The sequence below is a fragment of the Rhizobium oryzihabitans genome, assembly GCF_010669145.1.
Taxonomy (GTDB): Bacteria; Pseudomonadota; Alphaproteobacteria; order Rhizobiales; family Rhizobiaceae; genus Agrobacterium; species Agrobacterium oryzihabitans.
In genome coordinates this window covers 2,129,462-2,175,000 of sequence record NZ_CP048632.1, presented here as the reverse complement: position 1 = coordinate 2,175,000, position 45,539 = coordinate 2,129,462, and the positions used below count along the sequence as shown (strand labels likewise).

Below are 45,539 nucleotides of genomic sequence, written 5' to 3'. Positions count from 1 at the left end.
CGTACCCGAAACCGACACAGGTGGTCAGGTAGAGTATACCAAGGCGCTTGAGAGAACTATGTTGAAGGAACTCGGCAAATTGCACGCGTAACTTCGGAAGAAGCGTGACCCCATTTTAGGCAACTATGATGGGGTGGCACAGACCAGGGGGTAGCGACTGTTTATCAAAAACACAGGGCTCTGCGAAGTAGCAATACGACGTATAGGGTCTGACGCCTGCCCGGTGCTGGAAGGTTAAAGGGAGGGGTGCAAGCTCTGAACTGAAGCCCCAGTAAACGGCGGCCGTAACTATAACGGTCCTAAGGTAGCGAAATTCCTTGTCGGGTAAGTTCCGACCTGCACGAATGGCGTAACGACTTCCCCGCTGTCTCCAACATAGACTCAGTGAAATTGAATTCCCCGTGAAGATGCGGGGTTCCTGCGGTCAGACGGAAAGACCCCGTGCACCTTTACTATAGCTTTACACTGGCATTCGCCAAGGCATGTGTAGGATAGGTGGTAGGCTTTGAAGCAGGGACGCCAGTTCCTGTGGAGCCATCCTTGAAATACCACCCTTATCTTCGTGGATGTCTAACCGCGGTCCGTTATCCGGATCCGGGACAGTGTATGGTGGGTAGTTTGACTGGGGCGGTCGCCTCCGAAAGAGTAACGGAGGCGCGCGATGGTGGGCTCAGACCGGTCGGAAATCGGTCGTCGAGTGCAATGGCATAAGCCCGCCTGACTGCGAGACTGACAAGTCGAGCAGAGACGAAAGTCGGTCATAGTGATCCGGTGGTCCCGTGTGGAAGGGCCATCGCTCAACGGATAAAAGGTACGCCGGGGATAACAGGCTGATGACCCCCAAGAGTCCATATCGACGGGGTTGTTTGGCACCTCGATGTCGACTCATCGCATCCTGGGGCTGGAGCAGGTCCCAAGGGTATGGCTGTTCGCCATTTAAAGCGGTACGTGAGTTGGGTTCAGAACGTCGTGAGACAGTTCGGTCCCTATCTGCCGTGGGTGTAGGAATATTGACAGGATCTGTCCCTAGTACGAGAGGACCGGGATGGACGTATCTCTGGTGGATCTGTTGTCCTGCCAAGGGCATAGCAGAGTAGCTATATACGGAATGGATAACCGCTGAAGGCATCTAAGCGGGAAACCAACCTGAAAACGAGTGTTCCCTATCAGAGCCGTGGAAGACGACCACGTTGATAGGACGGGTGTGGAAGCATGGCAACATGTGAAGCTTACCGTTACTAATAGCTCGATCGACTTCTTCGTTCCCATTGAATATGTTCATCAAGCAAAGCTTGATGACATCATTGTTCTGTCCTGACGCCCGAAGGGCTCCGGACGGGCCGCGCCATAGGGCGCGACGACCTCTGGTCTGTATGGCTGCCACGCTCATTGTTGAGCAAGGGAGCAATACGGACGGGTCACAGAAAGACGTGTTAAATTAAATGAAGCGCAAGCTTCCCAGCTTCTCGAAAACAACACTCATGTGAAAACATGAACTCTGTTGCGTTTTGCCGACCTGGTGGTTATCGCGGGGCGGCTGCACCCGTTCCCTTTCCGAACACGGCCGTGAAACGCCCCAGCGCCAATGGTACTTCGTCTCAAGACGCGGGAGAGTAGGTCGCTGCCAGGTCTGCAAAACGCAACAAACATCTTCTCAATCACACTTCGGCCCAGCCGATACCAAGGGCCGCATCAAGCGGCCTTTTTGCATTCCGGGACATAAAACCATAAGGCAAACGCCTCGTGCGTCCCTCACAGGAGACAAATCGCCTTCGGCAATTTGATCCGGCAGTATAGATCACAGCTTCGCTGTGATGCAGTCGCGATAAATCCAATAGGGATTTACGCCGGTAACGCGGGGTGGAGCAGCCCGGTAGCTCGTCAGGCTCATAACCTGAAGGCCGCAGGTTCAAATCCTGCCCCCGCAACCAAATAGTACAGCATCCATTAAAAGCCGCCCTCAAGGGCGGCTTTTGTGTTTCCAGCAGTCGCAATAAGCCACACGGCGATCAAACCGGCTAAATCCTTGTCCGATGGATAAGATGTGAGGCTGTTGAAACAGGGTAAGCAATAAACCTGCAATTCCCACTCGTTTTATGCGGCTGATTCAGCCTTTCGGCATTGCGATAGACCCGGATTTGGCCATGATGCGCCAACCGTCCAGCTCAGAAGAAAGCCGCCGTGACCACCGATCCTTTGCAGATCCTCAAGGCCGTCTATGGCTATGATACGTTTCGCGGGCAGCAGGCCGAAATCATTCGGCATGTGATGGCGGGCAACAATGCTTTCGTGTTGATGCCGACCGGGGCGGGAAGTCGCTTTGTTACCAGATCCCGGCGCTCGCCCGTAACGGCATGGGGTTGATCGTTTCGCCCCTGATCGCGTTGATGGTCGATCAGGTAGCCGCCCTGCGTCAGGCGGGCGTGCGGGCTGAAGCTCTGAATTCCGATCTTTTGCCGGACGAGCGACGGGCGCTTTGGCAGGATATGCGTGCGGGTAAAGTCGACATTCTTTATGCGGCGCCGGAGACGCTACTCAAGCCCGATGTTCTGGATGCGCTTCAACCGATTACCCTGTCGCTGATTGCGGTCGACGAGGCTCATTGCCTGTCGCAATGGGGGCATGATTTCCGCCCGCCATACCGCCAGCTTGACGCGCTGATCGAACGCTTTCCGGATACGCCACGCATGGCGCTGACGGCGACTGCGGACGAGCCAACCCGCGCGGAAATTTTAGGGCATCTAGGGATCGAAGGAAGCGACGCCTTTATCGCGGGCTTTGATCGCCCCAATATCCGCTACGCGATCATGGAAAAGGATAATCCCCGCGCGCAGCTGAAGCGCTTTCTGAGAGGTCGCGAAGAGGAAAGCGGTATCGTTTATTGCCTTTCCAAACGCAAGGTCGACGAGACGGCGGCGTGGCTGCGCGAGGAAGGTCGCGATGCGCTGCCCTATCACGCCGGCATGGATAAATCTGCCCGCGAGGCGAACCAGACCCGTTTCCAGCACGGCGAGGCGGTCATCATCGTTGCAACCGTTGCCTTCGGCATGGGCATCGACAAGCCAGATGTACGTTTCGTTGTGCATATTGATCTGCCCGGCAGCATCGAAGCTTATTATCAGGAAACCGGCCGCGCCGGCCGTGATGGCCTGCCGTCAGAGGTACTCATGCTCTACGGTTATGAGGATATTGCCCTGCGTAACCGCTTTATCGAAGAGTCCGACGCTGGGGATCAGCGTAAATATATGGAGCGCCAGAAGCTCGATGCGCTGCTCGGTCTTGCGGAAACCGCCGGTTGTCGCAGGCAGGTGCTGTTGTCCTATTTCGGCGATCGCTGTGAGCCATGCGGCAATTGCGACACCTGCGCGGAGCCGCCGGACCTGTTTGATGGGGCCATCGCCGCGCAGAAGCTGCTTTCCTGTATTTATCGCACCGGCGAGCGTTTCGGTCAGGCCTATGTCATCCGCGTATTGCTGGGAGTGGAGGATGAGCGGATCTCCAGTTTCGGGCATGACCGCATCACGACTTACGGGATCGGCAAGGAGCATGACAACCGCACCTGGCGAGCCATTCTGCGCCAGATGGTTGCGCTGCGCCTGATTGAGGTCGATCTGTCCGGTCACGGTGGATTGTCTATTTCCGAGGAAGGAAGGCGGTTCCTGCGGGAAAAACCTTCCCTGATGCTGAGGATACCATCCGCCCCCCGATCAACGCGACAACAGGCAACCCGCAAGCCCGCCTCTGCGGTTTTGCCGGAGGCCGATCGCAGTCTCTTCGAGGCACTGCGTGCGAAGCGCATGGAAATTGCCCGCGCGCAGAACGTTCCGCCCTATGTGATTTTCCACGATAAGACGCTTATCGAGCTTGCAGCCGCAAGACCGGCCTCGGCGCGCGAAATGGCGCAGATACCAGGAGTGGGAGACACCAAGCTCGAACGATACGGTCCGGCTTTTCTGGCGGCTATCGTGGAACATGCCGCCAGCGATTGAACGCTTGAATCCGGCAAAGAGTTGCGTGAAATATCACCGAAGCCGCAAGCCTCAGCCTGTCGTATCCTTGAACAGCACGTTCTGATCGATGAGATATCGGGAAAACAGCGGTAGGCTTGCTCCCCCGATCGCCCGGGCCTGGCTGCCAACCACGCCTTCGATGATCTCCGGCAATGTGACGCCCTGAAGATCGTGGTGCTTGAGGGCGAGCCGGGTGGCGGCAACTATTCGGGTTCTGACCCAGCCGGGAAAACCGCCATCGATGATCACGCTGGAAAAATCGATGATGGAGGCGGCGGCAATGACGGCCTGAGCTAGTGCGGCGGCGGTTTTGGTGATCCAGCTTTCCAGCGGCTCACCAAAATCGATCCATTCGTCGGGTGAAAACCAGAGGGGGCGCGGATCGATGTCCTTTTCGCGCAGCATGTTTTCCAGAACGAAGATCGACGCGATCTTCAGAAGCTGAACCGTATTACCATCCTGCCCCTGCACCGGCAGGGGGCCGATCGCGCCGGCCGTTCCCGTCTTTCCGGAAAACAGCGCCGAATTCAAAACAACGCCACCGCCGATGAAGGAGCCGATAAAGATATAGAGAAAGTCCGCATAGTTCTGGCCCGCGCCAAAAACCAGTTCGGCGCCACAGGCGCTGGTGGCATCATTCTGCAGGAAAACCGGATAGCTGACATTTTCGGCAATTTCCGAGCGGATATCGACGCCCCGCCACCGTTCCATTTCAATTTGCGGTGCACCCACCTCCTGCGCCCAGTTCCACAACTCAAATGGCGCGGCGATGCCGACGCCCGCAATTTTCTGGCGTTCGGCGGGAGACAGCTTCGTTTCGAGTTCCGTTATGCCCTCTGTCACAAAGGGCAATATCCATTCCGGCATGGGGTAGGGATAGGTTCTGCGCAGCTTGAGCCTGATCCGGCCGACAAAATCCATAAGCACGAGATCGACGCTGCGCCGGCCGATCTTGACGCCGAAAGAGAACACGGCGTCGGGGTTGAGGCGCATCGGTGTGGATGGCTGCCCCACCTTGCCGCGCAGCCTTTCACCACGAATGAGAAGACCATCCTTTTCGAGTGAGCGCATGATGACGGAGACGGTCTGTGCCGAGAGACCACAGAGCCTGGAGATTTCAGCCTTCGACAATCCGCCATGACGGCGAACGAGGGAAAGCACGAGCCGCTCATTATAGGCGCGCACCCCGATCTGGTTGGCGCCGCCGCTCATATCCATGGTGGTGGGCGGCGTTGGCGGCGCCGTCTCGACAGATTGTCTCATAATGTCATCCTCCCGCCCGCATATCCGTACATGACCGATACTCGCAGGCTTTATGGCAATCTTGCTATCGCAACGTTAAACGACGCGGCGATATTCCTCCCTGCCGTATATTAGAATGCCATATCGAATTAATAATTCAATCGGATTTATTTATTGACAGCCGTTTCCTTTGGTGGTTCCATCTGTGCCAACGGTCACTGTTCTCGGAGGAGACGGATCGTCGAGTAACCGTCACGGTGCTTAAATATCCATTGGGAGGATCACAAATGAAGACCACTGTTTCCGCTCTTCTGGGCGCGCTTGCGCTTGGCGTTTCTTTCGCTTCCGTCGCGTCCGCCGCCGATACGTCGGTGTGCCTCATCACCAAAACAGATACCAATCCCTTTTTCGTCAAGATGAAGGAAGGTGCGACCGCCAAGGCTAAAGAACTCGGCGTGACGCTGAAATCCTATGCCGGCAAGATCGACGGTGATTCCGAAAGCCAGGTTGCTGCCATCGAGACCTGCATCGCCGATGGCGCCAAGGGTATCCTGATCACCGCATCCGACACCAAGGGCATCGTTCCGGCCGTGCAGAAGGCGCGTGACGCCGGTCTTCTGGTCATCGCTCTCGATACACCTCTGGAGCCCGTAGATGCCGCCGATTCCACTTTCGCCACCGACAATCTTCTGGCCGGTGAACTGATCGGCAAATGGGCGGCCGGCACCCTCGGCGACAAGGCCAAGGACGCGAAAATCGCCTTCCTCAACCTCACCCCCTCCCAGCCGACTGTGGATGTGCTGCGCAATCAGGGCTTCATGAAGGGCTTTGGCATTGATGTGAAGGACATCAACAAGATCGGCGATGAGAACGATCCCCGCATCGTTGGCCATGACGTCACCAATGGCAACGAGGAAGGTGGCCGTGCGGCCATGGAAAACCTCCTGCAGAAGGATCCGACCATCAACGTCGTTCACACCATCAATGAGCCCGCAGCTGCCGGTGCTTACGAGGCGCTGAAAGCGGTCGGTCGTGAAAAGGACGTGCTGATCGTGTCCGTTGATGGCGGTTGCCCGGGTGTCAAGAACGTTGCTGAAGGCGTGATCGGCGCGACCTCGCAGCAATATCCGCTGCTGATGGCGGCGCTCGGCGTGGAAGCCGTCAAGAAGTTCGCCGATACGGGTGAAAAGCCGAAGCCAACCGAAGGCAAGAACTTCGTCGATACCGGCGTGACGCTGGTGACCGACAAGCCGGTCAAGGGCCTCGATTCCATCGACACGAAGGAAGGTCTCAACAAGTGCTGGGGCTGATGCCTCGCCGTTGAAACCCGCGGGGGCAATCTTTGCCCCGCCCTTGGACCCAGAATGATTTCAGGCACGATCCGGGGGATCGGACAAAGGAACAAACGGGCATGCCGCATCCTGAAGGGATGACAGAGGCTGCCTCACAACACTTTGAATCTACGCATCATTCTCTTTGGAGACAGTTTCCCGTTTCGGGGCCGATGCGATGGAGCGATCGGGAGGAAAATCCATGAGCGATCAGCCGGTGCGGGCTCAGCCGCATAATGAATTCGAAAAAGTGCTCTCGGAAAGTTCGACGCAGGTCGCCGCTTTCGACACGCATGACAAGAGTACGCTGGAAAAATTTCAGCATTTTCTCCATTCCAGCCCGGCCGCCGTGCCGCTTATCGTTCTGGTGCTGTCGCTGACTGTTTTCGGCCTGCTCCTCGGCGGCAAGTTCTTTTCGGCCTTTTCGCTGACCCTCATCCTGCAGCAGGTGGCGATCGTCGGCATCGTCGGCGCGGCGCAGTCGCTGGTCATCCTGACGGCGGGTATCGATCTCTCGGTCGGTGCGATCATGGTTCTGTCCTCCGTCGTCATGGGGCAGTTCACCTTCCGCTACGGTTTGCCGGCGGAGCTTGCCATTCTCTGCGGCCTTGCCGTTGGCGCATTCTGCGGTTTCATCAACGGCATCCTGGTTTCGCGCATGCGGCTGCCGCCTTTCATCGTCACGCTCGGCATGTGGCAGATCGTCCTGGCGACCAACTTCCTCTACTCCGCCAATGAGACGATCCGCGCCCAGGACATCGCCCAGCAGGCGCCGATCCTGCAATTCTTCGGCGCCAATATCCGTTTTGGCAATGCGGTCTTCACCTATGGCGTCATAGCCATGGTTCTGCTCGTCGCCTTGCTCTGGTATGTGCTCAACCGAACCGCCTGGGGCCGTCATCTTTATGCGGTGGGTGACGATCCGGATGCCGCCGAACTTGCCGGCGTCAACGTCAAGCGCATGCTGACGACGGTTTACACGCTCTCCGGTCTCATCTGCGCCTTCGCTGGCTGGGCCCTCATCGGCCGTATCGGTTCGGTTTCGCCGACAGCCGGTCAATTTGCCAATATCGAATCCATCACTGCGGTGGTTATCGGCGGCCTGTCGCTGTTCGGTGGGCGCGGCTCCATCATGGGCATGATTTTCGGCGCCCTGATCGTCGGCGTCTTCTCGCTCGGCCTCCGGCTTATCGGAACAGACCCGCAATGGACCTATCTGTTGATCGGCGTCCTCATCATCATGGCTGTCGCAATCGACCAGTGGATCAGAAAGGTAGCAGGCTGATGGCAAAAGAACCCATTCTCACAGCACGCAATCTCGTCAAGCGTTATGGTCGCGTGACCGCTCTCGACCATGCCGATTTCGATCTCTATCCGGGCGAAATCCTGGCGGTGATCGGCGATAACGGCGCCGGCAAATCCTCTCTCATCAAGGCGATTTCCGGCGCGGTGACACCCGATGAAGGGGAAATCCGACTGGAGGGCCAGCCCGTCCAATTCCGCTCGCCGATCGAGGCGCGCAAGGCTGGCATCGAGACCGTCTATCAGAACCTCGCGCTCTCACCGGCGCTTTCCATAGCCGACAATATGTTCCTCGGCCGGGAAATCCGAAAACCCGGAATTCAGGGAAGCCTGTTTCGGGCGCTGGACCGACCGGCCATGGAAAAATTCGCCCGCGAGAAACTGTCGGAACTCGGCCTGATGACGATCCAGAACATCAATCAGGCGGTGGAAACCCTGTCCGGTGGCCAGCGTCAGGGTGTCGCCGTGGCGCGCGCGGCCGCCTTTGGTTCCAAGGTCGTCATCCTCGACGAGCCGACCGCAGCACTCGGCGTCAAGGAAAGCCGCCGCGTTCTGGAGCTTATTCTGGATGTGCGCTCGCGCGGGTTGCCGATCGTTCTCATCTCGCACAACATGCCGCATGTTTTCGAGGTTGCGGATCGCATCCATATCCACCGGCTGGGCAAGCGCCTGTGCGTCATCAATCCGAAGGATTACACCATGTCCGACGCCGTTGCCTTCATGACCGGCGCCAAGGAAGCGCCAAAGGAAACGCTTGCCGCATGACGCTGAAGCTTGAGACGATCGTCGAAGACGTTCTTCGGCGGGCAGAGGGCCAATCCCGTTTCATCATCGCCATTGCCGGTCCCCTGGGGCCGGCAAATCCACGCTGGCGGATGCGCTCTGCGACGCTCTGCTGGCGCGGAGCGAAACGGCTGCCGTCCTGCCGATGGATGGCTTTCATATGGACAATGGCATTCTCGAAGAGCGGGGGCTGCTGCCGCGAAAGGGCGCTCCCGAAACCTTCGATGTGCGTGGTTTCCTCGATATCGTCTCCGCCGTTCGCAAGGGCGGACAGGAGGTGCTTGTTCCGGTTTTTGACCGTTCCCGCGAAATTGCCATCGCCTCCGCCCGTGCTATCCCGCCAGAGACACGCTTTGTCCTTGCCGAAGGCAATTATCTCCTGCTGAATGAAGCGCCCTGGACCACGCTTTCCGACAGCTTTGACCTCACCATCTTCGTTGGCCCGTCCGTCGCGGTGCTCGAAGAGAGGCTGCGGAACAGATGGCAGGGTTACGGTCTCGATGCGGCTGCGATCCACGCCAAACTTTTTGAAAACGATCTTCCCAACGGAAAAAGGGTAATCGAGAACACCCGCCCCGCCGATATTCGCATCGATATTTGGGAATAGATTAACGCTTTTCCCGTCTTGAGCGGCAACTCCATTTATCGTTAAGCCTTTGTTGACTCTGTGTTGAATCTTTTTGATCCACAGGGTGGGGCTTTTCCATGTCTATTTATTGACGAGAAAATTTCCTCATATACTATATGTGGTGTTCGAGGTTCTTCCGATTCGCAAGCGTCGGGAGCTAAGACGGGAATTCGGTGCGTAACGCCATTAATGGCGGAGCAAGGCCGAAACTGCCCCCGCAACTGTAAGCGGTGAGCATCGTTCCGATTTGGGTCACTGGAGCCGAAAGCTCCGGGAAGGCCGGAATAGATGTTGTGACCCGCAAGTCAGGAGACCTGCCTTGAGCGCAAACGTCCACGGGCGGGGTGTCCGGAGGAAGGTGTTGACGCAAATGATTTGCGTGCGCCCTTTTCTGCCCCCTCCAGAACAAGCTTCGGGGTGAAGTCATGCCAGTGCATTTTTTTGAGTTCCTGCGCTCGTCGGCGTAGAGAATGATTTTCCACGGCTAAAGGCCGTGCCCGCCACCTGAATGACAGAACCATCGCCAACCGATTGCGATCGCAATCGGCAATGTTGAGCCGTGTGCAAAAGCGGCTTCGAAAGAGGAAATCATGACCGTCACCGTTTACAGCAAGCCCGCCTGCGTCCAATGCACCGCCACCTATCGCGCACTCGATCGCATTGGCGTGAGCTATGAGATCGTCGATATTTCCGAAGATGCGGATGCGCTCGATCACGTTCGCGGCCTTGGTTACATGCAGGTTCCGGTGGTCGTCGCCGGCGAGCGCCACTGGGCGGGTTTCCGTCCAGATATGATCGGCTCGATCAGCTGAGGCGGCGGGCGATGGGGCTGATCGTCTATTATTCCAGCCGGTCCGAAAACACGCATCGCTTCCTTCAGAAACTGGGACGACGATTGTTTCGCCTGCCGCTGGGTGCCGAGGAGGAGGTGCCGCATGTGTCGGAACCCTATGTACTCGTCACCCCCACCTATGGGGGCGGCGGCACGAAAGGGGCCGTGCCGAAACCGGTGATCCGGTTCTTGAACGAGCCCTCCAACCGAAACCTCATTCGCGGCGTCATCGCGGCGGGAAACACGAATTTTGGCGCAGCTTTCGCATCCGCCGGAGATATCGTCTCGCGCAAATGCGCGGTGCCGTTTCTCTATCGCTTCGAGCTTCTCGGCACGGAGGAAGATGTCGCCAATGTCAAACATGGATTGGAACGATTTTGGACACGCTGACCTCGAGCGCGCTGCGCAAGGACGCCAAACAGCCGGTAGCCGCAAGCCAGAAACCGGTCGATACTGGGCTGGACTACCACGCGCTGAACGCGATGCTGAACCTCTATGACGCGGATGGAAAAATCCAGCTCGACAAGGACCGCCTTGCGGCGAGGCAATATTTCCTCCAGCACGTCAACCAGAATACCGTCTTTTTCCATAACCTCAGGGAAAAGCTCGATTATCTGGTGACCGAAGGATATTACGAGCAGGAGGTGCTGGACCAGTATTCCTTCAATTTCGTTCGTGACCTCTACGATGAAGCCTATGCCCGGAAATTCCGCTTTCCGACCTTTCTCGGCGCCTTCAAATATTACACCTCCTATACGCTGAAGACCTTCGACGGAAAACGCTATCTGGAGCGTTACGAGGATCGCGTCTGCATGGTGGCGCTGGCCCTTGCGCGTGGCGATGAGCAGCTTGCCCGCGATCTGGTCGATGAGATTATTTCGGGCCGCTTCCAGCCGGCAACACCGACCTTTCTCAACGCCGGCAAGAAAAGCCGTGGTGAGCTGGTCTCGTGTTTTCTGCTGCGTGTAGAAGACAATATGGAGAGCATAGGCCGCTCCATCAATTCGGCCCTGCAGCTTTCCAAGCGCGGCGGCGGCGTGGCGCTTTCCTTGACCAATATTCGCGAATTCGGAGCGCCGATCAAACAGATCGAGAACCAGTCGTCCGGCGTCATTCCGGTGATGAAGTTGCTGGAAGATTCGTTTTCCTATGCCAACCAGCTCGGAGCACGCCAGGGTGCTGGCGCGGTCTATCTGCATGCCCACCACCCGGACATCATGCGCTTCCTTGATACGAAGCGCGAAAACGCCGACGAAAAAATCCGCATCAAGACCCTGTCGCTCGGCGTGGTGATCCCCGACATCACCTTCGAACTCGCCCGCAACAACGAGGATATGTATTTGTTCTCGCCCTATGATGTGGAGCGGGTCTATGGCGTGCCGCTGACCGAGATTTCGGTCACCGAAAAATATCATGAAATGGTCGCCGACAGCCGCATCCGCAAGAAGAAGATCAAGGCGCGTGAGTTCTTCCAGGTCATCGCCGAAATCCAGTTTGAAAGTGGTTATCCCTACATTATGTTCGAGGATACGGTGAACCGCGCCAATCCGATCGCCGGTCGTATCAGCATGAGCAATCTCTGCTCGGAGATTCTTCAGGTCAGCGAAGCGAGCGAGTTAAACGCCGATCTGTCCTATAGCCATATGGGCAAGGATATTTCCTGCAATCTCGGCTCGCTCAACATTGCATCAGCAATGGATTCGGCAGATTTCGGCAAGACGATCGAGACCTCCATCCGGGCGCTGACGGCGGTTTCGGATATGAGCCACATCTCTTCCGTACCCTCGGTGGAAAAGGGCAATGATGCCAGCCACGCCATCGGGCTCGGCCAGATGAACCTGCACGGTTATCTGGCGCGGGAGCGCATCTTCTATGGTTCCGAAGAAGGCGTCGATTTCACCAATATCTATTTCTATACGGTGACCTACCACGCCATCCGCGCCAGCAATCGCCTTGCCGTGGAAAGGGGCCAGAGCTTCAAGGGCTTTGAAAACTCCAAATATGCCTCGGGCGAGTATTTCGACAAATATACCGACCGGGAGTGGCTGCCTGCGACGGAAAAGGTCCGCGACCTCTTCGAAAAAGCCGGCATTTCCATTCCAACGCAGGAAGACTGGAGGGCATTGAAGGAGGCCGTCATGGCTTCCGGCCTCTATAATCAGAACCTCCAGGCCGTGCCGCCCACCGGCTCGATCTCCTATATCAACCACTCGACATCCTCGATTCATCCGATCGTCTCCAAGATCGAAATCCGCAAAGAGGGCAAGATCGGCCGCGTTTATTACCCGGCTTCCTATCTCTCCAACGATAATCTCGAATATTATCAGGATGCCTATGAGATCGGTCCGGAAAAGATCATCGATACCTATGCGGCGGCAACCCAGCATGTCGATCAGGGCCTGTCGCTGACTTTGTTCTTCCGCGATACGGCGACGACGCGCGATATCAACCGCGCGCAGATCTACGCCTGGAAGAAGGGCATCAAGACGATCTACTACATCCGTTTGCGCCAGATGGCGCTGGAAGGCACGCAGGTTCAGGGCTGCGTTTCCTGCACGCTCTGAATTGAGGGACAAGAGAATGAACATTGCCGTAAAACCCGTGTCCCGCATTCGCGCGGTCAACTGGAACCGTATCGAGGACGACAAGGATCTCGAAGTCTGGAACCGCCTGACATCGAATTTCTGGCTGCCGGAAAAAGTGCCGCTCTCCAATGATATCCCCTCCTGGGGAACGCTGAAGCCGGAAGAGCAGAAACTGACGATCCGCGTCTTCACCGGACTGACTTTGCTCGACACCATCCAGAACGGTGTCGGCGCTGTGCGCCTGATGGCGGATTCGGCCACGCCGCATGAGGAGGGGGTACTGTCCAACATCTCCTTCATGGAGGCCGTGCACGCACGCTCCTATTCCTCGATCTTCTCGACGCTCTGCTCCACGCCTGACGTCGATGACGCCTATCGCTGGTCGGAGGAAAACGAGTTCCTGCAGCGTAAATCCGCACTCATCATGCGCGAATATGACAGCGGCAATCCGTTGAAAATGAAGGTCGCCAGCGTGTTTCTGGAGAGCTTTCTGTTCTATTCCGGCTTCTATCTGCCGATGTTCTGGTCAAGCCGGGCGAAGCTGACCAACACCGCAGATCTGATCCGTCTCATCATCCGCGACGAGGCCGTGCACGGCTATTACATAGGCTACAAGTTCCAGCGGGCGCTGAAGCGTCTGGGCGAAAGCGAAAAACAGGAGATCAAGGATTTCGCCTTCGATCTCTTGCTCGAGCTTTATGACAATGAAGCGAAATACACCGAAGACCTCTATGACGGCGTCGGGCTGACCGAAGACGTCAAGCAGTTCCTGCATTACAACGCCAACAAGGCGCTGATGAATCTGGGTTACGAGGCGCTGTTTCCCGCCGAGGCCTGCCGGGTCAATCCGGCGATCCTGTCGGCGCTCTCGCCTAATGCCGACGAAAATCACGACTTCTTCTCGGGTTCCGGCTCATCCTATGTCATCGGCAAGGCGGTCGCGACCGAAGACGAAGACTGGGATTTCTAAAACCGCTATGTCGAAAGGACCCGCAAAAGCTATTGCGGGTTCACCACCTGGCTCGCAAGCCGGAAGGGGCTGGAGACGGTTGCCCCGATTGCATCGAACACAAAGGCGCCCGCGCGGCCTATGCCGTTTTCGCCGTTGCCGTTCCGGCTCGCCTCCAGTTGTGGCACCAGCGACGCCAGTGCCGCATAGCGGTCATGGTTGAGCGGGTCCGACGCCTTCAGATTGGAAATATCCACGAATTGCACGCCCTCTTTCAGGGCAGCTTCCTGCACCTGCGGATCGGTCACATCCAGCGCGCCGATACGGGTGACGTCGGCCCCGAGGATAGAGGAGGCCTTCAGGGCTCGATCGTCTTTGGAGACGAGAACGGTGAGCGGCGGATTGAGCCGTCCCACCACCTCGATCTGCTTGCGGAACACATCGGCGTCGATATCCGGCGCGGCCAGCACGACCTGTAGTTTGGAGAGCACATCGTTCCTGCCTTCGAAGCGCAATTGCCGCAGCGCTTCCATGACCAGCCAGCCGCCCATGCTGTGACCGAACACGACAATGCTTTTTCGCGGTGTCTGCCGGGTAAGGTCGGTCAGCACCATGGCCAGCGCGTCGCGCGAATAGGTCGCTGATTCCTTGTCGGCCACATAACCGGTGACGCTCGCCTGCGACGGCCAGGAAAAGACCAGCGGCACGCCATCCATATTGGCGTCGGCGGCCATTTGTGCCGCGCGGAACAGGGCCTCCTGATAGCTGTAATTATAGCCATGGACAAAAAGGGCGATCTGTTTGCCAGACCGCGTGACATCTCCAAGATCTTCGTTGAAGCGTGCTTTCGTCAGTGTGTCGGCCTTGGTGACCACAAAATCCTTTTTCGGGTCAGGCTTGCCTTTGGACCATTCTATATTTCCGCTTTTATGGTCGGGCGGAACGGAAATATCGAAGCGTGCATAGTTGGGCTCGGCCGCGCGCTCCGCGGTGAAGCCCTTTTTGGCTTCCTTGTTTCTTTCCCGCGTGCTCGCCACATAGGCGGTCACGATTTTCGCGTCGCCGGTCTTGGTATTTATGGCCTGTAGCACATCCGCCCCCGGCCTGCCTGCGCAGGATGAAAGAAGGCCGAGAGCGAGAAGGAGCGATAAGATCAGGCGCATGAATGGGGTTACCGGTGATGAGGACCGGCTCATAAATAACCGGGCGCTAAAAAAGTTGCTACTGGAGAATGGATTGCGTTGTTGGGCAGGGTCTTCGATATGGGAGGGACGTTCCCCACCTTGCTATCCGGCGATGTTCGTTTTAGGCCGTACAGATGACGAATAAGGTGTCGCTTTTACGGCTGAAACTCACGGACTTCCGCAACTATGCGGCAGCGTCGCTCACGCTTGATGACCGCCATGTGGTGCTGACAGGCGACAACGGTTCCGGCAAAACAAATCTCCTCGAGGCGGTGTCCTTTCTTTCACCGGGAAGGGGCCTGCGCCGCGCCACCCTGTCCGATGTCACTCGCGTCGGTGCGGAAGCCGTCGGTTTTTCGATTTTTGCGGATGTGGATGGCATGGATGGCGAAGTTGCCATTGGGACCGGGATCGAAGGTGACGGTGAGGTGGTATCGCGTCGCCTGAGGCTGAACGGAACATCGGTGAAGTCGGTCGATGAATTGACGGATCATCTGCGTGTGCTGTGGCTGACGCCCGCCATGGACGGTCTCTTTACCGGCTCGTCCTCGGATCGCCGGCGTTTTCTCGACCGGCTGGTGCTGTCGCTCGATCCTGCCCATGGGCGGCGGGCGAGCGATTTCGAAAAGGCCATGCGCGGCCGCAACCGCCTGCTTTCTGAAGGCCGTTTCGATCCGGTCTGGCTGGACGGGATAGAAAAGCAGATGGCGGAACTCGGCATCTCCATGGCTGTCGCCCGTTATGAAATGCTTGGCCTTTTGAAGAACCTCATCGAAGGCAGAGCGGGCGACGCGGCCTTCCCATCGGCGGCGCTTTCGCTTTCCGGTTTCATGGACGACATGCTGAACCGGCCGGCCGTTGATCTCGAAGACGAATATGGCCTGATGTTGCGTGAGGGCCGGTATCGTGACGCCGCAGCCGGCCGCACGCTCGATGGTCCGCACCGCGTCGATCTCTTCGTGCGCCATGCGGAAAAGAACATGGAAGCCGAACGCTGTTCAACAGGGGAGCAGAAGGCGCTGCTGGTGGGGCTGGTGCTTGCCCATGCGCAGCTTACCGCAAATATGACCGGCCATGCGCCGGTTCTGCTGCTGGACGAGATCGCCGCCCATCTGGACGAGGGAAGGCGTGCCGCCCTGTTCGATCTCATCCACGCACTCGGCGGCCAGAGTTTCATGACCGGAACGGATGCGGCGATGTTCTCCGCCCTTGGCGAGCGGGCGCAATTCTTCAATGTTTCTCACGGGAGCATCATGGCATGACGGCAGAGAGATGGAGTGCGACATGGACCCGCTGAGCCCGGAGGAAATCGAACGCTACAAGCGCCACATTCTGTTGCCGGAAATCGGCGGTGCCGGGCAGCAGCGGCTGAAAGCGGCGCGCGTGCTGGTGATTGGTGCCGGCGGTCTCGGCGCCCCTGTCCTTCATTATCTGGCCGCCGCCGGTGTCGGCACGCTCGGCCTCATTGATGACGATGTGGTGTCCCTCTCCAATCTCCAGCGGCAGGTAATTCACGATAGCGGCACTATCGGCGAATTGAAAACCGCAAGCGCCCGTGCAGCCATCGCCCGGCTCAACCCGCATGTCCGCACCCTTGTGTATGAGGAGCGGTTTTCTGAGGTCTGGGCGCATGACCATCTGCCATCCTTCGATCTCCTTATTGATGGCTCGGATAACTTTGATACGCGTTATGCCGCAGCCGACGCCGCAGAAGCCGCAAAACGGCCGCTGGTCACGGGTGCCGTCGGTCGTTTCGATGGTTCTGTGACGGTGCTCAAACCCTATGAGGCGAGTGCCGATGGCAATCTTTTGCCGGGTTACCGCGATCTGTTTCCCGAGCCGCCGCCACAGGGCCTTATTCCGAATTGCGCCGAAACGGGCATTGTCGGGGCGCTGACCGGGGTGATCGGCACCATCATGGCCATGGAGGCGATCAAGGTGATCACCGGTGCCGGGGAGCCGTTGATCGGCCGCCTGCTCCTTTATGATGCCCTGTCAGCCCGTTTCGAAACCGTGCGGTACAAGCGGCGGCTAGCGGAAAAGAAACCATGATCGCGATCGCCAAGATCGGGGAAGAATTCAGTCGCTGGCAGGAATTGCTGGCGCTCATCATGTCCTCCTTCGCCTATATGGATGGCGTCATCGACCCGCCATCCTCAGCCCATCGCCTGACGCTTGAAAATCTGGCGGAGAAGGCGAGGGTGGAGATCGCCTTCGTGGCGCTTGATGGCGATGAGATTGTGGGCTGCCTGTTTTGCCGGCCGGAGCCGCCGGCCTGTCTTTATGTCGGCAAACTCTGTGTTTCCCCGAACGCGCAGGGAAAGGGCATCGGCAGCGTGCTTCTGGAACAGGCCGAAGCGCTGGCCCGCGAATTGGCGTTACCGGCGCTGCGGCTGGAAACTCGTATCGAGCTTATCGCCAATCATGCCAAATTCGCCGCCTGGGGTTTCGTCAAGACCGCCGAAAATGCCCATCCCGGTTATGACCGCACGACTTCGATTGAAATGACGAAATTTCTCGGCTGAGACCGTTCCGTTCCGCCCGGCAAAGTCTATCGCAAAAGACCGGACTGAAGCATTTGGGAGAGAAAGACGGAAGAGACACGGTCAAGTCCCGTCTGTGACTGCACTTCGGCCGATCCGACCCGCCAGACGCCTTTATCCGGACCTCTGACGAGCTGAATTTCCGTAGCGACCTTGTGGGTGAGCGGAGCCGACTTCGTGGCCGCCACCATCTGCTTCATGAGTTTCGCGGAAGGCATGCGGGTTTTATCGCCAATATCCTCCGCATTTGCGGCTGCCTTCAGCCGCTGGAATGCAGGCCCGACATCCGGCAGGGAGCAGTTCATCTTTACCCGCGCCACAGAGAGACCGGTGGGCGATTGGGAGCCGATACGCGCGGGTTCGGCCTCGCAGCGCACCCGTTCCGTGCTGGCGACCCAGAGCCGTGCGAACTGGTCGGACTGCTCCTTCGTGGTTCCCTTGGGAGCGTGCATACCCTTGTATTTGCGCTGCCATGCAACGGGGTTGGAAACCAGATCCATGTCGGTGTAGCGCTGCCCGTTACCCGACGATCCCCATTCCTTGCTGAGGCGAACCATGCTGGCGCGATCAAAATTCAGCCAGGCGCGATAATAGAGTTCCGCGGTTTCCTCGGGTGAGGGCGGGGCAGCGCGGGCCGGACCGCTAATTAGAACGATGAGGACCGATATGAGCAGCAGAAACTTCGCCTGGATTGCCATTGAACTCCCCTCCGATGTGACGATCAGACACGGCTTGCCTGAACCGGTTCAGTTTCGCCCCGGCAGCACCCTGTTGGGCGGGCGATGGCCGTCGAACAGCGTGCGGATGTTGATAATGACCTTGTCGCCCATTTCGATGCGGCCTTCGATCGTCGCCGAACCCATATGCGGAAGCAGCACGACCTTGCCTTCCTTGGCGAGCTTGATGAGCTTTGGGTTTACCGCAGGCTCGTTCTCGTAGACATCGAGCCCGGCGCCGGCGATCTTTCCTTCGCGAAGGCACTGGATCATCGCCGCCTCATCGATGATGTCGCCGCGCGCCGTGTTGACGATGTAGCTGGTCGGCTGCATCAGCGCGAGCCGCCGCGCCGAGATCAGGTGATAGGTTGCCGGCGTTGAGGGGCAATTGACGGAGACGATGTCCACCCGCGCCAGCATCTGGTCGAGGCTGTCCCAATAGGTCGCCTCAAGCTCCGTCTCGGTGGCCGGATTGACGCGTTTGCGGTTATGATAATGGATGGAAAGGCCGAAGGCCTTGGCGCGTCGCGCAACCGCCGTGCCGATACGGCCCATGCCGACAATGCCGATGCGCTTGCCGGAAATGCGCCGGCCGAGCATCCAGGTCGGTGACCAGCCCAGCCATTCATCCGCGCCGTTGGCGAGAACGCGTGTGCCTTCGATCATGCGGCGCGGCACGGCAAGCGCCAGCGCCATGGTGATATCGGCGGTATCTTCGGTCAGCACGTTAGGGGTGTTGGTGACGGTGATGCCCTTTCGGGCGGCGGCGTCCACATCCACATGGTCGATGCCGTTGGAAAAGCTCGCAATCAGCTTCAGCTGTGGCCCGGCCTTGTCGATCATGGCGGCGGTAATGCGGTCGGTCACGGTCGGCACCAGAACATCGACCCGCTGCATGGCGGCCACAAGCTCGTCTTCGCTGCGCTGCGTATCATCGATGTTCAGTTCGGCATCGAAGAGTTCCCTCATTCTGGTTTCGACGACGTCAGGCAATTTGCGGGTGATATAGACTGTCGGTCTCTTCTTGTGGGTCATCGTTTGCCGCTGCCTTGTTCAGAAGTCATTAACCAGAAAGAGCGATAATTTCTTTCAATCAGGGCGTTTCTACCAGACCCACCGGCGAAGACAAACAAATCTCGCTGAAGCTTGAGGCATGTGGAAACGAGCCTCCTCGAATATCATCCGGTTTGCAGAAGGCGGGAAACGGAAATGGGCATGCGCAGTGTGGTTTCTATCGTTTGCATTGCATTGTCTTTGGGCCTCCTTGGCGCGGCGACCGAAGCCATGGCGCAGGGCGCTGCCAAGGGCGCAAGCGGCCTGCCTCTGCCGCGGTTCGTCAGCCTGAAATCAAAGCGCGTCAACATGCGCATCGGCCCCAGCACGGATTATGCCGTCTCCTGGATGTATCTGAAATCGGGAATGCCGGTGGAAATCATCCAGGAATATGAAAACTGGCGGCGCATCCGTGATGCCGACGGCACGGAAGGCTGGGTCAACCAGGCGCTGCTTTCGGGTGAACGCACGGCGGTTGCCGCCCCCTGGATGCGCGGCAAGGGCAAGGAAGTCTACGTGAACATGCGCCGCGATGCGCAGTCGGGCGCTGCCGTCATCGCCCGGCTGGAGCCGGGCGTCGTCTTCAGGATAGGCGAATGCAACGGTGACTGGTGCCGCGCCGAGGCCGGTCAGGCCTCGGGCTGGGTGTCGCAGGGCGAAATCTGGGGTGCTTACCCCGGCGAGGCCTTTAAATAAGGCCGTGTTTCGCGCCCAGAACCTTCAGGGATGACATGGGGCGTGGCCCGACCTGTTGAATAACGGCGGCGGCGGCGAGGCAGCCGAGTTTGCCGCAATCTTCCAGAGACCGGTCCTGCGTGTAGCCGAACAGGAAGCCGGCGGCGAAAAGATCGCCCGCACCCGTCGTGTCAACGACGTCATGCACCGGATAGGCGTCCACCTTCACGCGTTCCGTACCGCGCAGGATGACGGCGCCTTCTTCGCTCATCGTCACGGCTGCGATCTTGCAATCGGCTGCGATTTTCGTCAGCGCCAGTTCGAAATCGTCGGTTTCGTAAAGCGAAAGCGCTTCCTGCTTGTTGGCGAAAACAATGTCCACCGTGCCGGAACGCATCAGGTCGAGAAATTCTTCACGATAGCGGCCGACGCAGAAACTGTCGGAAAGCGTCATGGAGACTTCGCGGCCGTTCTCATGCGCAATGCGGGCGCATTCGCGAATGGCGTCCTTGGCGCGCGGCGGGTCCCACAGATAACCTTCGAAATAGGTGACTTTCGTATCCGCCACCACATTCTCTTCGACGTCTTCCGGACCGAGATCCACGCAGGCGCCGAGATAGGTGTTCATCGAGCGTTCGCCATCCTCGGTGACGAAGATCATCGAACGGGCGGTCGGCGGAAACGTCCCTTCCGGTTTGGTTTCGAAATAGACGCCCTGCGCGCGGATGTCGTGCTGGAAGATTTCTCCAAGCTGGTCTTCGGCCACCTTGCCGAAATAGGCGGCCTTGCCGCCGAAATTCGCCACGCCTGCGGCCGTGTTGCCCGCACTTCCGCCGGATGCCTCCAGAGCCGGTCCCATCAGCGAATAAAGCAGTTCGGCCCGCTCCGCGTCGATGAGGTTCATCGCACCCTTGGTAATGGCATTGTCATTCAGGAACTGATCATCGCAGCGGGAAATGATGTCGACGATGGCATTGCCGACAGTCAGTACGTCGAATTTCGTCATGGGCCTATCCGTTTGGCGGTGGGTATTTTCCGAATGGTCTTAAACATTTCTGGCTTCAAGAAAAGCCCATGAGGGAAATATGCCGTTCTCCACGAGAGAGCGAGATGCGTCATTTGCCTGTAATATGGTTAAGCTATCTCTCCGGTCAGAGCAAAAGGTGTGTGAATACGGACCTGAATGGAAGACATGAGGTTTTCTGGCTCCACCGTTATCTCCGTCACGGATGTACTGGCGGCATATAACGGATATGACAAAAGGCGGGGGAAACCCCGCTTTTTCTTTTGGCTCATTGCCTCCGCGCCATGGACTGAGCGGGGAGAAGCTTCGGCACATGCGCCTCGCCGTTGGGCTCCGGTAGCATGAAGGTTCTTCCGCATTGCATGAAAACAGGGCGGCATAGCGTTTTCGCGATTCCATTCCCTCGGAAAACGCTCTAAAGCGGAGTATCTCCCGCAAAGCCGCGAAAGCTTTCCCTCCATGTCTGCCGTTGCCGCGAACGTCGCTCCCATTTTCATTCTCATCCTGATCGGCTGGCTCACCGTCAAGGCCGGTCTGTTCAGGGCCGATGCCGGCGAGATTCTCAGCGATTTCGTGTTCAAGATCGCCGTGCCGACCCTGATCTTCCGAACGCTCGCGGAAGCGAATTTTCACGGCGCATCGCCTTTTCGCTTATGGCTCACATATTTTGCGGGTGTCGCCGTAACCTGGACGGTCGGCCATATCGTCACGCGTTATGTCTTCAAGCAGGATGTCCGCATCGCCGTCATAGCCGGCATATCCTCGGCCTTCGCCAACAATATCTTCATCGGTCTGCCGCTCGTCGGGCGGTCCGTGGGGGATGAGGGGCTGGTCGCTTTGTCCATTCTGCTGGCCATCCACCTGCCGGTCATGATGATCGCCGGCACGATCCTGATGGAGAACGCCACACACAAGGCGGTTGGCGGCGAAAAGCGCAGCACGGCTGCGGTCTTCAAGCAGGTGGGCCGGAACCTCGTCACCAATCCGCTGGTGATAGGACTTTTCATCGGGCTTTCCACCAATGTTTCCGGTGTGACGCTGACGCCTATCCTCAAGACCGTGGTTGACCAGATCGCCTCCATGGCGGGACCGGCGGCACTTATCTCGCTCGGCATGGCGCTGACGAAATATACCATTCGCGGCAATCTCGGGATCGCCGTCACCATGACGGTTTTCAAGCTGCTGCTTCTACCCGCCTGTGTGTGGGCCATGGGCCACGCGCTCGGCCTCAGCCGGGAATGGACAGCCGCGCTGGTGCTCACCTCTTCCGTGCCGACGGGGGTGAACGCTTGGCTGATCGCCAACCGCTTCGGTATCGGCCACAGCGTTGCGGCCTCCACCATCAGCATTTCCACGGCGACAGGTGTTCTTTCCGTGTCGCTGTGGGCATGGCTGTTGAGCTGATTATTCTGCGGACTTGATTACTTCTGGGCGCTCAGGATTTTGAAGCGCGCGTTGCGGCATACCTCGGCGCTGGTGCGGAATTCCGCCGCGAGCACCGGCTCATAGGGCATGCCGCGATTGGCAACCATCAGCAGCTTTCCGCCGCTGCGAAGCGCGCCGGCCGCAGCCTTGATGAAGGCCTGACCGAGTGCGGGTTCCGCTGCCTGTCCCGCTGCGTGGAAAGGCGGGTTCATGATGATGAGGTCGTATTTTTCCTTGGGCGGCTCGTTTGCCAGATCCTGCCAGAAGAAGCGCGCCGTCAGCCGCGGATTATTTTCAAGAAGATTGGTCTTGGCGAATTCGAGCGCATTCCAGTCCGCTTCAAAAAGATCGATGCGGGCCGTGCGCGGTGATTTTTCCGCAAGCATGATCGAGAGATAACCCCATCCTGCGCCAAAATCGGCAGCATTGCCGTCAAAGTCGGTCGGCAGGCGCGATGCGAGGAGCTCCGAACCGTCATCCACGCGATCATGCGAGAACATGCCGGGCATGGCGGTGAAACGGCCAGCGACCGTAACGGAATGCTGGGCGAGCTTCGACACGGCAAGCGAAACATCGTCCGGCCGCCTGAACCAGACGGCGACGCCGTGATATTTCGGCGTTGATTCCGCTTCGATGCCAAGCTTTGCAAGCGTCTTGCGCAGGGTCAGAATGCCGTCTTCCTTCGATCCGGCAGCGACGATGAGGCCACCGGCTTTCACGCGCGAAAGTGCTTCGGCAATACGGTTTTCGTTTTCGCCACGGTGTTTGCCGCACAGCAGAAGCGCGGCATCGTAGTTCTCGCCCGAAACATCGGGTGTGACCTGCGCACCCTGCGCCTGCAGGGGCCGGTAGAGCGGCCTCAGATGCTGGACCGCGACGATCTCCGCATCAAAACCGTCCAGCCGTGGGCCGGCCTCTGCTCCCAGAAACAGAACGCGCTCGCCCTCTTTCGGCATGTCGAGCATTTCTGCGGCAAAGGGATGGAAAAGGGTTTTGACTGCGTCACGGCTCATTGGAGCGTCCTTAAGATCGAGCATTTCCAGTAAAATTGCGTCGCGGTTTTACGCCCGGAAAATGCGTAAAAACAAATAAGTAGAGCGCTTTCGCGTTTCGGAGAAAGGCGGAAACGCTCTAATAGAAAAAAGGCGCGGGCAAAACCCGCGCCTCGATAGGGTCTGGCGGCGCGGCCTTATTCGGCAGCGGCTTCGCCGTCTTCCTTCTTCTTGTCGGCAGCGACTTCCTGGCCGGTGGCCTGGTCGACAACCTTCATGGACAGGCGAACCTTGCCACGCTCGTCGAAGCCCATCAGCTTCACCCAGACCTTGTCGCCTTCCTTGACGACGTCAGAGGTCTTGGCAACACGCTCGGAAGCAAGCTGCGAGATATGAACGAGGCCGTCGCGGGCGCCGAAGAAGTTGACGAAAGCGCCGAAGTCGGCGGTCTTGACGACCGTGCCTTCGTAGATCTGGCCGACTTCCGGTTCTGCAACGATCGAGTGGATCCACTTGCGGGCCGCTTCGATTTCCTTGCCGGAAGAGGAAGCGATCTTGACGGTGCCGTCATCCTCGATGTTGATCTTCGCGCCGGTCTTTTCGACGATTTCGCGAATGACCTTGCCGCCGGAACCGATGACTTCACGGATCTTGTCGACCGGAATGTTCATCACTTCGATGCGCGGTGCGAATTCGCCGAGCTGGCCACGGCTCTCGGTGATGGCGTTGGCCATTTCACCGAGGATGTGCTTGCGGCCACCCTGTGCCTGCTCCAGAGCGATCTTCATGATCTCTTCGGTGATGCCGGCGATCTTGATGTCCATCTGCAGCGAGGTGATGCCATCGGCAGTACCGGCGACCTTGAAGTCCATGTCGCCAAGGTGGTCTTCGTCACCGAGGATGTCGGAGAGAACCGCAAAGCGCTCGCCCTCAAGGATAAGACCCATGGCGATACCGGCAACCGGCTTTGCCAGCGGAACGCCGGCGTCCATCAGTGCAAGCGAGGTGCCGCAAACCGTTGCCATCGACGAGGAGCCGTTGGACTCGGTGATTTCGGAAACGACGCGCAGCGTGTAGGGGAACTGTTCCGCAGTCGGCAGCATCGGGCGGATAGCGCGCCATGCGAGCTTGCCGTGACCGATTTCGCGACGGCCCGGGGAGCCCATGCGGCCTGTTTCACCGACCGAGTAGGGCGGGAAGTTGTAATGCAGCAGGAAGCGTTCCTTGTACATGCCGGTGAGGCTGTCGACATACTGCTCGTCTTCGCCGGTGCCGAGCGTCGCAACAACGATCGCCTGGGTTTCACCACGGGTGAACAGTGCCGAACCGTGCGTGCGGGGCAGAAGGCCGACTTCCGAGATGATCGGACGAACGGTCGACAGGTCGCGGCCATCGATACGGCTCTTGGTGTCGAGAACGTTCCAGCGAACGATCTTGGCCTGAAGGTGCTTGAAGACAGCGCCGATTTCTTCCGGCGTATACTTGGCTTCGCCTTCTTCCGGCAGGAAGTGCGCCTTCACCTTCGCCTTGACAGCGTCGACGGCAGCGTAACGGGCAGCCTTTTCGGTGATCTTGTAGGCATCGCGCAGTTCGGCTTCGGCGAGCGCCAGCATTTCGTTTTCGAGCGCGGAGAAGTCTTCCGGTTCGAATTCGCGGGGTTCCTTGGCGGCAACTTCGGCGAGCTTGATGATCGCGTCGATGACCGGCTGGAAGCCCTTGTGGCCGAACATGACGGCGCCGAGCATGATGTCTTCGTTGAGTTCCTTGGCTTCCGATTCAACCATCAGAACAGCGTCGGAGGTGCCGGCGACAACCAGATCGAGAGTGGATTCTTCCATTTCGTCGAGATGCGGGTTCAGAACGTATTCGCCGTTGATGTAGCCAACGCGCGCGCCGCCGATCGGGCCCATGAACGGGATGCCGGAAAGCGTCAGTGCTGCGGAGGTGGCAACCATCGACAGAACGTCCGGGTTATTTTCCAGATCGTGCTGGATGACGGTGACGACAACCTGCGTGTCGTTCTTGTAGCCTTCCGGGAAGAGCGGGCGGATCGGGCGGTCGATCAGGCGCGAAACCAGCGTTTCGTTTTCGCTCGGACGGCCTTCGCGCTTGAAGTAACCACCGGGGATCTTGCCGGCCGCGTAGGTCTTTTCCTGGTAGTTGACGGTGAGCGGGAAGAAGTCCTGGCCGGGCTTCGGGGACTTTGCGGAAACCACGGTCGCGAGAACCATCGTCTCGCCGTAGGTTGCGATGACGGCGCCGTCAGCCTGACGGGCAACCTTGCCGGTCTCGAGCTTCAGCGGGCGGCCTGCCCATTCGATTTCCACGGAGTGTTGATTGAACATATCTTGTCCTTGTTTGTACTTGCCCGCCTTGTAGGGGCAAAGAACGACTCAATCACGGGCAAGACAGCCGGAGGCTTTCGAAGTCCAAGCATCCGGCAATCCTGCCCCATGACAGGTCTGCGGTTGAAAAGGCGACACCGGCCCATCCGGGGCTACCTTATCGTCCGGGGCCATAGATGTGGCAAACGCCCGGAAATTCACGATGACCTTCAAAAGGCCGGATATAAAAACCGGCGGGTATCTTTGCGAAACCCGCCGGATAAGGTTTTAGCGGCGAATGCCGAGAGCACCGATCAGCTTGCTGTAACGGGCTTCGTCCTTCTTCTTCAGATAGTCGAGAAGCGAACGACGGCTCGAAACCAGCGTCAGAAGGCCACGACGGGAGTGGTTGTCCTTCTTGTGGTCCTTGAAGTGACCGGTGAGGTTGTTGATCCGCTCGGTCAGGATAGCGACCTGAACTTCCGGAGAACCGGTGTCGCCTTCCTTCGTTGCATATTCCTTGATGAGGGCGGCTTTGCGCTCTGCAGTAATCGACATCGGACGATCCTTTCTATTTTAAGGAAAAATGGGACGCCTAGAGCCGGGATGTCGTCCAGCTCAGGCCATTCGGCAGCAAAGGCAAAGCCCAAGCTGGCGCTGCCTATAAACTATTCCGGGTACAATTGAAAGAGGCGATTGACTGCGCCTCCCAGAGCGTTTCCAGGAAAGGTGTGAAGCGGTTTTCAGTTGGGGAACGCATAGGCGAATAGATGGAGCCGTTTCAGCCGAAAACCCGCTTCGGCCGGAATTCTCCCTCGCCGATCTCGCCGATGGCGATGAGCTTGCCATGTGCGGTGGCATAGGCTTCCGGATGATTGGCCGGCGCATCGCGCCCGCGCAGCAGGATCGGGTTGCCCATTTTCAGCCGGTGCGCCTGGTCGTCGTTGATGATGAGGCGGGGAAGGGCGGAAAGCGCCTCCGCCGTATCGATCAGAAACGCGTCCAGTGCTTCAAGCCGCTCGTCGCGATCTTCGATCGCTTCCAGCGCCGTCAAGGTCTCGAGCGGCACCATCATGTCCTCGCCGAACGGCGCAACCATGGTACGCCGCAATTGCGAGATATGGCCGTAGCAACCGAGATCTCGGCCCATGTCGCGTGCGAGTGCACGCACATAGGTTCCCTTGCCGCATTCCACCTCGAAATGGGCGGTGTTGGCATCGGGGCAGGCGAGCAGTGTCAGGCGGTGAATTTCCACTTCGCGTGCCGGGATTTCCACGGTCTCGCCGTCGCGCGCCAGATCATAGGCGCGCTCGCCGGCGATCTTGATGGCGGAAAACTGCGGCGGCGTCTGCATGATCACGCCGGTGTAATTGGGCAGAATATCGCGGATCGCCTGTTCGTCCGGGCGCTGGTCGGAGGAATTGACGGCCTCGCCTTCCAGATCGTCGGTCGTGCGCTCCTCACCCCAGGTGACGGTAAACTCGTAGATTTTCCGGCCGTCCATGACGTAGGGAACGGTCTTGGTGGCATCACCCAGCGCAATCGGCAACATGCCGGAAGCCAGCGGATCGAGCGTACCGGCGTGGCCGGCCTTCTGGGCGTTGAACAGCCACTTGATCTTGGAAACGGCTTCGGTGGAGCCGAAATCGAGCGGCTTGTCGAGAATGAGCCAGCCCGAAATCGGGCGGCCCTTGGGTTTGCGGTGCTGCTGTTTATGTGGTTTGGACATGCTTCAGTTCTGTTCGTCGTCTTTTTCGTTTGAAGGTCCAAGATCGCGCTGCACCTCCGGTGACCGCAGGAGTGCGTCGATCTTCTGGTAATTGTCGAAACTCGTATCGTCGCGGAAACGCAGTTCCGGCATGTATTTCATTTGCCGCAGCTGGGGGCCCAGACGTCCGCGCATGAATTTGGCGTGGCGGTTGAGGGCGCTGATGATGTCGGTGTGATCCGCAACGCCAAGCGGCGTCACGTAAGCGGTCGCGATCTTGAGATCGGGCGACATGCGCACTTCCGAGATGGAAATGACGGTGCTTTCGATCAGGTCGTCACGGACTTCACCGCGCTGGAGAATCTGGGTCAGTGCGGCGCGCACCTGTTCGCCGACACGCAGCATGCGTTGCGAAGGGGCCGATGATGTTGCTTTTGCCATTGGTAATGCCTCAAACGGAGCGAGCGCCGGTTAAGCCGGCGCCCGACAGAAAAATCCTGTTTTGCGGCGAGACGCTTAGAGCGTTCTCGTGATGTGCTCGACGCGGAAGCACTCGATGGTGTCGCCGGCGCGGATATCTTCGTAGTTTTCGAATGCCATACCGCACTCCTGACCAACAGGCACTTCGTTGACTTCGTCCTTGAAGCGCTTGAGGGTCTTGAGCTTGCCTTCGTGGATAACGACGTTGTCGCGCACCAGACGCACACCCGCACCACGTTCCACCTTGCCCTCGACGACGCGGCAACCCGCGACCTTGCCGACCTTGGTGATGTTGAACACCTCGAGAATTTCGGCATTGCCGAGGAAGGTCTCGCGACGTTCCGGCGAAAGCAGACCCGACATCGCCGCCTTCACGTCATCCACCAGATCGTAGATGATGTTGTAGTAGCGGATTTCGATACCGGCGCGTTCGGACGCCGTACGTGCCTGTGCGTTGGCGCGAACGTTGAAGCCGATGATCGCGGCGTTCGATGCCTCGGCAAGCGAGATATCCGATTCCGTGATGGCACCAGCACCAGAGTGAACGACACGAGCGCGGACTTCGTCTGTGCCGAGCTTGTCGAGCGAAGCGATAATGGCTTCGACCGAACCCTGCACGTCCGCCTTGATGACTAGCGGGAATTCCTTCAATCCCGAAGTCTGCAACTGGCTCATCATCTGTTCCAGCGAGCCGCGCTGACCGGTCTGGCGGGCGACAGCCTTGTCGCGTGCCAGACGCTGGCGGTATTCGGAAATCTCGCGGGCGCGGCTTTCGTTTTCGACAACCGCAAAACGGTCACCGGCCGACGGCGTGCCGGAAAGGCCGAGGATTTCGACCGGCATGGCCGGACCGGCTTCCTTGACGTGTTCGCCCTTGTCGTTGACGAGCGCGCGCACACGGCCCCACTGGTCACCGGCAACGATGATCTGGCCGGGCTTCAGCGTACCCTTCTGCACGAGAACGGTGGCGACGGCGCCGCGTCCACGGTCCAGCTCGGCTTCGATGACCGTGCCTTCTGCGGTGCGGCTTGGATCTGCCTTGAGATCGAGGATTTCCGCCTGAAGCAGGATCGCTTCGAGCAGCTTGTCGAGATTGAGCTTGTTCTTGGCCGACACTTCGACGTCAAGAACTTCACCACCCATCGATTCCACGAAAACTTCGTGCTGCAGCAGCTGCTGGCGAACCTTTTCAGGGTTTGCCTCGTGCTTGTCGATCTTGTTGATCGCAACGACGATCGGAACACCGGCAGCCTTGGCGTGATTGATGGATTCGATCGTCTGCGGCATCACGCTGTCGTCTGCGGCAACAACCAGCACGGCAATGTCAGTCGCCTGCGCACCACGGGCACGCATTGCCGTAAAGGCGGCGTGGCCGGGGGTGTCGATGAAGGTGATCTTCTGGCCGTTCTTTTCGACCTGATAGGCACCGATATGCTGGGTGATGCCACCGGCTTCGCCAGCAACAACATTTGCCTGACGGATGGCGTCGAGCAGCGAGGTCTTGCCGTGGTCGACGTGACCCATGATGGTGACCACCGGCGGACGGGAAACCATCTCGCCTGCGTCGTCAGCCTGGTTGAAGATGCCTTCTTCAACGTCGGATTCAGACACGCGCTTGACGGTGTGGCCGAATTCGACGGCGATCAGTTCCGCCAGATCGGCGTCGATCACGTCGCCCGGCTTCATCATCTGGCCTTCCTTCATCAGGAACTTGATGACGTCGACGGCCCGTTCGGACATGCGCTGCGACAGTTCCTGAATGGTGATGGTCTCAGGCAGGATGACTTCGCGCATGACCTTTTCGCGGGTTTCCTGCATCTGGCTGCGGCGGAATTTCTCCTGACGGCGGCGCATGGACGCCATGGAGCGGCCACGCGGCGTGCCGTCTTCATCCAGATTGGACGAGGTGACGGTGAGTTTGCCACGACGGCGTTCTTCTTCCGTCTTCAGGCGGGCGGCGGGCTTGGCCGGAACCGGAGCTGCGACCTTGCCGCGGGCCGGAAGGCTGCTGCCGCGACGCGCACCGCGATCGTCCTCGTCATCACCACCAGCGCGACGTCCGCGCGGAGCGACGGTTTCAGGCGTGCCAGGAGCGGAGCGGGGAGCGGCGGCTGCAGGCTGGGGACGGGCATCGGCGCGTGGCGCCGGTGCTGCGGCCGGTGCCGGCTTTTCATCGGCCGGTTCGGATTTTGCTTCAACGGCAGGCTGGCTAGCCGCCACCTTTGCGGCTGCAGCTTCCTCGATGGCGCGGCGTGCTGCCTCTTCCTTTTCGGCGGCGAGGCGGCGTTCTTCCTCGACCTTGCGACGCGCTTCGTCTTCGGCGCGCTGCTTGGCTTCCACGACATCGCGGGCTTGCGCTTCCATCAGCGCGCGGCGACGGGCTTCCATCTCTCCTGCTGAAAGGTCGTGCAGAACATTGCCGCGTGGCCGGTCAGGCTGGCGCTGCTGGGGTGCGGACGAGCCTGGACGCTGCTGCGACTGGGAAGAACCCGGGCGCTGCTGCTGGCCACCTGGCTGGTGAATACGCGGCTGGGGAGCCTGCGGACGCGGCGCCGAAGGCGCCGGGGCTGCTGCTACAACCGGCTTCGGTGCTGCTGCAACAGGCTGAACCGGCTTCTCGTCTTCGGGACGCAGGGGGCGGCGCTTGCGTGTTTCCACGACAACCGCGTTTGTGCGACCTCGACCCATGTCCTGCCGCACGGTGCCCTGATTCATCCCGCCCGGTTTCAGGGTAAGAGTCTTCTTGGCCGGCGCATTGAGTGTCTTGTCGTCGTTGTTGTCGGTCATTCCGTTCCCGTTCCTTCGGACGAAAACCGGATGACGTCCATCAGGCCTCGTCGTTCAATTGCTGCATCGGAACGCGGCGACCGTTCATGTTCGGTAACCGCGTCATTGTTCTGTCCGGGCAGCGTCGCGTTCCGCCTCAGGCTGACCGCCAAGGCGGTACTGCTCAAGCATCTTTGCGCGCTTCACTACACCCTCACCCGCCTGCCCCGCAAGCGCGCAAGCATGGATAAAAGCATTCTGGCCCATCAACTCGTCCATTTCGGCTCCACTGAAGAGCCGGAAAGACGGAATTTCATTGCCGGCATCGCTGCCGAGCGCCCAGGCCTTGCGGGCCTGGTCCAGTTTTCTCACGCCGTCTGCCGCAGCATCGTTCGCGTGGAATACGGCAATCGCGTTCCCGGACCGGACGGCGGCATCGACCTTCGTTGCGCCGCTGATGAACTGGCCCGCCTTGCGCGCCATGTTCATCATTCCGGCAAGCTGCTGCGCCATCAGCCGGTCGAGAAGAGCGAGAAGCTCCGGCCCGGCCTTGACGTCGCGTTTGAGAGCCCGTGCGAAGAGCTTCTTCGCAATGGCTTTCTCGATCAGGGCGCGCTCGGGTTTCACCCAGCAGCCGCGCCCCGGCAATTGGCGTTTCAGATCCGGAACGACGCTGCCGTCCGGCCCTGCGACGAAGCGGATCAGCTCGTCTGGCGATCCGCTCTGCCGTGTCACAATGCACATACGTCCATTGACGTTGCCAGCAAGCCGCCCGTCCTCATCGGTTTCGGGCAGCTCGTCCAGCTCATGCGCCTGCGATGTCATTCCTGTTCGGCGGTATCCGCCTCCTCGGCAGCTTCGAGATCGGCTTCCTCTTCGGAAGCAAGCTCCTCGGCCGTGATCCAGCCAGCCAGAAGACGGGCCTGCACAACCATGTTCTCAGCCTCGACGCGAGATACGTCGAGCTTGGAGAAGATGCCTTCGAACTTCTTCGTCTCGCCGTCCTTGCGTTCGCTCCAGCCGACCAGATCGTCCGCAGCGCAACCGGCAAAGTCCTCGATGGTCTTGATGCCGTCTTCACCCAGCGCAACCATCATCTGCGAGGTCAGGCCATCGATCTGGCGAAGCTCGTCGGTAACGCCGAGTTCCTTGCGCTTGGCATCCATTTCGGCTTCCAGGCGTTCCAGATATTCGCGGGCGCGGGTCTGGATTTCATCGGCGGTATCCTCATCGAAACCATCGATGGAGGAGATTTCGTCGAGATCGACATAAGCGAGTTCTTCGACCTGCGCGAAGCCTTCGGAAGCCAGAACCTGGCCGACCATCTCATCGACGTCGAGGGCGTCCATGAAGAGTGCCGTACGCTCGTTGAATTCTTTCTGACGGCGCTCGGATTCTTCCTGCTCGGTCATGATGTCGATATCCCAGCCGGTCAGCTGCGATGCCAGACGTACGTTCTGGCCGCGGCGGCCGATGGCGAGCGAAAGCTGCTCGTCGGGAACGACCACTTCGATGCGCTCGGATTCTTCGTCCAGAACGACCTTGGCGACTTCTGCCGGCTGCAGGGCGTTGACGATGAAGGAGGCCGGCTCCTGGCTCCACGGAATGATGTCGATCTTTTCGCCCTGCAATTCGCCGACGACGGCCTGAACGCGCGAACCGCGCATACCGACGCAGGCGCCGACCGGATCGATCGACGAGTCGTTCGAGATGACGGCGATTTTGGCGCGCGAACCGGGGTCACGGGCAACCGACTTGATCTGGATGATGCCGTCGTAGATTTCCGGAACTTCCATGGTGAAGAGCTTCACCATGAACTGCGGATGGGTACGCGACAGGAAAATCTGCGGGCCACGCTGCTCGCGGCGAACGTCGTAGACGTAAGCGCGCACGCGGTCGCCGTAACGCATGTTCTCCCGCGGAATCATCTCGTCGCGACGGATGATGCCTTCGCCACGGCCGAGATCAACGATGACGTTGCCGTATTCGACGCGCTTGACGGTGCCGTTGACGATTTCGCCGATGCGATCCTTGAACTCGTCATACTGACGGTCGCGCTCGGCTTCGCGCACCTTCTGAACGATCACCTGCTTGGCGGACTGGGCGGCGATACGGCCGAAATCCATCGGCGGCAGCGGATCGGCAATGAAGTCGCCGAGTTTGGCGTCCGGGTTGCGGTCGCGGGCCAGTTCGAGCGGGATCTGGGTCGAATAATCTTCGGCCGCCTCGACAACTTCCAGAAGACGCTGCAGGCGGATTTCGCCGGTCTTGGAGTTGATGTCGGCGCGAATGTTGGTTTCCGAACCATAGCGCGAGCGGGCGGCTTTCTGGATAGCGTCGGCCATTGCGGCAAGCACGATTTCGCGGTCGATGACCTTTTCGCGCGCCACAGCATCGGCGATCTGCAGAAGCTCAAGCCGGTTAGCACTCACTGCCATTTTTCTGTCTCCGTAAGTCGCATAATTGCGTTGGTCGCCCGTTTTCGGGCTTTACGTTGGAATTAGTCTTCGTCTGCTTCGTTTTCGTCGTTCTGGTTTGCGGCGGCGGCCTTTGCCGCCTTGTCTGCCCGCAGCGCATCACGAATAAGGTCGTCCGTCAGAATGAGCTTCGCATCCGAAAGCGCGCTGAACGGAATGATGACTGTCGGCTCCTCGCCATAGGCGATCTGGTCGCGTTCCAGCTTGAAGCCATCCGCATCGACCTCAACGATCTTGCCGCGAAACCGCTTGCGGTTCTCGACCAGAATGGAGGTTTCGACCTTCACCAGATGACCCTGCCAGCGGGTGAAATCCGATTTGCGAACCATCGGCCGGTCGATGCCGGGCGAGGAAACTTCGAGATGATACGCTTTATCGACCGGATCTTCCACATCAAGAACAGGTGAAATCGCCATCGAAATGGCTTCGCAGTCCTGAACGGTCATTGTTCCGTCTTCGCGCTCAGCCATGACCTGAAGCGTCATGCCGTTCTGGTTGGAGAGCCGCACGCGCACCAGAAGATATTCCATGCCCGTCAAAACAGGCTCGATGATCTCAGCGATGCGCTGATCGATGCCCGTTTCGGTTATCAGTCGCGGTTCATATGTGGTGTCTGCCATCTGGCCTTCCGGTCTTTGATTTTTCGCCGGGCCCTGAAGCCCGTGGTTTCCGGTTCGCCTAACGAAAAAGAGCGGAGCCTTGCGGCCCCACTCTTCATCAAGCGATCAAGAATTTCACTGGTCATATAGACCCATCGGGGCAGGATTGCAAGGTTTTCGCAGGCAGCCCCACTTCGGTGACGCCCCGGCCATATTTTCACCCTTACCGTGTCGGAAAGGCTGGCATGATTGTCGGCACTGTCTATAGTTGCCGTTTGATAGATCGCAGTTGCATTAAGTGGACTGATCGTGCCTGACCGTAAATCGCCACTCACGCCTTTAAGGCATTTGACTTACAGACGAATCTGGGTCGCCAGCCTTGCCTCGAATTTCGGTGGACTGATCCAGGCGGTTGGTGCCGCATGGATGATGACGTCGCTGTCGAGTTCGGAAAACATGATCGCGCTGGTGCAGGCCTCCACCTCGCTGCCGATCATGATGTTCTCACTCATTTCAGGCGCGCTGGCTGATAGTTTCGACCGTCGCCGCATCATGATTTCCGCGCAGTTCCTGATGCTGACGGCCTCCGTTCTGCTCACGGTTTTTGCCTGGTCCGGCTGGCTCACGCCCTGGCTGCTGCTCTTCTTCACCTTCATGATCGGCTGCGGCACAGCGCTCAACAATCCGTCCTGGCAGGCTTCCGTCGGTGAAATGGTGCCGCGCGAGGATCTGCCCGCCGCCGTGACATTGAACAGCGTCGGCTTCAACATCACCCGCAGCGTCGGCCCGGCCATCGGCGGCATCATCGTCGCGGCCGCAGGTGCTGCCGCCGCGTTTTTCGTGAATGCGCTCAGCTACTTCGCCCTGATCTACGCCTTGTTGCGCTGGCAGCCGCCGAAATATGCCTCGACATTGCCGCGCGAGCAGCTTCTCGCCGCCATTTCTGCGGGCATGCGTTATGTGGCCATGTCGCCCAATATCGGCAAGGTGCTGGTGCGCGGCTTTCTCTTCGGTCTTTCCGCCAGCGCCATCCTGGCCCTGATGCCGATCGTCGCCCGCGATCTGGTCGAAGGCGGCCCACTGACTTACGGTGTCATGCTGGGCGCATTCGGCGTCGGCGCCATCGGCGGTGCTCTTGTCAGCGCAAGACTGCGTGAGGTTCTGTCCAGCGAATGGATCGTGCGCGTCGCCTTTCTGGGCTTCGCTTTCAGTTCCGGCGTGACGGCGGTGAGCACGAGTGCGATCATCACCTCGCTTGTCCTGACGGTGGCCGGTGCCTGCTGGGTTCTGGCGCTTTCGCTGTTCAATACCATCGTCCAGCTTTCCACCCCGCGCTGGGTGGTGGGACGTGCGCTCTCGCTTTACCAGACGCTGACCTTCGGCGGCATCGCGGTGGGCAGCTGGCTATGGGGCGAGTTGGCGGAAGATTACGGCATTTCCTACTCGCTTCTCTGTTCCTGCGTGCTGATGCTGCTTGGCGTGGTGGTCGGCTTCAAGCTCGCCATGCCCGCCTTCGCCTCGCTCAATCTCGATCCGCTCAATCGCTTCGTGGAGCCGCCGCTACGGCTCGATATCAAGCCGCGCAGCGGGCCGATCGCCATCCTCATCGACTATGAAATCCACGACGAGGATCTCGGCGAGTTCCTGCCGCTGATGGCGGAGCGCCGTCGCATCCGCCTGCGCGATGGCGCACGCAACTGGAACCTGATGCGCGACCTGGAAAATCCGGACATCTGGACGGAAAGCTACCATGTGCCGACATGGGTGGAATATGTCCGCCACAACCACCGCCGCACCCAGGCCGACGCAGAAGCCTGGGACCGGCTGCTCGAGCTTCACCGCGGCAAGACCCGGCCGCGCGTGCACCGGATGATCGAGCGGCAGACCATTCCGCCGACCGACGATATCTTCCACAAACCCCATACCGACCAGCACTGAGAGGCTGGGAGAGGCAGAAACGGGACAGGTAAAAAGGTTATTGAGGGCCGTTGTCATAACCCTCGACGTCATCCTCGGGCTTGTCCCGAGGATCCAACCACGTATCGTTAAATCAATCGGTTGCAGATGCTCGGGACAAGCCCGAGCATGAGGACGGAGAGGTTTTCCGACGTCGCAGGTAACGTGCTATTTCAGCTTAGCCTTCAGGCTTGCATCTGGAAAACACGTCGGTGAAAGCCCGTTCTTGGCCTGCCAGTCGCCGAGTGAGCGACGCGTCTTGAAACCGGCCAGCCCATCTGCCTTGCCGACATCGTAACCCTTGGCCACCAGCGCCTTCTGCATGGTGAGAACATCGGAGCGCAGCATCGATCCGACATTGCCCCATTCACCCTTGAACGGGCCCGCCCCATGGGTGATGCGGTCGGCGAGATTGCCGATGAACAGCGCGTAGAGATCGGAATTATTATATTCCTTGATGACGTAGAAATTCGGCGTCACCACGAATTCCGGCCCGTGACGTCCGGCCGGCACCAGCATCATGCCATCAGCGGATAGGTCATTGGACGGAAAGGCTTTTCCGGAAATGCGGGTAATGCCCATCTTCGCCCAGTCGGCCACCGGCCGGGCAAGGTCGGGGCCCTCCTGCGCGCAGGAAACATTGGCGGGGATCGACACTTCGAAACCCCAGTCGCGATTGCGCTGCCAGCCGCGCTGGGAAAGATAGTTCGCTATGGATGCCAGCGCGTCCGGCACGGAATTCCAGATATCGCGGTGGCCGTCGCCATCGAAATCCACGGCATATTTGAGATAGCTCGACGGCATGAATTGCGGCTGGCCGAGCGCGCCGGCCCAGGAGCCCATCATGCGCGAGGCCGCAATATCGCCGCTCTCGACGATTTTCAGCGCGTCGATCAGCTCGGTGCGGAACATCTCCTTGCGGGTGGACATATAGGCTTTCGTGGCCAGCACATCGACCACCGAATGCGGCAGTTTTGCCCGGCCGAAACCGGATTCGCGGCCCCAGATCGCAACGATGATATTACCGGGCACGCCGTATTTCGCCTCGATCCTGCGCAGCGTCGCCGCATGCGTGGCGGCAAGCGAGCGGCCGGTGCCGGCCAATCCCTGCAGCCGTTTTTCGGAGAAATAGGCTCCCGGGGAGGAGAATTCCGCCTGACTCTGGCTCTGTTCCTTCGGCGGTTTCTGGCCGGGGATAACGAGATCAGGCAGGTTCCAGCTGATGGAAAGACCGCTGAGCGTGGCCTCAAGTGTTTTCTGCGATATGCCGGCCTTGCGGGCTTCCGGCCAGATTTCCTTTTTCAGCCAGACGTTAAATTCGGCGTCGTATCGGGTTGCGGCTGCGCCTGTCGGTGCCGACTGCGCAAAAGCGGTCGTTGCTGAAAAAACGGAAAGAATGGCGGCCAGTGCCTTAAAGCTTTTCCGTCCGGAAATGCGCCAAGACAAGGAATCAAATCGGTTTCGCATTCGGTCTCCTCTTTGGATGACGGGGAGGGAAGGCGTCAGATCGTCGTGCGCGCCCGAAGCGCGGCCGTCAATGTGCCTTCGTCGAGATAGTCCAGTTCGCCGCCCACCGGCACGCCATGTGCAAGCCGGGTGATCTTGACGCCGAAATCGGCCAGACGGTCGGTGATGTAATGGGCGGTCGCCTGTCCTTCCACCGTCGCATTGACCGCGATGATGAGCTCGCGGATTCCGCCGACGCTGACACGGTCGATCAATCCCTTGATGTTCAGATCTTCCGGCCCGACGCCATCAAGCGGCGACAGCGTACCGCCCAGCACGTGATAGGCGGTGTTCATGGCGCCCGCCCGCTCCAGCGCCCACAGATCCGAAACGTCTTCCACCACGATGATGACCGCCTGGTCACGCCGCTCGTCGGTGCAGACGGTACAGGGGTCGATGGTATCCACATTGCCGCAGCAGGAGCAGATCTTCACCTTGTCATAGGCCTCACCCATGGCATGGCCGAGAGGCCCAAGAAGCTGTTCCTTCTTCTTGATGAGATGCAGCGCCGCCCGCCGCGCCGAGCGGGGCCCAAGCCCCGGCACTTTTGCAAGCAGCTGGATCAGTTTTTCGATTTCGGGGCCGGTGACTCGTTTTGCCATGAGCGCTTTCTACTGCATAAATCGGGAAACGGGAATCATGAAGCGCAAAGGGCAGTCCATGAAAATTAGGGCGGTATGCCGGGGCGAGGCGACGACCCTGCCGGGAAAGACGGCAAAGACGGGCATTTTCAAACACGCCGTGCAAGGCCCAGTGATTGTGGATGCTGAAGGCATTGTCAGCGACGCCGTCTGCAATCGCAAACATCACGGCGGGCCGGATCAGGCGATTTACGCCATGGGCTCCGTGGATCTCGATTTCTGGTCCGACACGCTTGGTCTCAGCATCGAGCCCGGTTTTTTCGGGGAAAATCTGGTCCTGGAGGACGTCGACAGCGCAAAGCTGCATGTGGGCGACAGGTTCCTGGCCAAGGAAGTGGTGCTGGAGGTGACGGCCGCCCGAATTCCCTGCGCGACCCTCTCAGCCCGGATCGGCGAGCCCGATTTCGCCCCGCGCTTCCGCAAGGCGGGCCATCCGGGCTTTTACTGCCGGGTCCTGAAAGGCGGAATGCTCATGGCTGGTGAGGACGTTGTGTTTGAACCCTATCAGGGAACGAAACTGCCCATACCGGTTATTCTGCAGCGCTTCCGCCCCATGCAACTCACCGAGGACGAACGCGCTGCCTATCTCGACACGCCGCTTGCAAGCCGCTTCCGCGCCATGCTGGAAGTCTGATTTCGAGAGACTATCAGAACGGTAGCTTCATGCCGGGCGGGATCGGCAGGCCGGCGGTGATTTCCTTGGTTTTTTCTGCAGTTATGGCCTCGGCGCGTTCCTTGGCGTCATTATGGGCGGCAACGATCAGATCTTCGAGGATTTCGACGTCGTCTTCCTTGAAGAGCGACGGATCGATCTTCAGGCCGAGCATGCTGCCCTTGCCGTTCAGCTTCACGGTGACGAGACCGCCGCCGGACTTGCCTTCGACTTCAAGCGCGGCGATATCCGCCTGCAGCTTTTCCATCTTGGCCTGCATTTCCTTGACCTTGCCCATCATGCCCATGATGTCGCGCATGTGCCAGACTCCTGTTTTTGTTATGTATTAAAATTCGATGTCGTCGCCGGGAAGGATGTCGCCTTCGCTCGATTCGGCAACCGAAGGGGCCGGGGCGATCTCGTCCGGCTCGTCCTGCTGGGTGACGCGAATGCGCACGTCAGTGATTTTTGCACCGGGAAACTGCTGAAGAATGGCCGCCACATCCGGATCCTGCCTCGCATCGACGAGGCGTGCGTCCCGCGCGCTGCCCTCGGCTTCAACCAGCGTCGGCTGACCCTGTTCCTTGCTGAGGCTGACGATCCAGTGGATACCGGTCCACTCCTTCAGTTTCACGCCGAGCTCGCCGGGGAGCGATCCGGGTGCGCCATCGCCGAGGCGCATGTCGAGCCGGCCCGGCTCCAGTCGCACCAGCCGCACGAAGTTGCGAACCTTTGCCCGCATGACGGGATCGCGATTTTTCTGGCACAGATCGGCGATATCCTGCACGGAATTAACAGGAACTTTCGGCTCCGGCCGCTCTTCGGTTCTCGGTGCCGCGACCTGCATCTCCTGCGGGCGGCTGTCAGGCACGGCGCGCAGCATGGTCGAAGGCTGCGAGCTCGCCGGCCTCTGGGCGGGAAGCTCCACAGGTCTTCCTGCGGCCACCGTCTGTCCTGACGAATAGGCACGCGCACCGCCGCCATTGCCACCGCCCGAAGGCGCGCCATTCGAATAGCCGCCATCGCCGTTGGAAAGTTCGAGCAGGCGCCGAGCCGCATCTTCCGGTGCCGGAAGATTGGCGGCATGCGAAAGGCGGATCAACACCATTTCGGCCGCACCTGCGGGACGCGAGGCATTTTCCGTTTCCGGAATGCCTTTCAGCAGCATCTGCCAGATACGCGAAAGCGCGGTCACCGCAATCGTCTCGGCAAATTCCGCACCGCGCACGCGTTCTATTTCTGAAAGCGAGGGGTCTTCCGCCGCGTCAGGCACATATTTCATGCGGGTGACGAGGTGGGTGAAATCGGCAAGGTCGTTCAGCACCACGACGGGGTTCGCACCCGCCTCATATTGCCCGTTGAACTCCGAAAGTGCCGCCGCAACATCACCTTTGACGACGTGCTGGAAGAGATCGACGATGCGGGCCCGGTCAGCAAGGCCGAGCATGCCGCGCACGGCTTCGGCTTCCACGCGTCCGCCGCCATGGGCGATGGCCTGATCGAGCAGGGAAAGACCGTCGCGGGCAGAGCCTTCGGCTGCGCGGGCGATCATCGAAAGCGCCTGCGGTTCGGCCTCGAAGCCTTCCTTGCCGGCAATGGCCGTGAAAAGGCCGACAAGATCGGCGGCGCTGATGCGGCGCAGGTCGAAGCGCTGGCACCGCGACAGGACGGTAATCGGAACCTTGCGGATTTCAGTGGTTGCGAAGATGAATTTCACATGCTCCGGCGGCTCTTCCAGCGTCTTCAGAAGACCGTTGAAAGCCTGCGTTGAAAGCATGTGCACTTCGTCGATGATATAAACCTTGTATCGCGCCGAGACCGGGCGGTAACGAACCTGCTCGATGATCTCGCGAATGTCGTCAATACCGGTATGGGAGGCGGCGTCCATCTCGATCACATCGACGTGGCGGCCTTCCATGATCGCCTGGCAATGTTCACCGGGGATGCGCAGGTCGATGGTCGGCTTGTCGATGGTGTCTGTCTTGTAATTCAGCGCACGGGCGAGAATGCGCGCCGTGGTCGTCTTGCCCACGCCGCGAACGCCGGTCAGCATATAGGCCTGCGCGATGCGCCCGGTCTCGAACGCATTGGTCAGCGTGCGAACCATCGGCTCCTGGCCGACCATCAGATCGGAAAAATCCTTCGGGCGATATTTGCGTGCCAGTACCCGGTAGCCGGTCCCGCCCTGGGATTCGCTTGTTGTGGTGGGTACGGTGTCGCTCATCGCCTCGCCAGTTTGTTTTGCCAGTTTTTCTAGGGGCGCTGAACTGGCCCGGCGAAAGCTGAGCACGTCTTTTAAAAAAAGGGTGGGAGGCTGGCACGGCGACCCGTGCCTGGCTCGTTAGGGCTGCTTCCTTCCGGACCTGACCCGGTTGGCGAGTGGCTCGTCCACCACCAACCTCCCGGGGCCACATATCGGCAATATCGACAGCAAATGCAAGCCAAGCATTCAAAAAACTGCTATCACGGTGAAAACAAACATGGAGGACGCCTTGGAGACATTCCGGCTGGACGACAGGCTGGCGCGCGACAGCATACTTGTGACGCGTTTGGGACTATGTGAACTGCGTTTGCAGAATGACAGCCGCTGGCCCTGGCTGGTGCTGGTGCCACAGAGAGACGGTGCCAGCGAATTGTTCGATCTTACCCCTCTCGATCAGGCCGTGCTGACCTTCGAGACCAATCTCGTCGCCACGGCGCTGAAGCAGGTGACCGGGGCGACCAAGATCAATGTCGGCGCGCTCGGCAACATCGTCCGGCAACTGCACGTCCATATTATTGCTCGCAATGAAGGTGACACCTGCTGGCCCGGCCCTGTCTGGGGTCACGGAACGGCGGTGCCCTATTCTGCGGGTGAAAAGGAAACTCTCGTGAAAAAAATATCCGGCGCGCTCTGATGATCTCCATGACTATTTTTGAAACCACTGCCCCCCATCCCGAAGCAAGCCTGCTGACAGCCTTTTCCAAGAACGCCCTGGACCGTTTTGCCGAAAAACGGACGGAAGATTGCGTTGCCGATGCGCTGAAAGTCGACGGCACCCACATCTTCGCTTTTTCCGGAAACCGGCTTGTCCTGAAGCACGACGAACAGGTCATCGATCCCCTGTTTTCCGCCTATGAGCTGGCGGAGTTACAGCCGGATTTCGACAATGCCGTTCTGCTGGGATATCGCGAAACCGGCGAGCCCAGAATTGCGGTGCCGGTTGCCGTTGCCGAGGATCAGCTCGCGAGCCACTACAAGCTTGCCGACGCACGCACGCTTTATCGCGACCATCTTCTCGATGAGGAATTGTTGAGCGAGGTTGCCCAGGCCGTCAGCCTAACGCATTGGAACGGCGACAACCGTTTCTGTGGACGGTGTGGCGGGACAATGGAATTGCGCATCGGCGGCTACAAGCGCATCTGCGCCGCCTGCAATCACACCATTTTTCCCCGCACCGACCCCGTTGTCATCATGATGACGATCGATATCGAGCGCGATCTTTGCCTGCTTGGCCGGGGCGCGCATTTTGCACCGGGCATGTATTCCTGCCTTGCCGGTTTCGTGGAACCGGGTGAAACGATAGAGCAGGCCGTTCGCCGCGAGACGCACGAGGAATCCGGTGTTGACGTCGGCCGCGTGCGTTATCACGCCTCGCAGCCCTGGCCGATGCCGCATACGCTGATGATCGGCTGTTATGCCGAGGCACTGTCCTTCGATATTGCCCGCGATGAGATCGAACTGGAGGATTGCCGCTGGTTCACACGGGCGGAAGTCGCCAAGATGCTGGAGACGGCAACAGGTGAGGGCTTTTCCGCGCCTCCCGGTGGCGCAATCGCGCACCGGCTGATGCGCGATTGGGTGGAATGGACGAAATAATCGCGTTTGGCAGGCTCAGCTCTGGTTGAGCTTGCCGCGCATAGCATGGCCCTTGTAGACGCCGAGAATGCGGACCTTCTCGGAAAAGAAGCGCAACTCGTCCAGCGCATGCCGTACCGGTTCGTCATCCGGGTGGCCTTCAATATCGGCGTAAAACTGCGTCGCCACGAATTTTCCGCCCAGCTGATAGCTTTCCAGCTTCGTCATGTTGATGCCGTTTGTCGCAAAGCCGCCCATGGCCTTGTAGAGCGCGGCCGGAATATTGCGGACGTTGAACACGAAAGTCGTGACGATGATTTCGTCGGGAGAATCGCCGCGGGGCTGGCGCTTGGCCCAGTTTTCATCGCGGGAAAGCACCACGAAGCGGGTGACGTTGTTTTCCGAATCCTCGACATTTTCAGCCAGAATATCGAGACCGTAGAGATCGGCGGCAAGACGCGGCGCGAGTGCCGCCATGCTGCGGTCGCCCTTTTCCGAAACCTGCTTGGCAGCGCCCGCGGTATCGCCGGCAATAACCGGCTTCCAGCCGTTGGAGCGGATGATCTTGCGGCACTGGCCAAGCGCGTGGATGTGGCTGTGGACGGTGCGAATCTCTTCTTTTTTCACGCCCGGCATCACCATCAGCTGGAAGCGGATCGGCATGAAATATTCACCGATGATGTGAAGGCGCGATTCCGGCAGCAGATGGTGAATATCGGCAACACGGCCGGCCAGCGTGTTCTCGATCGGGATCATGCCAAGATCGGCTTCGCCGTTTTCGATGGCGTTGAAGGCGTCCTCGAATGTCGGGCAGGGCAAAGGCTCCATGTCCGGGAACATGTCGCGGCAGGCCATGTCGGAATTCGCGCCGAATTCGCCCTGAAAGGCAATGCGTTTTGTGCTCAAGGTCATGGATATGTCCGTCAAAGGGTTCTGCCTGCGAGAATGGTGCGGGCTTTTTCAAGATCGTGCGGCGTATCGACACCAAGTGGCACGGAGCGGACGATTTCAGCATCGATGCGCATGCCGGCTTCCAGTGCGCGCAGCTGTTCCAGCCGCTCGCGTTTCTCCAGCGGCGATGGCGGAAGGCTGACGAATCTTTCAAGCGCTGCCCGGCGGTATGTGTAAAGCCCGATATGATGATAGAGCGGTCCGTCGCCGTAAGGTGCGGTTGTGCGGGTAAAATAAAGTGCACGCAATCGCGTCTCGGAAAGCGGGCTGCCAACCACTTTTACGACGTTCGGATTGGTTTTTTCGTCTTCGTCGGTGATCTCGACCGTCAGCGTTGCAATGTCGACGGCGGCATTTTCCAGCGGGCGCAGAGAGGCGCGGATCGTTTCCGCCTCGATGGTGGGAAGATCGCCCTGAACGTTGATAACATATTCGGCCTTGCCATAGGGGTCGGCCTTTTGCAGCGCTTCGAAAATGCGGTCCGAACCGGATTGGTGGTCGTCCCGTGTCATCATTACGTCGAAACCGGCATTTTTCACGGCCGAAAAAACCTGTTCGTCATCGACTGCAACGACGATTCGCTCGGCCCCAGCTTCACGCGCCCTCAGCGCAACCTGCACGATCATCGGCTTGCCACCAATGTCCGCGAGCGGCTTGCCCGGCAGCCGCGTGGATGCCATCCGCGCCGGTATGAGGACGACAGCTTTCTCGAAATCCCGATTCTTCATCCGACACCCTTCAAATCCCGCCCGAAAAGTGTCAAAACGTCACGGTGTGGGGAGCATTATTCAAGTTGCGCAGGCTGTGCAAAAGCCATAGCTTTCGAGCAATTTCAAGATGCCCGTTATATCAAGCGGATGCGAGGGAGCGCATATAGATGAATTCTTATGTAAATATGGGCGTTGGGGCTTTGCTTGGCACGGTTTTCGTCCTGATGTCGGTGTCGATTGCGTCTGAGGGCATTTTCCATGCGCCTGCGCCCGAAAAGGAAGGTTACGCCATTGCTGCGGCAGAGAGCGGCGGCGAAGCAGGTGGCGGAGAAGCCGCTGCTGCGGCGACGCCGATCGCACAATTGCTTGCGAACGCCGATGCCGCCAAGGGCGAGACGGTCTTCAAGAAGTGTACGAGCTGTCATACCGGAGAGAGTGGTGGTGCAAACAAGGTCGGCCCCAATCTCTTCGATATCGTCAACCGGCCGATCGCCAGCCATGAAGGTTTCAGCTACTCCGCGGGGATGAAGGATTTCTCCAAGGGCGGTTCCGTGCATTGGGACTACGATCATCTCAGCTTCTTCCTCGAAGCTCCCAAGAAACACGTTCCCGGCACGGCCATGGGCTTTGCGGGTGTGAAGAAGGAAACGGAACGCGCCGATCTCATCGCCTATCTGCGCACGCTGTCGGCAAACCCGGCGCCGCTGCCGGATCCGGCTGCCGCTCCCGCGCCGACGAACTGACGAATTCATGTTTCATGAAAAAAGCCCGGCAGCGATGCCGGGCTTTTTTGCTTCTGGCGTGCATCCGGCGTTTGAAAGGTCAGAAACCCTTGCCGCCGCGCAATTCGGAAATGACCGTCCCGACCATGATCTTGATATCCAGCCAGACCGAAAAATTCTCGACGTAATAAAGATCGGAAACGATCCGTGCGCGCGCCTTGTCACTGCGGTCGGTCGGGCCGCGCAATCCCCGCATCTGGGCAAGACCGGTAATGCCCGGCCGCACCCGGTGCCGCATGTGGTAGTGGGGAACAAGGTCCTCATAAAGACGGCCAGCCGCCAGCATGCCGATGGCATGGCAGCGTGGGCCGACCAAAGACATGTCGCCTTTCAGCACGTTAATGAGCTGCGGCAGCTCATCGATATTCGTACGGCGGAGAACGGCGCCGATACGTGTTATCCGCGGATCGTTCTTCACCGTTTGTGCCACGCCGGTGGCGTCGCCCAGCTCGGTTCTCATCGAGCGAAATTTATAGACGCGGATTTTCCGGCCGTTCATGCCCCAGCGGACCTGCGAGAACAGGACCGGCCCCTTGCTGTCGAATTTCACCAGAACCGCAACGGTCAGCAGGACCGGGGCGAGTGCAACAAGGGCGATGGACGCCCCTGCAATGTCGATTGTTCTTTTGAGTGCGAACTGGCCGCGCTGGAACGCCGAGATATTACTTTCCAAAACGGAAGGTTGCGTTTCCGAAGCTTCAAAAGTGGCTGCCGTGGAATAGGGAGCGCCGTAAAAAACGGCATGCGATGAGCCTTTAGTACCCAGCATAATATAGAGCCCTGAAAAGTTATTCTGAAACAAGAAAATTAATTTATATGAACGATTAATAATTCATTTACCGTAAAAAGTCATCCGAAATGTAACCGTCTTTGCG

At 59.1% G+C, this 45,539-nt stretch carries 38 protein-coding genes, 1 tRNA gene, 2 rRNA genes, 1 other RNA gene, 2 pseudogenes and 1 riboswitch (1 of these 45 cut by a window edge); of the genes and pseudogenes, 22 read left to right on the top strand and 22 right to left on the bottom strand.

Annotated features, from left to right (window positions below; translation table 11 throughout):
• From G3A56_RS11335 to recQ, 4 genes and pseudogenes are all read left to right on the top strand, one after another.
• Positions 1–1,263: ribosomal RNA gene (locus tag G3A56_RS11335) — 23S ribosomal RNA — on the top strand (it extends 1,623 nt beyond the left edge of the window).
• Between the two features lie 252 nt (positions 1,264–1,515).
• Positions 1,516–1,630: ribosomal RNA gene (gene rrf, locus G3A56_RS11330) — 5S ribosomal RNA — on the top strand.
• A gap of 224 nt (positions 1,631–1,854) precedes the next feature.
• Positions 1,855–1,931: transfer RNA gene (locus G3A56_RS11325), tRNA-Met, on the top strand.
• Positions 1,932–2,181: 250 nt separating this feature from the next.
• Positions 2,182–3,989 (top strand): annotated as a pseudogene (gene recQ / locus G3A56_RS11320) (DNA helicase RecQ).
• A 51-nt stretch (positions 3,990–4,040) separates the two neighbouring features.
• On the opposite strand, the gene G3A56_RS11315 reads toward recQ, so the two are convergent.
• Complete coding sequence (locus G3A56_RS11315; RefSeq protein ID WP_003492901.1) at positions 4,041–5,273, bottom strand: ROK family transcriptional regulator; 1,233 nt, start codon at positions 5,271–5,273, stop codon at positions 4,041–4,043.
• Between the two features lie 266 nt (positions 5,274–5,539).
• On the opposite strand from G3A56_RS11315, the gene G3A56_RS11310 reads away from it, so the two are divergent.
• From G3A56_RS11310 to nrdF, 8 genes and pseudogenes are all read left to right on the top strand, one after another.
• Complete coding sequence (locus tag G3A56_RS11310; RefSeq protein WP_082183342.1) at positions 5,540–6,562, top strand: sugar ABC transporter substrate-binding protein; 1,023 nt, start codon at positions 5,540–5,542, stop codon at positions 6,560–6,562.
• Positions 6,563–6,785: 223 nt separating this feature from the next.
• On the top strand, positions 6,786–7,868 hold the full coding sequence (locus tag G3A56_RS11305) for an ABC transporter permease (protein ID WP_035241323.1): 1,083 nt from the start codon (positions 6,786–6,788) through the stop codon (positions 7,866–7,868).
• Complete coding sequence (locus G3A56_RS11300; RefSeq protein ID WP_035241325.1) at positions 7,868–8,650, top strand: ATP-binding cassette domain-containing protein; 783 nt, start codon at positions 7,868–7,870, stop codon at positions 8,648–8,650. Before G3A56_RS11305 ends, G3A56_RS11300 begins: the two co-directional genes overlap by 1 nt.
• Positions 8,647–9,275 (top strand): annotated as a pseudogene (locus G3A56_RS11295) (nucleoside triphosphate hydrolase). The gene G3A56_RS11300 and the pseudogene G3A56_RS11295 overlap by 4 nt, the downstream one beginning before the upstream one ends.
• A gap of 132 nt (positions 9,276–9,407) precedes the next feature.
• Positions 9,408–9,632: riboswitch (cobalamin riboswitch) on the top strand.
• Positions 9,633–9,886: 254 nt separating this feature from the next.
• Positions 9,887–10,108, top strand: coding sequence for a glutaredoxin-like protein NrdH (gene nrdH, locus G3A56_RS11290; RefSeq protein WP_003514250.1), 222 nt, complete (start codon positions 9,887–9,889; stop codon positions 10,106–10,108).
• 11 nt (positions 10,109–10,119) lie between these two features.
• Positions 10,120–10,518: a class Ib ribonucleoside-diphosphate reductase assembly flavoprotein NrdI gene (gene nrdI, locus G3A56_RS11285; RefSeq protein ID WP_082183347.1), complete on the top strand. Its 399-nt coding sequence runs from the start codon at positions 10,120–10,122 to the stop codon at positions 10,516–10,518.
• The gene (nrdE, locus tag G3A56_RS11280; protein ID WP_137067563.1) at positions 10,506–12,692 is read left to right on the top strand and encodes a class 1b ribonucleoside-diphosphate reductase subunit alpha; all 2,187 of its coding nucleotides are present in this window, start codon (positions 10,506–10,508) and stop codon (positions 12,690–12,692) included. The genes nrdI and nrdE overlap by 13 nt, the downstream gene beginning before the upstream one ends.
• A 16-nt stretch (positions 12,693–12,708) precedes the next feature.
• Positions 12,709–13,683, top strand: coding sequence for a class 1b ribonucleoside-diphosphate reductase subunit beta (gene nrdF, locus G3A56_RS11275; protein WP_082183349.1), 975 nt, complete (start codon positions 12,709–12,711; stop codon positions 13,681–13,683).
• A gap of 29 nt (positions 13,684–13,712) precedes the next feature.
• Here nrdF and G3A56_RS11270 read toward each other — a convergent pair whose 3' ends face one another.
• Positions 13,713–14,825 carry an alpha/beta hydrolase gene (locus tag G3A56_RS11270; protein WP_082183352.1) on the bottom strand — a complete coding sequence of 371 codons (1,113 nt, stop codon included), beginning with the start codon at positions 14,823–14,825 and terminating at the stop codon, positions 13,713–13,715.
• Between the two features lie 155 nt (positions 14,826–14,980).
• Between G3A56_RS11270 and recF the strand changes: the two genes are divergently transcribed.
• From recF to G3A56_RS11255, 3 genes are read left to right on the top strand one after another with little or no spacing between them, the layout of a single operon-like run.
• A complete protein-coding gene (gene recF, locus G3A56_RS11265) occupies positions 14,981–16,108 on the top strand; it encodes a DNA replication/repair protein RecF (RefSeq protein WP_082183354.1) in 1,128 nt (375 codons plus the stop codon).
• 22 nt (positions 16,109–16,130) lie between these two features.
• Entirely contained in the window at positions 16,131–16,898 is a 768-nt protein-coding gene (locus G3A56_RS11260) for a molybdopterin-synthase adenylyltransferase MoeB (RefSeq protein ID WP_082183356.1), read from the top strand.
• Positions 16,895–17,371: a GNAT family N-acetyltransferase gene (locus tag G3A56_RS11255; RefSeq protein ID WP_082183358.1), complete on the top strand. Its 477-nt coding sequence runs from the start codon at positions 16,895–16,897 to the stop codon at positions 17,369–17,371. The genes G3A56_RS11260 and G3A56_RS11255 overlap by 4 nt, the downstream gene beginning before the upstream one ends.
• A 26-nt stretch (positions 17,372–17,397) precedes the next feature.
• Here G3A56_RS11255 and G3A56_RS11250 read toward each other — a convergent pair whose 3' ends face one another.
• Together G3A56_RS11250 and G3A56_RS11245 are read right to left on the bottom strand one after the other, a co-directional pair.
• Positions 17,398–18,087 (bottom strand): hypothetical protein, encoded by a 690-nt coding sequence (locus tag G3A56_RS11250; protein ID WP_082183360.1) that lies wholly within the window; start codon positions 18,085–18,087, stop codon positions 17,398–17,400.
• A gap of 48 nt (positions 18,088–18,135) precedes the next feature.
• Positions 18,136–19,140: a 2-hydroxyacid dehydrogenase gene (locus G3A56_RS11245; RefSeq protein WP_003492931.1), complete on the bottom strand. Its 1,005-nt coding sequence runs from the start codon at positions 19,138–19,140 to the stop codon at positions 18,136–18,138.
• Between the two features lie 180 nt (positions 19,141–19,320).
• On the opposite strand from G3A56_RS11245, the gene G3A56_RS11240 reads away from it, so the two are divergent.
• A complete protein-coding gene (locus G3A56_RS11240; RefSeq protein ID WP_175414384.1) occupies positions 19,321–19,854 on the top strand; it encodes an SH3 domain-containing protein in 534 nt (177 codons plus the stop codon).
• Here the strand turns inward: G3A56_RS11240 and G3A56_RS11235 are convergent.
• On the bottom strand, positions 19,847–20,839 hold the full coding sequence (locus tag G3A56_RS11235) for an adenosine kinase (protein WP_082183365.1): 993 nt from the start codon (positions 20,837–20,839) through the stop codon (positions 19,847–19,849). The two genes, G3A56_RS11240 and G3A56_RS11235, sit on opposite strands and share 8 nt — an antisense overlap.
• A 477-nt stretch (positions 20,840–21,316) precedes the next feature.
• Here G3A56_RS11235 and G3A56_RS11230 point away from each other — a divergent pair, with 477 nt between their 5' ends.
• Positions 21,317–22,261: an AEC family transporter gene (locus tag G3A56_RS11230; RefSeq protein WP_003492938.1), complete on the top strand. Its 945-nt coding sequence runs from the start codon at positions 21,317–21,319 to the stop codon at positions 22,259–22,261.
• A 17-nt stretch (positions 22,262–22,278) separates the two neighbouring features.
• Here the strand turns inward: G3A56_RS11230 and G3A56_RS11225 are convergent, their stop codons facing one another.
• The 9 genes from G3A56_RS11225 to rimP form a co-directional block, all read right to left on the bottom strand.
• Complete coding sequence (locus tag G3A56_RS11225) at positions 22,279–23,295, bottom strand: class I SAM-dependent methyltransferase (protein ID WP_082183368.1); 1,017 nt, start codon at positions 23,293–23,295, stop codon at positions 22,279–22,281.
• A gap of 176 nt (positions 23,296–23,471) precedes the next feature.
• Positions 23,472–25,619: a polyribonucleotide nucleotidyltransferase gene (gene pnp, locus G3A56_RS11220; protein WP_082183370.1), complete on the bottom strand. Its 2,148-nt coding sequence runs from the start codon at positions 25,617–25,619 to the stop codon at positions 23,472–23,474.
• A gap of 267 nt (positions 25,620–25,886) precedes the next feature.
• On the bottom strand, positions 25,887–26,156 hold the full coding sequence (rpsO, locus tag G3A56_RS11215) for a 30S ribosomal protein S15 (RefSeq protein WP_003492949.1): 270 nt from the start codon (positions 26,154–26,156) through the stop codon (positions 25,887–25,889).
• Positions 26,157–26,379: 223 nt separating this feature from the next.
• Complete coding sequence (gene truB / locus G3A56_RS11210) at positions 26,380–27,327, bottom strand: tRNA pseudouridine(55) synthase TruB (protein WP_082183373.1); 948 nt, start codon at positions 27,325–27,327, stop codon at positions 26,380–26,382.
• A 3-nt stretch (positions 27,328–27,330) separates the two neighbouring features.
• Positions 27,331–27,747, bottom strand: a complete 417-nt coding sequence (gene rbfA, locus G3A56_RS11205) for a 30S ribosome-binding factor RbfA (protein WP_035241339.1) — start codon at positions 27,745–27,747, stop codon at positions 27,331–27,333.
• Between the two features lie 75 nt (positions 27,748–27,822).
• Positions 27,823–30,573, bottom strand: a complete 2,751-nt coding sequence (infB, locus tag G3A56_RS11200; protein WP_082183375.1) for a translation initiation factor IF-2 — start codon at positions 30,571–30,573, stop codon at positions 27,823–27,825.
• A gap of 102 nt (positions 30,574–30,675) precedes the next feature.
• On the bottom strand, positions 30,676–31,377 hold the full coding sequence (locus G3A56_RS11195; protein ID WP_082183378.1) for an RNA-binding protein: 702 nt from the start codon (positions 31,375–31,377) through the stop codon (positions 30,676–30,678).
• Complete coding sequence (gene nusA, locus G3A56_RS11190; protein ID WP_035219707.1) at positions 31,374–32,990, bottom strand: transcription termination factor NusA; 1,617 nt, start codon at positions 32,988–32,990, stop codon at positions 31,374–31,376. The genes G3A56_RS11195 and nusA overlap by 4 nt, the downstream gene beginning before the upstream one ends.
• A gap of 62 nt (positions 32,991–33,052) precedes the next feature.
• On the bottom strand, positions 33,053–33,649 hold the full coding sequence (gene rimP / locus G3A56_RS11185) for a ribosome maturation factor RimP (protein ID WP_003492962.1): 597 nt from the start codon (positions 33,647–33,649) through the stop codon (positions 33,053–33,055).
• A 288-nt stretch (positions 33,650–33,937) separates the two neighbouring features.
• Between rimP and G3A56_RS11180 the strand changes: the two genes are divergently transcribed.
• The gene (locus tag G3A56_RS11180) at positions 33,938–35,566 is read left to right on the top strand and encodes an MFS transporter (RefSeq protein WP_082183380.1); all 1,629 of its coding nucleotides are present in this window, start codon (positions 33,938–33,940) and stop codon (positions 35,564–35,566) included.
• Positions 35,567–35,752: 186 nt separating this feature from the next.
• Here the strand turns inward: G3A56_RS11180 and G3A56_RS11175 are convergent, their stop codons facing one another.
• Both G3A56_RS11175 and recR read right to left on the bottom strand, forming a co-directional pair.
• Entirely contained in the window at positions 35,753–37,051 is a 1,299-nt protein-coding gene (locus tag G3A56_RS11175; protein WP_082183383.1) for a lytic murein transglycosylase, read from the bottom strand.
• A 35-nt stretch (positions 37,052–37,086) separates the two neighbouring features.
• Positions 37,087–37,692: a recombination mediator RecR gene (gene recR, locus G3A56_RS11170; RefSeq protein ID WP_003492968.1), complete on the bottom strand. Its 606-nt coding sequence runs from the start codon at positions 37,690–37,692 to the stop codon at positions 37,087–37,089.
• Between the two features lie 37 nt (positions 37,693–37,729).
• On the opposite strand from recR, the gene G3A56_RS11165 reads away from it, so the two are divergent.
• Positions 37,730–38,365: an MOSC domain-containing protein gene (locus tag G3A56_RS11165; RefSeq protein WP_164056377.1), complete on the top strand. Its 636-nt coding sequence runs from the start codon at positions 37,730–37,732 to the stop codon at positions 38,363–38,365.
• A 13-nt stretch (positions 38,366–38,378) separates the two neighbouring features.
• Here the strand turns inward: G3A56_RS11165 and G3A56_RS11160 are convergent, their stop codons facing one another.
• The 3 genes from G3A56_RS11160 to ffs form a co-directional block, all read right to left on the bottom strand.
• Positions 38,379–38,702: a YbaB/EbfC family nucleoid-associated protein gene (locus tag G3A56_RS11160; protein WP_003492973.1), complete on the bottom strand. Its 324-nt coding sequence runs from the start codon at positions 38,700–38,702 to the stop codon at positions 38,379–38,381.
• Between the two features lie 27 nt (positions 38,703–38,729).
• Positions 38,730–40,607: a DNA polymerase III subunit gamma/tau gene (locus G3A56_RS11155; RefSeq protein WP_082183388.1), complete on the bottom strand. Its 1,878-nt coding sequence runs from the start codon at positions 40,605–40,607 to the stop codon at positions 38,730–38,732.
• An 82-nt stretch (positions 40,608–40,689) separates the two neighbouring features.
• Positions 40,690–40,786: signal recognition particle sRNA small type (gene ffs, locus G3A56_RS11150), an RNA gene on the bottom strand.
• 77 nt (positions 40,787–40,863) lie between these two features.
• Here ffs and G3A56_RS11145 point away from each other — a divergent pair.
• On the top strand, positions 40,864–41,280 hold the full coding sequence (locus G3A56_RS11145) for an HIT domain-containing protein (RefSeq protein ID WP_164056376.1): 417 nt from the start codon (positions 40,864–40,866) through the stop codon (positions 41,278–41,280).
• Complete coding sequence (gene nudC / locus G3A56_RS11140) at positions 41,280–42,242, top strand: NAD(+) diphosphatase (protein WP_082183390.1); 963 nt, start codon at positions 41,280–41,282, stop codon at positions 42,240–42,242. The genes G3A56_RS11145 and nudC overlap by 1 nt, the downstream gene beginning before the upstream one ends.
• A 15-nt stretch (positions 42,243–42,257) precedes the next feature.
• On the opposite strand, the gene G3A56_RS11135 is transcribed toward nudC, so the two are convergent.
• Positions 42,258–43,133 (bottom strand): prephenate dehydratase, encoded by an 876-nt coding sequence (locus tag G3A56_RS11135; protein ID WP_003492981.1) that lies wholly within the window; start codon positions 43,131–43,133, stop codon positions 42,258–42,260.
• An 11-nt stretch (positions 43,134–43,144) separates the two neighbouring features.
• Positions 43,145–43,900, bottom strand: coding sequence for a 3-deoxy-manno-octulosonate cytidylyltransferase (locus tag G3A56_RS11130; RefSeq protein ID WP_082183393.1), 756 nt, complete (start codon positions 43,898–43,900; stop codon positions 43,145–43,147).
• Between the two features lie 149 nt (positions 43,901–44,049).
• On the opposite strand from G3A56_RS11130, the gene G3A56_RS11125 reads away from it, so the two are divergent.
• Positions 44,050–44,625: a c-type cytochrome gene (locus G3A56_RS11125; protein ID WP_082183396.1), complete on the top strand. Its 576-nt coding sequence runs from the start codon at positions 44,050–44,052 to the stop codon at positions 44,623–44,625.
• Between the two features lie 79 nt (positions 44,626–44,704).
• On the opposite strand, the gene G3A56_RS11120 is transcribed toward G3A56_RS11125, so the two are convergent.
• Positions 44,705–45,433 (bottom strand): sugar transferase, encoded by a 729-nt coding sequence (locus G3A56_RS11120; RefSeq protein ID WP_003492987.1) that lies wholly within the window; start codon positions 45,431–45,433, stop codon positions 44,705–44,707.
• Positions 45,434–45,539 lie beyond the last annotated feature (106 nt).

Bases quoted from the DNA above. Each gene is read 5' to 3' on its own strand.
- G3A56_RS11120 (WP_003492987.1), bottom strand. From the start codon at position 45,433: ATGCTGGGTACTAAAGGCTCATCGCATGCCGTTTTTTACGGCGCTCCC.
- G3A56_RS11260 (WP_082183356.1), top strand. From the start codon at position 16,131: ATGGACCCGCTGAGCCCGGAGGAAATCGAACGCTACAAGCGCCACATT.
- G3A56_RS11195 (WP_082183378.1), bottom strand. From the start codon at position 31,377: ATGACATCGCAGGCGCATGAGCTGGACGAGCTGCCCGAAACCGATGAG.
- G3A56_RS11130 (WP_082183393.1), bottom strand. From the start codon at position 43,900: ATGAAGAATCGGGATTTCGAGAAAGCTGTCGTCCTCATACCGGCGCGG.
- nudC (WP_082183390.1), top strand. From the start codon at position 41,280: ATGATCTCCATGACTATTTTTGAAACCACTGCCCCCCATCCCGAAGCA.
- nusA (WP_035219707.1), bottom strand. From the start codon at position 32,990: ATGGCAGTGAGTGCTAACCGGCTTGAGCTTCTGCAGATCGCCGATGCT.
- recR (WP_003492968.1), bottom strand. From the start codon at position 37,692: ATGGCAAAACGAGTCACCGGCCCCGAAATCGAAAAACTGATCCAGCTG.
- recF (WP_082183354.1), top strand. From the start codon at position 14,981: ATGACGAATAAGGTGTCGCTTTTACGGCTGAAACTCACGGACTTCCGC.
- G3A56_RS11165 (WP_164056377.1), top strand. From the start codon at position 37,730: ATGAAGCGCAAAGGGCAGTCCATGAAAATTAGGGCGGTATGCCGGGGC.
- G3A56_RS11225 (WP_082183368.1), bottom strand. From the start codon at position 23,295: ATGAGCCGTGACGCAGTCAAAACCCTTTTCCATCCCTTTGCCGCAGAA.
- G3A56_RS11255 (WP_082183358.1), top strand. From the start codon at position 16,895: ATGATCGCGATCGCCAAGATCGGGGAAGAATTCAGTCGCTGGCAGGAA.
- rpsO (WP_003492949.1), bottom strand. From the start codon at position 26,156: ATGTCGATTACTGCAGAGCGCAAAGCCGCCCTCATCAAGGAATATGCA.
- nrdH (WP_003514250.1), top strand. From the start codon at position 9,887: ATGACCGTCACCGTTTACAGCAAGCCCGCCTGCGTCCAATGCACCGCC.
- G3A56_RS11250 (WP_082183360.1), bottom strand. From the start codon at position 18,087: ATGGCAATCCAGGCGAAGTTTCTGCTGCTCATATCGGTCCTCATCGTT.
- G3A56_RS11315 (WP_003492901.1), bottom strand. From the start codon at position 5,273: ATGAGACAATCTGTCGAGACGGCGCCGCCAACGCCGCCCACCACCATG.
- nrdF (WP_082183349.1), top strand. From the start codon at position 12,709: ATGAACATTGCCGTAAAACCCGTGTCCCGCATTCGCGCGGTCAACTGG.
- G3A56_RS11160 (WP_003492973.1), bottom strand. From the start codon at position 38,702: ATGCGCGACATCATGGGCATGATGGGCAAGGTCAAGGAAATGCAGGCC.
- G3A56_RS11245 (WP_003492931.1), bottom strand. From the start codon at position 19,140: ATGACCCACAAGAAGAGACCGACAGTCTATATCACCCGCAAATTGCCT.
- G3A56_RS11145 (WP_164056376.1), top strand. From the start codon at position 40,864: ATGGAGGACGCCTTGGAGACATTCCGGCTGGACGACAGGCTGGCGCGC.
- G3A56_RS11300 (WP_035241325.1), top strand. From the start codon at position 7,868: ATGGCAAAAGAACCCATTCTCACAGCACGCAATCTCGTCAAGCGTTAT.
- rbfA (WP_035241339.1), bottom strand. From the start codon at position 27,747: ATGGCAAAAGCAACATCATCGGCCCCTTCGCAACGCATGCTGCGTGTC.
- G3A56_RS11305 (WP_035241323.1), top strand. From the start codon at position 6,786: ATGAGCGATCAGCCGGTGCGGGCTCAGCCGCATAATGAATTCGAAAAA.
- G3A56_RS11310 (WP_082183342.1), top strand. From the start codon at position 5,540: ATGAAGACCACTGTTTCCGCTCTTCTGGGCGCGCTTGCGCTTGGCGTT.
- pnp (WP_082183370.1), bottom strand. From the start codon at position 25,619: ATGTTCAATCAACACTCCGTGGAAATCGAATGGGCAGGCCGCCCGCTG.
- rimP (WP_003492962.1), bottom strand. From the start codon at position 33,649: ATGGCAGACACCACATATGAACCGCGACTGATAACCGAAACGGGCATC.
- G3A56_RS11135 (WP_003492981.1), bottom strand. From the start codon at position 43,133: ATGACCTTGAGCACAAAACGCATTGCCTTTCAGGGCGAATTCGGCGCG.
- infB (WP_082183375.1), bottom strand. From the start codon at position 30,573: ATGACCGACAACAACGACGACAAGACACTCAATGCGCCGGCCAAGAAG.
- G3A56_RS11240 (WP_175414384.1), top strand. From the start codon at position 19,321: ATGCGCAGTGTGGTTTCTATCGTTTGCATTGCATTGTCTTTGGGCCTC.
- G3A56_RS11155 (WP_082183388.1), bottom strand. From the start codon at position 40,607: ATGAGCGACACCGTACCCACCACAACAAGCGAATCCCAGGGCGGGACC.
- G3A56_RS11270 (WP_082183352.1), bottom strand. From the start codon at position 14,825: ATGCGCCTGATCTTATCGCTCCTTCTCGCTCTCGGCCTTCTTTCATCC.
- G3A56_RS11175 (WP_082183383.1), bottom strand. From the start codon at position 37,051: ATGCGAAACCGATTTGATTCCTTGTCTTGGCGCATTTCCGGACGGAAA.
- G3A56_RS11235 (WP_082183365.1), bottom strand. From the start codon at position 20,839: ATGACGAAATTCGACGTACTGACTGTCGGCAATGCCATCGTCGACATC.
- G3A56_RS11125 (WP_082183396.1), top strand. From the start codon at position 44,050: ATGAATTCTTATGTAAATATGGGCGTTGGGGCTTTGCTTGGCACGGTT.
- G3A56_RS11230 (WP_003492938.1), top strand. From the start codon at position 21,317: ATGTCTGCCGTTGCCGCGAACGTCGCTCCCATTTTCATTCTCATCCTG.
- nrdI (WP_082183347.1), top strand. From the start codon at position 10,120: ATGGGGCTGATCGTCTATTATTCCAGCCGGTCCGAAAACACGCATCGC.
- truB (WP_082183373.1), bottom strand. From the start codon at position 27,327: ATGTCCAAACCACATAAACAGCAGCACCGCAAACCCAAGGGCCGCCCG.